The organism is Leptolyngbya sp. AN02str, assembly GCF_050565595.1.
Classification (GTDB): domain Bacteria; phylum Cyanobacteriota; class Cyanobacteriia; order Elainellales; family Elainellaceae; genus Kaiparowitsia.
On the sequence record NZ_JBNXVR010000002.1, the window covers coordinates 173014 to 230684 of the forward strand.

At 52.9% G+C, this 57671-nt stretch carries 48 protein-coding genes (2 of these 48 only partly in view); 29 read left to right on the forward strand and 19 right to left on the reverse strand.

All coding sequences use genetic code 11. The features are described 5' to 3' along the window. A protein-coding gene (locus ACQ4M4_RS02495) for an amino acid ABC transporter ATP-binding protein (protein ID WP_430682873.1) crosses the window boundary here: on the forward strand, positions 1–563 show its 3' portion. It extends 217 nt beyond the left edge of the window; 563 of the gene's 780 nt are visible here — the last part of the coding sequence; the start codon falls outside the window, past its left edge; the stop codon is at positions 561–563. A gap of 52 nt (positions 564–615) precedes the next feature. Here ACQ4M4_RS02495 and ACQ4M4_RS02500 read toward each other — a convergent pair whose 3' ends face one another. The 4 genes from ACQ4M4_RS02500 to ACQ4M4_RS02515 form a co-directional block, all read right to left on the reverse strand. Next, positions 616–1251: a flavin prenyltransferase UbiX gene (locus tag ACQ4M4_RS02500; protein ID WP_430682874.1), complete on the reverse strand. Its 636-nt coding sequence runs from the start codon at positions 1249–1251 to the stop codon at positions 616–618. Positions 1252–1491: 240 nt separating this feature from the next. Continuing rightward, positions 1492–3900, reverse strand: a complete 2409-nt coding sequence (locus ACQ4M4_RS02505) for a ribonuclease R family protein (protein ID WP_430682875.1) — start codon at positions 3898–3900, stop codon at positions 1492–1494. A gap of 676 nt (positions 3901–4576) precedes the next feature. Continuing rightward, complete coding sequence (gene phoU / locus ACQ4M4_RS02510; protein WP_430682876.1) at positions 4577–5230, reverse strand: phosphate signaling complex protein PhoU; 654 nt, start codon at positions 5228–5230, stop codon at positions 4577–4579. 228 nt (positions 5231–5458) lie between these two features. Continuing rightward, positions 5459–5668, reverse strand: a complete 210-nt coding sequence (locus ACQ4M4_RS02515; protein ID WP_430682877.1) for a hypothetical protein — start codon at positions 5666–5668, stop codon at positions 5459–5461. Between ACQ4M4_RS02515 and trpD the strand changes: the two genes are divergently transcribed. Next, positions 5661–6761, forward strand: a complete 1101-nt coding sequence (trpD, locus tag ACQ4M4_RS02520; RefSeq protein WP_430682878.1) for an anthranilate phosphoribosyltransferase — start codon at positions 5661–5663, stop codon at positions 6759–6761. The two genes, ACQ4M4_RS02515 and trpD, sit on opposite strands and share 8 nt — an antisense overlap. Positions 6762–6998: 237 nt before the next feature. On the opposite strand, the gene ACQ4M4_RS02525 is transcribed toward trpD, so the two are convergent. Beyond that, a complete protein-coding gene (locus ACQ4M4_RS02525) occupies positions 6999–7916 on the reverse strand; it encodes a retropepsin-like aspartic protease family protein (RefSeq protein WP_430682879.1) in 918 nt (305 codons plus the stop codon). A gap of 100 nt (positions 7917–8016) precedes the next feature. Between ACQ4M4_RS02525 and carA the strand changes: the two genes are divergently transcribed. The 5 genes from carA (at position 8017) to ACQ4M4_RS02550 (ending at position 14740) form a co-directional block, all read left to right on the forward strand. Further along, the gene (gene carA, locus ACQ4M4_RS02530) at positions 8017–9174 is read left to right on the forward strand and encodes a glutamine-hydrolyzing carbamoyl-phosphate synthase small subunit (RefSeq protein WP_430682880.1); all 1158 of its coding nucleotides are present in this window, start codon (positions 8017–8019) and stop codon (positions 9172–9174) included. A gap of 118 nt (positions 9175–9292) precedes the next feature. Further along, on the forward strand, positions 9293–10576 hold the full coding sequence (locus tag ACQ4M4_RS02535) for a hypothetical protein (protein ID WP_430682881.1): 1284 nt from the start codon (positions 9293–9295) through the stop codon (positions 10574–10576). Positions 10577–10654: 78 nt separating this feature from the next. Continuing rightward, the gene (locus tag ACQ4M4_RS02540) at positions 10655–11242 is read left to right on the forward strand and encodes a shikimate kinase (RefSeq protein ID WP_430682882.1); all 588 of its coding nucleotides are present in this window, start codon (positions 10655–10657) and stop codon (positions 11240–11242) included. Between the two features lie 809 nt (positions 11243–12051). Continuing rightward, positions 12052–13044, forward strand: a complete 993-nt coding sequence (locus ACQ4M4_RS02545; RefSeq protein ID WP_430682883.1) for an RNA polymerase sigma factor, RpoD/SigA family — start codon at positions 12052–12054, stop codon at positions 13042–13044. Positions 13045–14194: 1150 nt separating this feature from the next. Further along, on the forward strand, positions 14195–14740 hold the full coding sequence (locus ACQ4M4_RS02550) for a hypothetical protein (protein WP_430682884.1): 546 nt from the start codon (positions 14195–14197) through the stop codon (positions 14738–14740). Between the two features lie 379 nt (positions 14741–15119). On the opposite strand, the gene ACQ4M4_RS02555 is transcribed toward ACQ4M4_RS02550, so the two are convergent. Then, positions 15120–17882 (reverse strand): AAA family ATPase, encoded by a 2763-nt coding sequence (locus ACQ4M4_RS02555; protein WP_430682885.1) that lies wholly within the window; start codon positions 17880–17882, stop codon positions 15120–15122. A gap of 303 nt (positions 17883–18185) precedes the next feature. On the opposite strand from ACQ4M4_RS02555, the gene ACQ4M4_RS02560 reads away from it, so the two are divergent. The 7 genes from ACQ4M4_RS02560 (at position 18186) to ACQ4M4_RS02590 (ending at position 23694) form a co-directional block, all read left to right on the forward strand. Then, positions 18186–18383, forward strand: coding sequence for a heavy-metal-associated domain-containing protein (locus ACQ4M4_RS02560; RefSeq protein WP_430682886.1), 198 nt, complete (start codon positions 18186–18188; stop codon positions 18381–18383). Positions 18384–18539: 156 nt separating this feature from the next. Further along, on the forward strand, positions 18540–18998 hold the full coding sequence (locus ACQ4M4_RS02565) for a heavy metal-responsive transcriptional regulator (protein ID WP_430682887.1): 459 nt from the start codon (positions 18540–18542) through the stop codon (positions 18996–18998). A gap of 39 nt (positions 18999–19037) precedes the next feature. Then, positions 19038–19655 carry a class I SAM-dependent methyltransferase gene (locus ACQ4M4_RS02570; RefSeq protein ID WP_430682888.1) on the forward strand — a complete coding sequence of 206 codons (618 nt, stop codon included), beginning with the start codon at positions 19038–19040 and terminating at the stop codon, positions 19653–19655. Between the two features lie 482 nt (positions 19656–20137). Beyond that, positions 20138–20389, forward strand: a complete 252-nt coding sequence (locus ACQ4M4_RS02575; protein ID WP_430682889.1) for a hypothetical protein — start codon at positions 20138–20140, stop codon at positions 20387–20389. 195 nt (positions 20390–20584) lie between these two features. Next, positions 20585–20854 (forward strand): hypothetical protein, encoded by a 270-nt coding sequence (locus ACQ4M4_RS02580; RefSeq protein ID WP_430682890.1) that lies wholly within the window; start codon positions 20585–20587, stop codon positions 20852–20854. 324 nt (positions 20855–21178) lie between these two features. Further along, positions 21179–22750, forward strand: a complete 1572-nt coding sequence (locus ACQ4M4_RS02585; protein ID WP_430682891.1) for a phospholipid carrier-dependent glycosyltransferase — start codon at positions 21179–21181, stop codon at positions 22748–22750. Between the two features lie 134 nt (positions 22751–22884). Then, positions 22885–23694 carry a TlyA family RNA methyltransferase gene (locus tag ACQ4M4_RS02590; RefSeq protein ID WP_430682892.1) on the forward strand — a complete coding sequence of 270 codons (810 nt, stop codon included), beginning with the start codon at positions 22885–22887 and terminating at the stop codon, positions 23692–23694. Positions 23695–23731: 37 nt separating this feature from the next. Here the strand turns inward: ACQ4M4_RS02590 and ACQ4M4_RS02595 are convergent, their stop codons facing one another. Further along, positions 23732–24148, reverse strand: coding sequence for a YidH family protein (locus ACQ4M4_RS02595; RefSeq protein WP_430682893.1), 417 nt, complete (start codon positions 24146–24148; stop codon positions 23732–23734). A gap of 109 nt (positions 24149–24257) precedes the next feature. Here ACQ4M4_RS02595 and ACQ4M4_RS02600 point away from each other — a divergent pair, with 109 nt between their 5' ends. Both ACQ4M4_RS02600 and rppA read left to right on the forward strand, forming a co-directional pair. Next, positions 24258–25550: a methylglyoxal synthase gene (locus tag ACQ4M4_RS02600; RefSeq protein WP_430682894.1), complete on the forward strand. Its 1293-nt coding sequence runs from the start codon at positions 24258–24260 to the stop codon at positions 25548–25550. Positions 25551–25727: 177 nt separating this feature from the next. Then, positions 25728–26417: a two-component system response regulator RppA gene (gene rppA / locus ACQ4M4_RS02605; protein WP_430682895.1), complete on the forward strand. Its 690-nt coding sequence runs from the start codon at positions 25728–25730 to the stop codon at positions 26415–26417. 109 nt (positions 26418–26526) lie between these two features. Here the strand turns inward: rppA and ACQ4M4_RS02610 are convergent, their stop codons facing one another. The 4 genes from ACQ4M4_RS02610 to ACQ4M4_RS02625 form a co-directional block, all read right to left on the reverse strand. Beyond that, positions 26527–27048, reverse strand: a complete 522-nt coding sequence (locus ACQ4M4_RS02610; protein WP_430682896.1) for a helix-turn-helix transcriptional regulator — start codon at positions 27046–27048, stop codon at positions 26527–26529. Between the two features lie 569 nt (positions 27049–27617). Continuing rightward, positions 27618–28001, reverse strand: a complete 384-nt coding sequence (locus ACQ4M4_RS02615) for a Lin0512 family protein (protein WP_430682897.1) — start codon at positions 27999–28001, stop codon at positions 27618–27620. A 256-nt stretch (positions 28002–28257) separates the two neighbouring features. Next, positions 28258–30501 carry an AAA family ATPase gene (locus ACQ4M4_RS02620; RefSeq protein ID WP_430682898.1) on the reverse strand — a complete coding sequence of 748 codons (2244 nt, stop codon included), beginning with the start codon at positions 30499–30501 and terminating at the stop codon, positions 28258–28260. Positions 30502–30529: 28 nt separating this feature from the next. Next, positions 30530–31714 (reverse strand): tetratricopeptide repeat protein, encoded by a 1185-nt coding sequence (locus tag ACQ4M4_RS02625; protein ID WP_430682899.1) that lies wholly within the window; start codon positions 31712–31714, stop codon positions 30530–30532. Between the two features lie 546 nt (positions 31715–32260). On the opposite strand from ACQ4M4_RS02625, the gene ACQ4M4_RS02630 reads away from it, so the two are divergent. Beyond that, positions 32261–33493, forward strand: a complete 1233-nt coding sequence (locus tag ACQ4M4_RS02630; protein ID WP_430682900.1) for a DUF2927 domain-containing protein — start codon at positions 32261–32263, stop codon at positions 33491–33493. Positions 33494–33865: 372 nt separating this feature from the next. Here ACQ4M4_RS02630 and ACQ4M4_RS02635 read toward each other — a convergent pair whose 3' ends face one another. Continuing rightward, a complete protein-coding gene (locus tag ACQ4M4_RS02635; protein ID WP_430682901.1) occupies positions 33866–34936 on the reverse strand; it encodes an SH3 domain-containing protein in 1071 nt (356 codons plus the stop codon). Between the two features lie 522 nt (positions 34937–35458). Between ACQ4M4_RS02635 and ACQ4M4_RS02640 the strand changes: the two genes are divergently transcribed. After that, positions 35459–36214: a histidine phosphatase family protein gene (locus ACQ4M4_RS02640; protein WP_430682902.1), complete on the forward strand. Its 756-nt coding sequence runs from the start codon at positions 35459–35461 to the stop codon at positions 36212–36214. A gap of 563 nt (positions 36215–36777) precedes the next feature. Further along, positions 36778–37644 carry a hypothetical protein gene (locus tag ACQ4M4_RS02645; RefSeq protein WP_430682903.1) on the forward strand — a complete coding sequence of 289 codons (867 nt, stop codon included), beginning with the start codon at positions 36778–36780 and terminating at the stop codon, positions 37642–37644. 129 nt (positions 37645–37773) lie between these two features. Here the strand turns inward: ACQ4M4_RS02645 and ACQ4M4_RS02650 are convergent, their stop codons facing one another. Further along, entirely contained in the window at positions 37774–38979 is a 1206-nt protein-coding gene (locus ACQ4M4_RS02650; RefSeq protein ID WP_430682904.1) for a lipid-A-disaccharide synthase-related protein, read from the reverse strand. Positions 38980–39096: 117 nt separating this feature from the next. After that, a complete protein-coding gene (locus ACQ4M4_RS02655; protein WP_430682905.1) occupies positions 39097–40464 on the reverse strand; it encodes a UDP-N-acetylmuramoyl-tripeptide--D-alanyl-D-alanine ligase in 1368 nt (455 codons plus the stop codon). A 343-nt stretch (positions 40465–40807) separates the two neighbouring features. Here ACQ4M4_RS02655 and ACQ4M4_RS02660 point away from each other — a divergent pair, with 343 nt between their 5' ends. From ACQ4M4_RS02660 to ACQ4M4_RS02680, 5 genes are all read left to right on the forward strand, one after another. Next, on the forward strand, positions 40808–42103 hold the full coding sequence (locus ACQ4M4_RS02660) for a hypothetical protein (protein WP_430682906.1): 1296 nt from the start codon (positions 40808–40810) through the stop codon (positions 42101–42103). 239 nt (positions 42104–42342) lie between these two features. After that, positions 42343–42522 (forward strand): 30S ribosomal protein S21, encoded by a 180-nt coding sequence (gene rpsU, locus ACQ4M4_RS02665; RefSeq protein ID WP_430682907.1) that lies wholly within the window; start codon positions 42343–42345, stop codon positions 42520–42522. 137 nt (positions 42523–42659) lie between these two features. After that, on the forward strand, positions 42660–44192 hold the full coding sequence (locus ACQ4M4_RS02670) for a DUF697 domain-containing protein (protein ID WP_430682908.1): 1533 nt from the start codon (positions 42660–42662) through the stop codon (positions 44190–44192). A gap of 7 nt (positions 44193–44199) precedes the next feature. Further along, positions 44200–44661 (forward strand): SRPBCC family protein, encoded by a 462-nt coding sequence (locus tag ACQ4M4_RS02675; protein WP_430682909.1) that lies wholly within the window; start codon positions 44200–44202, stop codon positions 44659–44661. Between the two features lie 166 nt (positions 44662–44827). Beyond that, complete coding sequence (locus ACQ4M4_RS02680) at positions 44828–47401, forward strand: alpha/beta fold hydrolase (RefSeq protein ID WP_430682910.1); 2574 nt, start codon at positions 44828–44830, stop codon at positions 47399–47401. 172 nt (positions 47402–47573) lie between these two features. On the opposite strand, the gene ACQ4M4_RS02685 is transcribed toward ACQ4M4_RS02680, so the two are convergent. Then, positions 47574–49391, reverse strand: coding sequence for an aspartate kinase (locus tag ACQ4M4_RS02685; RefSeq protein WP_430682911.1), 1818 nt, complete (start codon positions 49389–49391; stop codon positions 47574–47576). 156 nt (positions 49392–49547) lie between these two features. Continuing rightward, positions 49548–50495, reverse strand: coding sequence for a hypothetical protein (locus ACQ4M4_RS02690; protein ID WP_430682912.1), 948 nt, complete (start codon positions 50493–50495; stop codon positions 49548–49550). Between the two features lie 315 nt (positions 50496–50810). Here ACQ4M4_RS02690 and ACQ4M4_RS02695 point away from each other — a divergent pair, with 315 nt between their 5' ends. Next, positions 50811–51206 carry a DUF4278 domain-containing protein gene (locus ACQ4M4_RS02695; RefSeq protein WP_430682913.1) on the forward strand — a complete coding sequence of 132 codons (396 nt, stop codon included), beginning with the start codon at positions 50811–50813 and terminating at the stop codon, positions 51204–51206. An 89-nt stretch (positions 51207–51295) separates the two neighbouring features. On the opposite strand, the gene ACQ4M4_RS02700 is transcribed toward ACQ4M4_RS02695, so the two are convergent. Next, positions 51296–51976 (reverse strand): MBL fold metallo-hydrolase, encoded by a 681-nt coding sequence (locus ACQ4M4_RS02700; RefSeq protein WP_430682914.1) that lies wholly within the window; start codon positions 51974–51976, stop codon positions 51296–51298. 560 nt (positions 51977–52536) lie between these two features. On the opposite strand from ACQ4M4_RS02700, the gene ACQ4M4_RS02705 reads away from it, so the two are divergent. Then, positions 52537–54048 carry a site-2 protease family protein gene (locus ACQ4M4_RS02705; RefSeq protein ID WP_430682915.1) on the forward strand — a complete coding sequence of 504 codons (1512 nt, stop codon included), beginning with the start codon at positions 52537–52539 and terminating at the stop codon, positions 54046–54048. A 41-nt stretch (positions 54049–54089) separates the two neighbouring features. Then, on the forward strand, positions 54090–54599 hold the full coding sequence (locus ACQ4M4_RS02710) for a hypothetical protein (RefSeq protein ID WP_430682916.1): 510 nt from the start codon (positions 54090–54092) through the stop codon (positions 54597–54599). 355 nt (positions 54600–54954) lie between these two features. Here ACQ4M4_RS02710 and thrC read toward each other — a convergent pair whose 3' ends face one another. Further along, positions 54955–56106, reverse strand: coding sequence for a threonine synthase (thrC, locus tag ACQ4M4_RS02715; RefSeq protein WP_430682917.1), 1152 nt, complete (start codon positions 56104–56106; stop codon positions 54955–54957). A 65-nt stretch (positions 56107–56171) separates the two neighbouring features. Between thrC and ACQ4M4_RS02720 the strand changes: the two genes are divergently transcribed. Continuing rightward, positions 56172–56330, forward strand: a complete 159-nt coding sequence (locus ACQ4M4_RS02720) for a hypothetical protein (RefSeq protein WP_430682918.1) — start codon at positions 56172–56174, stop codon at positions 56328–56330. 165 nt (positions 56331–56495) lie between these two features. Beyond that, positions 56496–56738, forward strand: coding sequence for a hypothetical protein (locus tag ACQ4M4_RS02725; protein ID WP_430682919.1), 243 nt, complete (start codon positions 56496–56498; stop codon positions 56736–56738). A 384-nt stretch (positions 56739–57122) separates the two neighbouring features. Here ACQ4M4_RS02725 and ACQ4M4_RS02730 read toward each other — a convergent pair whose 3' ends face one another. After that, positions 57123–57671 carry the 3' end of an ABC transporter substrate-binding protein gene (locus ACQ4M4_RS02730; RefSeq protein WP_430682920.1) on the reverse strand. It continues 774 nt past the right edge of the window, so the window shows 549 of its 1323 coding nt (coding positions 775–1323); its start codon lies off the right edge, out of view — the gene reads right to left on this strand; its stop codon occupies positions 57123–57125.

The following is a 57671-nucleotide window of genomic DNA, read 5'->3' on the forward strand; positions in this document are numbered from 1 at the left end:
AGAAGGGTTCTATCACCGTCGATGGGATTCACCTCAGCCACGATCTAAAAAATATTGACACCATCCGCCGAGAGGTTGGTATGGTGTTTCAGCAGTTCAACCTGTTCCCTCATCTGTCGGTGCTGCAAAATGTGATGCTGGCTCCCATTTGGGTGCGGCGCTGGCCTAAGGCTAAGGCCGAAGAAGTCGCCCTGCAACTGTTAGAGCGGGTTGGCATTTTGGAACAAGCCAAGAAGTTTCCAGGTCAGCTGTCTGGTGGGCAACAGCAACGGGTGGCGATCGCCCGTGCCCTGGCGATGCAGCCCAAAATTATGCTGTTTGATGAGCCCACCTCTGCCCTAGACCCCGAAATGGTACGGGAGGTGCTAGACGTGATGCGAACCTTAGCCCAATCGGGCATGACCATGGTTTGCGTTACCCATGAAGTGGGCTTTGCTCGGGAAGTGGCCGATCGCGTTGTGCTGATGGCCGATGGGCTGTTGGTGGAAGAAGCTACGCCCGAAGAGTTCTTCAATAACCCCAAAGAGGATCGCACTCAAAAGTTTCTGTCGCAAATTCTTTAGCGATCGCACCCCAGAAATTATGATGCTCGCAGTCCGAGCTGAGGGTGTCTCTTTAGAGTTCTTCTGTTGAGCCGCTCCAGCGGTGCAGCGGAACGCAATCAATCTCAAATTGGTCGAGCGATCGCGCAATCACAAAATCCACGAGATCTTCAATAGAGCGAGGCTGATGGTACCAAGCTGGGATTGCTGGCACAATACGTGCTCCAGCCTCAGCCAGCGTCGTCAGGTTGCGCAAGTGAATCAGGCTAAAGGGCGTTTCGCGTGGCACAAGCACGAGCTTGCGGCCCTCTTTGAGTTGAACGTCCGCTGCACGCTCCAACAAATCCGAGCTGAGACCGTTGGCCAACTTGCCAACCGTACTCATGCTACAGGGAATGATGATCATCCCCAACGTACGAAATGAGCCGCTAGCGATCGTTGCACCTACATTTCCCCAAGCATGGCATCGCAGTTTGCCGCCCGTTTCCACACGAGCCTGCTGTCGCCAAAATTGCTCTTGCTGTATCGGATCAACAGGCATCCGCATCTGATGCTCTGCCTGCCACACCATAAATGCCGCTTTCGACGCAACCACGTCAACGGTGTAACCCGCCTCTAGCAAAAACTTGAGCGTGCGCACAGCATAAATCAGCCCTGAGGCTCCAGTAATGCCCACAATCAGCGGTCGGTCTTGGGAATGAGATTGCACAATATTGCCTTGCGATCGCCTGATAATCACCCAAAGTTACGCAGCCTGTTTGCAATCCTGGAGAGCCCAGGTATATGCAAAATGAGAAGCCTACCGACCTCACCCAGCCCGCGTTTCAGCCTATCACTGCACGGCTCTGCCCTAGGGCAAACAGACTAATGATGAACTACGAAGGTATCCACCATTAGTCTGTCTTCATCTGTCACAGACCATGAGCAGCACTAGCGCCGAAAACAGCCTCTATTCATCATAGGCATTCGGACGATGTCCATTTTCGTCGCCAGCTTCGGCATCAACCTCACCCGGTACAAAATCATCATCATCATCGGTCGCTTCGCTACCACCCCCGACAGCTACGAGATCAATCTGCTGGCGATAGTAGTCCACGCTCTTAACCTGCACTTCAACGCGATCGCCCAGGCGGAACTGCTTGCGGTTTTTGCGGCCCACCAGCTTTTGCTGGCGCGAGCGATATTCGTACCAGTCATCCTTGAGCGAACTCACATGCACCAGGCCTTCAACCAGCAGCTCTTCAATCTCCACAAAAAAGCCATAGGACTGCACGCCAGTAATAATGCCGTGGAACACCTCACCCGTTCGAGCCTGCATGAACTCGGCCTTCTTCAGCCCTTCCAGGTCATCTTCAGCCTCTTGTGCCAATTTTTCGCGTTCGGTTAAATGCGTGACAACGCTGTCGAAATACTCCTCCAGCTCTGCATGCATTTCGGTCGGCAGCACATTCCAGCCAACCGCACCGTGCGAAGCACTACTGCGCAGTTCGACCCGTTCTTTAGACCGAGTAGTGCGGCGATCGCGCCCATGTTCAAACAGGGCATGTAGCACGCGATGCATCAGCAGATCGGGATAGCGGCGCAGCGGCGAGGAAAAGTGAGTATAGCCCTGGTCTAACGCCAACCCAAAGTGAGCACCAGGAGTGGTGCTGTACACTGCAGGCTTCAAAGTTTCCAGCAGCAGATACGTTAACACCCGCTCCGACTGCGACTCAGCAAAGGACTGGGTGAGATGCTGATAATCTCGAGGATGCACCTCATCCTCTTGCTCGGGCTGATAGTCAATTCCCATATTGGCGACCAGCTTGACCAGTTCTTGCATATCGCTCGGATCGGGCGAGCGGTGCAATCGATAAATGGCGGGCAGTTGCAACGCCATCAAATGCTCGGCAACGAGCTGATTGGCCAACAGCATCAGCTCCGTCACAATCGCTCGCGCGGGCAGCAGCGACGACACCACCATCGCCCCTAATTCGCCCTCATCATCGTATTGGAATTTGTTTGAAAGAAACTTGCCTAGTTCTGGGTTGTGCTCTTCTGGAAAGATACTTTCCGGCAGGTTCAAGTCGAAGGCACCCCGACGTTGCCGCTGAGTCCGTACCGCTTGAGTTACGCTGTACAGCTGATCCACCAGCTCAAACACAGGCGACAGTTCAGAAAGCGTGTCCAGTGGAGGCAGGGGATAGGGCGACTCGGCCAACGTATCGGGCTGATGCCGCTGCAAAACCGCCTGGGCCTGCTGGTAATCTAGATGGTGATCAACCTGAATCACACTAGGTTCAATCTCGTAGAACAAGACTTCGCCTTCCGAGGTGAGCGTTACCAGCACCGAGATGGCTAGACGGTCTTCTCCAGGCAGCAGCGAGCAAATGCGGTGCACCTGCTCTGGCAGCATGGGAATCACCACTTCACCCAAAAAGATAGACGTGCTGCGCTTCTGGGCTTCAACATCAATTGGCGATCGCGCAGGCACATAGTACGAGACATCCGCGATATGAATCCCTAACCGCCACTCACCATCATCTAGCGGCTCTAGGCTAAGGGCATCGTCAATAGCAGAGCTGTGGGGGTGCGGTGGGCCATCAATGGTAATGGTCGGCACATCCCGCAAATCGAGCCGCTTCTTGAGATCGGTTTTTCGTAGCTTGGCCGGTAGAGCCTTGGCGGCTTCCACTACGGCATCGGGGAAGTGGCGCGGCAAATCGTGCTTACAGCACACAATATCAATGTCCGATGCAGCTTGGGCATCGCTTCCCAAAATTTGGGCCACGCGCCCTAGGGGCAAATGCTGACCCAAAGGATAGCGCACAATTTCCACATGCACGAGTTGGTCAAGCGCTTCATTGAGGGGAGGATCTTCACTAGGTGCCAGCTGAAGTTCAAACAAGAGGCGATCATCCAACGGCACAGCACGAAACTCATGCTCTTCGGTTTCCTTCACCCGGGCTAAAACGGAGTTGTTGGCCCGCTCCAAAATGAGGCGCACTTCCCCTTCGGGGCTCCGCCGCCGACTGCCTTCTTTGGTGACTCGCACCAACACTCGATCGCCATTCCAGGCCGTGTTGAGCTGGCTTTCGCGGATGTAGATATCTTCCGAACCTTCCACATCTTGAATGGCAAAACAAAAGCCCTTACTGGAGCAGCGCAGCTTTCCTTCTACCACATCATCTTCAAACACCCGACGATATTTGCCCCGCTCCTTTACCAACAAGCCGATGCGTTCCAACGCATCCAGGGCAATTTGCAATCGCTTTAGATTATCGTCGTCTTCGCAGTTCAGCTTTTTCTCAAGTGCTTTGGGGGCAACGAGTTTGTCATCTGGAAAGTTTGCCAGCAGCGTTGCAATTGAAAAGTTCATGCAGCGAGTGTTCCCTTAGTAATGATCGGAGGAGTCCGACTCTCACCTGCGATGCGCCTCTCTGTGCGCAGTGCGATCGCCAGATCATTCCCGAGCTGTGCGTGCTGCATGGTTGAGTTGGCAAATTCATCCGAGAGAACGTGCCAGACTCCGTGACTTCCTTAGGTTGACTCTCACTTTTCCAGGGAGCTGTTCGGCCTGCGACGCGAACCAAACCTTCCCCCAAAGCTCATGCTGTCTCTACCACGGTATGTATCAGAGCGATCGCATTTGCCAGCTTAAACCACCAAGTCAGCCACACCACCTCACGCATTTTGCTTGAGCCAGAGAATGAAATAACTAAGTGCATTGCGCCTGTCACAACACAACAGATTCACAACGCAACAAGTTCATCAGAGCCGGTAGCAACAACCTGTGAGCTGTTTAGCCGTGTTCAATCTACAAACATAATGCTTTTTTTAGCTTATGCATTACTATTTGCAAATTTCCCACCCTATTTATAGTTTCCTACTGTATGTAAAAATGTCAAATTTTACAGGATAAATTGGTTTTTGGAGGGGTTCCCTGAAAAAAATTCTCCGGCGTCACAGCGGGAATCCACCCCGAACATTGGCTGAGCCAACGTGAACCGCATCGCCCTGATTTTTCCCATTCCCACAGCGCAACCAGGCGATCGCTAGCGTTTCCCCGTCACAATATAGGCCACCCGCTTGCCAATATTGGTTGCATGATCCGCCATGCGCTCTAGATAGCGAATCGCTAACACCATGAGCACAATGGGTTCAATCGGCCCCTGCACATTAGTTTGCTGTGCTAGCAAGTTATAGACCTCTTCGTAATCGGTATCAACTGCGTCGTCTCGAATTTTGACATCGAGCCCAGATTCCGCATCCAAATCGGCCAACGCTGCCAGGCTCATTGCCAACATGGCGCGGCACCGATCCGACATAATTTGGATGCGAGCCATGCAGGGATGAGGAGGATAGGGAAAGAGCTTAATCGCGACCTCGCCTAAATCTTGCGCGTAATCGCCAATGCGCTCGATATCGCGCACCAGCTGCATGATGGCGCTCAGCAATCGCAAGTCACGGGTTACCGGAGCCTGCAACGCCATTAGGTTGACGCACTCCATCTCGATCTGCCGATAGAGTTGATCGACCTGCTTGTCTTGAATGGCAATTTGCTTTGCGGCCTCTAGATCTCGATCAAAAAGGGCTCGACGGGCTAATAAAAAAGAATTTTCAACGAGAGCACCCATGCGCAACACATCACGCTGCACGCTTCTCAGCTGCCGTTCAAAGTGGATGCGGGTAGTTTTAGAAACGTCCAAGGCTTGTTTTCTCAACAATTAAGATTTGATGAGGTTTCTGACCAATTCAGAAGATATGTATTCAACACAGTATAACGAGCAATTTCCTGGAAACAGGTTAAGGCACCTTCCTGAAAACCGTAAGGTTTGGCTATTACGCTGGCTGGGTTAAGGGCGATCGCGTGATGCAACGCCTGATTTGCCGCAGCTAACCATCCATCCGTACTCAAATTTCAGCCCAGGTGGGTTCTAAAATTCTGTCTTTAGGCTGACTGGCAGCGGGTTATTTGCTGGACTCGATCGCAACAATCGCCCGACCAGTTGGTTTAGAAACTCGCCCGCATGGCTAGCGCGCGATCGCCCTTTAATACGATACTCATGGAAATTCTTGGTGCTGGTTCCTGGTTCCAATCGGCGTATTTTTTGAATAGGATTTTTTTGCAGAATGGCTATGAGCACAACTCCTTCCACCTCTTTGGCCGCTTCGGATGTGGCAACGACCCGTGATTGGTCGGCATTGCTGCAACAGCTTATTGATGGACAATCGCTTGATGCCCAACAGGCCGCCGAGTTGATGCAGGGGTGGCTCTCGGAGGCGATCGCCCCGGAAATGTCAGGAGCCATTTTGGCCGCATTGCAAGCCAAGGGAGTGTCTGCCGAAGAGTTGGCGGGCATGGCTCAGGTTTTGCAATCCCAATCGCTGGGCAGTACCTTGGATGTAGGCGCGTTGCCCAGCCCACGCATCGATACCTGCGGCACCGGAGGCGATGGCGCATCCACCTTTAATATTTCGACCTGTGTGGCTTTTGTTGCGGCGGCGGCGGGCATTGCCGTAGCCAAACATGGCAATCGCTCTGCCTCCAGCAAAGTGGGCTCGGCAGATGTACTAGAAGCATTGGGAATTCACCTCACCGCGCCAACCGAACAGGTCTATGCGGCATTACCCGAAGTTGGCATTACGTTTCTGTTTGCGCCGGGTTGGCATCCAGCCATGAAAGCCGTTGGGCCGATTCGTCGCAGCCTCAAGGTGCGCACCGTGTTTAACCTGTTGGGGCCGCTGGTCAACCCGCTAAGCCCCACAGGACAGGTGATTGGCGTGTTTAACCCCGCGCTGGTCGATACGATGGGTGAGGCGTTGCGTCTACTGGGGCGCGATGAGGCGATGGTGATCCACGGGTTGGAAAAGCTAGACGAGGCAGGTTTGGCCGATGGCACGGTGATGTCGGTGGTGTCGAATGGAACGGTGCGATCGCACACCATCCATCCCGAAGCGCTAGGGCTAACGTCAGCCCCCACCGCAGCTCTACGCGGCGGCGAAGTAGCCGAAAACGTGGAGATTTTGAAGGCCGTGCTGCAAGGTGGCGGCACCCAGGCTCAGCAAGATGCCGTTGCCCTCAATGCGGCATTGGCACTCATCGTCGGCAACCTGATTCCTCCCCAGGCAGATCTAGAAGGGAGCATTCGCCAAGGCATTGACCAAGCTCGCGACATCCTCAAGAATGGAGCCGCTTGGGACAAAGTGGAAGCCCTTGCAGCCTTTTTGAAAAGCTAGATTTTGAGAACAGGCTTTGAAAAGCTAGCTTCCAAAACCTAAGTTTCCGCCACTCGCCTGAATAGACCTTCTGCCCACATGGTGTTTTGAAGCATGAGTCCTTGCACGGCGGTGCCGCGCAAGGACTCATGCAGGAGATCTCATGACCATGAAGCATCGCTCAGCGCTGACATGCGACGCTTCATGCCTCTGGCACGTTCAAACGTCATTGTGCAGGAGAGTTGGTAAACAGCGGGTTTAGGAACGGGGCTGAAACACCACTTCGTTTTGCCGAATGGTGACATCAAAGTTGCCAAAAAAGTCGTGCCCCAACAAGCCAATGGTGAGTTCTGGGCCAGCGATCGCCACAAGTACATTGCGAGCCACCATTCCCCCCGCTTCCATGGTATCGACATAGCCCAAAGGCACGGAAATATTGCGAGCGCTGGCGGTGTCAACACTGGCTTGCCCCACAGGAACCACCCCCAGAGCTGAAGCCATTTCCTGGGTGACTAAGGTACCACTAGCTCCCGTATCCACAATCATGTCGAACTGTTGATTGCCGTTGAAAGTAACGGTAATGACTGGAGTACCCGAGGCCCGTCGCACAATGGGCACCCGAAACCCCAAAGCAGAACCCATCGGTTGAGCAGCCACGGCCACCGATGGTGCCGGAGCCATCTGCACCGCTGGAGCTGGAGCCGGGGGGGCGATCGCACGCTGGGTGGGCACCGTTAACACCACCGACGGATCGGGAGCTTGGCGGCTGGCCTGTTGTTGGGCGATCGCCAAATTTCTCTGATATTCCTTCAGCTTGGTCTGAGCTTTGGCATAATCCGCATTAGACGATGGGATCGTCCGTAGCACATCAATAGCCTGACGCCAGCGATTCACCACCAGTCGCCAGTCATCCTGTGACTGCGCCACCTGGCCCAACCCAGACGCATCTGCGCCCCTCTCCAGGGCCGTCAAATACGGATTGGGAGCAGGCGGAGCCGACACCACTGCATCGGAAACCACGGTTGGAGCTGAAACACTGGCCTCAACCGTTGCCGAGGGCACAGCTGAGGGCTCTACATTGGAGGATGATGGGACAGAAGTACAGGCCGTAGCAACTGCCGCCACCGTTCCCAACAGCAGCGCCGCTAAACCAGGGTGGTGACAGGGCTTATCCATCTTGAATTCATTGGGAAGAGTCTTACTATAATTCCCAATCCCCATTAAAGTATTATCGCTAGCAAATTCTACATTCCATCGAGACTTATTGAGGATAGTCATGACCCCTTCTTCTGCTCAGCCGGCTCTGCTTGTTTTGGCGGATGGCACCGCTTACCGAGGTTGGTCATTTGGTGCGTTGGGCACGGCCATTGGTGAAGTGGTGTTTAACACGGGCATGACAGGCTACCAGGAAGTGCTCACCGATCCTAGCTATCGCGGGCAAATTGTGACCTTTACGTATCCTGAGTTGGGCAATACAGGAGTAAACCCCAACGATGAAGAATCGGAGCGGCCTCAGGTGATGGGAGCGATCGCCCGCAACATTTGCGAACGGCCCAGCAACTGGCGCTCCACCCAATCTCTGCCCGACTACCTTAAGCAGCACAACATTCCTGGCATCTACGGCATCGATACGCGGGCGCTCACCCGCAAAATTCGCTCTACTGGAGCTATGAACGGAGCCATTTCCACCGACATTCTGGATCCGGCAGAACTGCTGATGAGAGTTCAAGCTGCGCCCAGCATGGCCGGATTGAATCTGGTCAAAGACGTGACCACCCGCAGCATTTACGAATGGTCGGAACCGACTGACCATATTTGGGAATTTAGCCCAGGTGCCAGCACCAACGGCAAGCCGCTCACGGTGGTAGCAGTAGACTTTGGAGTGAAGCGCAACATTTTGCGGCGGTTAGCCAGCTACGGTTGCCGCGTGGTTGTGGTTCCTGCCAATACGCCGCCCGAAACCATTTTGAGCTACGATCCCGACGGCATTTTTCTGTCCAATGGGCCTGGCGATCCCTCTGCCGTGACCGAAGGCATCGAAACCGTAAAATCCTTGCTGGGTGCCCAAAAGCCCATGTTTGGCATTTGCATGGGGCATCAAATTTTGGGTCTGTCGCTGGGCGGGGAAAGCTTTAAGCTCAAGTTTGGCCATCGCGGCCTGAATCAGCCCTGTGGCCTCAAGCAAAAGATTGAGATTACCAGCCAAAACCACGGATTTGCGATCGCCGCTGAGTCCTTGCCCGAAGCCGATGTCGAAATTACCCACCTCAACCTGAACGATCGCACCGTTGCGGGATTGCGGCACAAGACATTGCCCATGTTCTCAGTGCAGTATCACCCCGAAGCCAGCCCCGGCCCTCACGATGCCGATTATTTGTTTGAACAGTTTGTGAAAACCATGCGGAAACATCGGGCAGAGAGCGCTCCCCGCTAGATTCTTGCTGGGCCGTTCTTCCCTTAGCTTTCGCCCAACGTGGCCGATGCCACGGCACAGGAGTTGATACACTACAGGTCTACGGCTTCTCTTTGCGAAATGTGGAGGCGTGTGCCTGATGAGACTGCTACTGCTGCTTGCCGCCCTGGTGGTGCTGGCGATTGTAATGCTGCAAAACAGTTCACCTGCGATCGCGCTGGTGTTCTTTGGGGTGACGACTCCGGCGCTGCCGTTGGCCCTGTGGGTCATTGGAGCGATCGCCGCTGGAGCCATCACCACCATCGTGCTGGCGGCATTGATGGGCCTGTCCACCCGAGTCACCGTCTCGCGATCGCGTCGCAGTCGGGGCCGTCGCCTGGGTGAGCGGGCTCAAGGGCCGTCGGGCGCTCCCTGGAATCCACCCGACTGGACCCGAGTGGATGAGTCGGCAAAGCCAGAACCGCGCGATCGCAAACGAGCCAGCCAATCTTCCAGTCGCGATGACTGGGATCAACCCATGGTGGACGATTGGGATGAATGGGCATCGGGCACTTCGGCTGCGCGTTCTCACTCATCCGCCCCCTTTCCAGATGCAGCCCCAATCCCAGATGCCCCATCGCGCGATCGCACGGCACGCCCTTGGGCCGAAGAGACGTACGAGTCTGCGGCCTATGCCGAAGCCCCCTCTTATCAAGACAAAGAAATTTGGGATGAGTGGGCCGAAGAGGAAGAACTGATTGATGTGGACTACGAAGTCACCCCATCCCAAGCAGCCTCTAGCAAACCCTCAGCCTCCCGATCCCAGCCTTCTCGCCCACCCGCTGAGCCCGAAGCGCCACCGCGCAAAATTGTCGAAATTCAGCGGCAGCCCGAATCGAAATCCTCAACAGGTACGATTTACTCCTTTAGCTACCGCCGCGACCCCCTCAGCAAAGACGACACCAATCCTCCTCCGCGATCGCCCAGCCCGCCACCCAGTTCGGCAGAGTCCGCCACTTCGCCAAATGGTTCCCCCAGCGCTGATTCTCTCAATCGCCCAGCACGTGACTCGGCAAAACCAACCTCTAAAATAGAGGAAGAGCCCATTCGGGTCATCATTCCACCCTATAACCAGGTACCCAGCTCAACCACTGCTCAACCCCAGGAGACCCCAAGCGATCGCGACGACGATATCTTTTCTGCCACCGATCTATTGGATGAAATGCCCTTTGAGCCATCCGTCGCATCGAACAATGTCGCATCGAACAATGTCGCATCGAACAATCTGGACATGCTGACAGATGAGACCAGCGACCCATCGCCGTTTCAATTTGACGATAGGTTTGAGGAGCCAGAGGTTTGGGATGACTGGGAAGAGGATGACTCAACCGATGAGGCAACCCCACACAACTCGCCCAAAGACAACCCGCCCTTACGGTTTTAGGGAATCTTGAGGCTAAGCCATCCTTCAGGCTCAAAACCTCTGTTTGATATTCAACATAATGCAGATTTCAATTTTGGTATGACGAACGAGCAAGCCACTCCAGCGATCGCCAACTCTCTTAAGGGTGTGAATGTATACCTAGTGGGACTCATGGGATCGGGCAAAACCACAATTGGGAAGGTACTCGCCAAAAAGCTGAACTATCGCTTTATTGACACCGATGCCATGGTGGAACTGGTGGCGCAGCGTTCGATCGCTGAACTGTTTGCCACCGAAGGCGAAGCGGCATTCCGCCAGCTCGAAACTCAGGTTTTGGCAGAACTGTCGGCCTATCCTCGCAGTGCGATCGCCACAGGTGGGGGCATTGTGCTCAGCCGAGACAACTGGAGCTATCTGCATCATGGGCTGGTGGTTTGGCTAGATGTGCCTATCGACTCGCTATACCGACGTTTGCAAAACGATACCAAACGCCCACTACTCCAACACGATAATCCCAAACAGCGCCTACAGGACTTGCTCGATGAGCGGCGATCGCTTTACGCCCAGGCCGATGTTCGGGTATTGCTGCAAGGGGATGAACCTCCAAGCCAAGTGGGCGATCGCGTCTTGGAAGAAATTCAAAAAGTTCTAAAACCAGAACTCAACGCGGCATCCGAACATAATTAATCTCCCACCGCACCTCACTGAGCAGCCAAACTCAACCCCGTCCGCTTCAGTTCGGAAATTACATCGTGGAACCCGAACCATGCTTATGGGTCAACTCTCCATAATCAGATCAGCAGCAAATTAAGTCGTCTGATGGCATTGAACAGAGTTGGATATGTTGGTTGACGTTTTGTGTCGTCTCTCGCTAGCCGCGATCGCTCGATTGCCCCTTCGCCCATCAGGGAATCGGTAAGGGAATCGGAAAATCCGTGTCAAGCAAGGCTTTTGACAGGGAAACAGGCGATTGCAACAGCGCAGCATCCGAGAGACGGCACTTCTTTTTGTGAGGTAAAGCCCACCATGAGTTCGTTACTTTTTGATGAGATTCCAAACAAAATCGGAAGATTGAAAATCATCTGCTAAGATCACCCTTCTGGATGAATCCCCCACCTTTACTGAAGATTAATCTTGTATTACTATCATTAGTAGAGCAAACTCATAACGACTTCGGGTTTTCAAGATTCATCTATCCACACCATGGCCTGATTGCCGTATTCGAGTTTTGGGATTTGCTCCGTAAGCCTTCGATGTTTTATCTCCCGTCATCGAGTTTCCATACACCCCTCGCTAAACAGCATGGTTTAGGTTTCGCAGTGTTGGCATTTCTACCCCTTTAGGTTTTTGTATCGCTACAGTTCATTCTCCGAATCTCATTCTTTTCTTAGTCTTTGCTATTGCAGTGTTTCCTTCGCTTTTAGCTATGAGCAGAAGGATCGCTTGTCTATTCCCTGTTCGATCAAGTTTCTTTTCAATGGAGTCATCACGCAACCATGGCAACTGCAAACACCGCCAAAACCACCGCTAAAACTGCCAAGCCGCTATTCACGGTAGACATGGTGCGCACCTATCTGCACGAGATTGGTCGTGTTCCTCTGTTGACTCATGAACAAGAAATTGTTTACGGCAAGCAAGTGCAGCAAATGATGAATGTGCTGGATTTGAGCGAGCGCCTTGCTGCCAAGTTAGACCGTGAGCCAACCGACGCCGAGTTGATGGAAGAAGCCAAGTTAACCGAGGCCGAATTCAACAAGATCATGCGCGATGGCAAGCGGGCTAAGCAAAAAATGATCGAGGCGAACCTGCGTCTTGTGGTGGCGATCGCCAAAAAGTACCAGAAGCGTAATCTTGAGTTTCTAGATTTGATTCAGGAAGGTACGCTGGGCTTGGAGCGTGGTGTTGAAAAGTTTGATCCCACGCGGGGTTACAAATTCTCTACCTATGCGTACTGGTGGATTCGTCAGGCCATCACGCGGGCGATCGCCCAGCAGGCTCGAACCATCCGCCTACCCATCCACATAACCGAAAAACTGAACAAAATCAAGAAAATTCAGCGTGAGCTAGCTCAAAACTTGGGTCGCAGCCCTAGCCCTGCCGAAATTGCCGAAGCGCTAGAGCTAGAGCCCGCCGAAATTCGAGACTTCTTGTTGATGGCACGTCAGCCTGTATCGCTCGACCTTAAAGTAGGCGACAACCAAGATACTGAGCTGCAAGATCTACTGGAAGATGAAACCGCATCCCCCGAAAACTACACCGTCCATGAATCGCTCCGGCAGGATATTCAGGGCATGCTGGCGGAGTTGACTCCTCAGCAACGCGAAGTGCTAGTTTTGCGCTTTGGGCTTGAAGATGGCAACGAACTCTCGCTTGCCAAGGTGGGGCAACGCATGAATATTAGCCGAGAGCGGGTACGCCAGCTTGAGCGTCAAGCGCTGGATCATCTTCGCCGCCGTAAGGCAAATGTGAAGGGCTATCTGGCGAGCTAGTAGATTCTCTGCCATGGGAGTTGCGTGTTTGCAATCATTCGCAACCTAACTCCGCAGCACACGTTCAGATAACCCCATCCTCCTAGATCAAACTCGTGCAAATCCCACAGGGTTCGCACGAGTTTTTTTGGATGATCTGGTACTGAGGGTTCTGCGGAGACTATTGAGCGATCGCCTCGCCAGCCATAGACCAATCCAGATCCACGATTCCACCACAATCTTGGACTTCTTCTATCGCAATCGCCATCTCAATTCAAGGAGTCAGTTTTAGGGGCAACAAGGCCGACCTCGAAGCTATCGCTGTCTTCACTCTGTTGGCGACAGCCCTAATATGAACGATCCTCCCAAAGCACGGCGATGAATCGCTTTTGATGCAGCCGATTGCTTTGCAGATGGAAAGGTGGATCGGCTTAATGCCCGACAGAACGTGATCCCAAGCGTTCTGAGTTACATTCTTCACTCCATCATTCATCGTATCCAACATCAATCCAAGATGAATCCGACATCAATTCGTAAATAATTCTTACGGCATTGTTGCATTCACCCCATTTTGAGTAGACAAAAAGGCTGTTGATGCCCTTGTAAGTTGCACACAGCCTTGAGTTGATGTTCGGCTGACTCCGCATTAATACGGAAAGCGTAACGATTTGCTGACAATTGCCGAGCCAGTTAAAGAACTGTCCCTTCTTTCGATAGAAGACACCAGCTCTGTGGCTGAATAGAGTAGAGATAACGATGTGAAGAAGCTGCTGAGTAAATACTTTGTTTCTTTTATAAGTTACTTAGTTTTTTTACTTACTCTGACGAGGAGATAGCAATTCAACCACGCATCTTAAACATTTGTGTTCCCACTGGCTAGTTCTGACGTAGATCACAGCGATCGCCAGCAAAATCAGAAACAATTCAAATTCAGATGAATAGTTTTCTGGAATTCCATCAGGTCACGTTGTAGCTCTCAAAAGAAGGTACACAGTATATCTGTTCAGTCTGGCAACAAAGATGCGATCGCTTTTTGCCAAACACCTCAAGAGTTGTAACGCCAGCTATTCCAGGTTACCCAGACCACCTAAACTCAGCAGTATAGGAACTCTAGGAACCTCACATTATTGAAGATTATTTGTAAGACACAGGGGAGGTCGAAGTGCTCAATATGTTTAACCGTAACGCCCAGCAAAAGCACCTATTGAATCGACTAGAAAAACCTCTTACTGCTGCCTTATTATCCACGGCTTTTGTTGCAACTGGTTTGGCACAAGTCGGCGTAGCTGCTGTTGAAGCATTCAGTGATATGAAAGTTGCTGCTGCTCCTACAGGGCTATCGATTAGCCAGCGTATGCCCAACGGTGTTTATGTGTATGGTCAAGTTCCCGAAGCTGAGCAAATTGGCGCAGCCTATATGGTATTTTCCGTTCAGGATGATGACGTAGTTGGCGCATTTTATATGCCTCAATCATCCTTTGACTGCTTCTATGGAGAAGTGCAGCAGCAGCAACTTGCTCTGAATATCATTGACTCCTACGCCCAAGATGTTTATCCCTATGCGGTTGCGGTTGCGCCAAGTGGCAATGTTGCTGCCAATGGTGACGATGCAACAGTTCCCATGACCTTAGAGGGATTTCACCGCTTAGAAGAAGTGACTGAGAACGATCAGCGCATTCTGGGTATGTGCCAGAGTGATGTTCAAAGCCTGAATTAACGCTTGAGTTCTTACAATTCAGCGTTGACCGTGTTCTCCTATTGCCAACGAATTGTCATTGCTCTCTAGATTCTGAAAGCAGATCCTGTTGCGGGGTCTGCTTTTTTTGGAAGATTCTCGATCTGGGTGTTTTCGGCTTATCTGGGCAGGCCGCCATCTTAAAAGTCTGTGCCGCCTGAAAGTTTGTGCCGCCTGCACTGTGGGCGACACAAACTTTTAGGATTAGGACTTACGCATGTTGTACGAAAAACCAGGGGGTTGAATGATTTTTGGAGCGCTAAGCGCTCCAAAAATCATTCAACTGCGTAAGTCTTGAGGATCTGGTCTTTCATCATGTCAAGGTACTTAGAATTATTGACGTTAACTCGCGCAAACGCGCTCAGTCGTCGCGGGCAATGGTAATGATGTTTTCGGTGACTTGTTCAAATGTGTCGTCGTGGCTAATGACAAAAACTTGACGGAATGAGCGGATATTGGCGATCGCCTCGGCCAAGCTTTGCCGTCGCTGCCGATCCATGTTGGTAGTAGGTTCATCGAAAAAGGCCACATCCACATCCGCCAACACTCGCAGCAGGGCAAGCCGTACTGCCAGCGCCGCACACATTTGCTCTCCCCCCGAAAGGTTAATAAATCGACGCTTATTCGCTCCCTCGCTAACAATCACCTCATAATCGCGTGTCCATTCCAGCGCCAAGTTAGGCCGATTCATCAACTCACGAAAGAGGCGATCCGCCTCTTTAGAGATGGTCGTGAGATAGCGCTCGGTAATGCGAGGGCCGGCTTCTTTGTAGGCTTTGCGGGAGAAGGCAATAAACTTACGCACCTTGTCGCGCTGTTTAAGGTCTACCTTGGCGTGATCGCGCTTTTCTGTCACGTTTTGCATCGCTTTGAGCTGCTGCTCCAATTCTTGAAGGAGCTTTTGCTGTTGGGGCAACGCCCCAGTAATGCGGTCGGTTTGACGTTGCTGCTCCGTATAGGTGGCATCGAGTTGCGCCCACTGTTGGGGATCATAGGATTTCAGCAAGTGCTGACGAGTCGTTTCCAATTCGGCCTCGCTCGTTTTTAGGCGATGGAGTTGGGCGATCGCCTGCTGTAGTTCCGCCTCTAAGGTGGACTGCTGCTGCGCAGCCTGCTGGTGCTGCACATAGGCCACGTAGCCCGGTTGCAGTTGCTGCTGTACTTGCTGCTGCTGGTCAAGTTGGTCATCTAGCTCTGCATATTCGGCTAACTGTTCTGCTAATTGAGCAATTGCCTGTTCCAGCTCCGTTTGAACCTGGTGCGCTTGGGCCAGGGTTGCTTTTAACGGTTCTAACTGCTGTAGCTCACGCTCTAGCAAGTGGCATCGACTGCGGGGATCTCCAAGTTGAGCGATCGCATCCATGTACTGTGCCTGCTGAGCTAGCAAATCGGGCTCCTGCGCCAAGCCAGCCTGCAACCCATCTAACTGCGCTTGCACCTGAGTTTGCTCCTCGCTGAGCGCCTGACCTCGGGCGATCGCTGCATCGAGCTGGCGATAGTCGGCCTGGTGGCGATATAGCTCTTCCAAGCGATGGCGCACCTGCTGCATCTGCTGTTGCAACTTATCAACCGATGTTTGCTCCGACAAATCGGTCAAAATCTGCGCCAGAGCATGCAGCAGATTGGTATTGAGCTGCACACCCGCTTGCAGGGTCACCAAAATTGGCTCAAAGGCATCTGTCGTCAGCCCGGGAACCGCTTGCTGAATTTGCTGTAAGGTCGCCAACGCCATGTGCACGTCTTGCTGATGGCGATCGCGCCATTGACCGCCCACATCAACCAAATACTGTAGCTCTGCCTCAAACTGTTTGGCCGCCTCGACTCGACTCAGCTGAATTTGCAAGCGATCGCGCTGGTGTTCTACGTGGGGTAGTTGTGCCACCTCATCGGCCAGCGATTGCAGACGCCGCACCGTTTGGTGAGCCTGCTCCATATCTTGATGCAGTTTGGTGAGCTGTTTGGTAAAGGCTTGAGCCTCTAGCTTTTGCGTTTGCACCTGCTGCAAGCGCTGAGCCAAGTCCGCCTGCTGCCGCTCCAGTGCAATTTGCTGCTGCACCATCGGCTGAAGCTGCGCTACCTCTGCAGCAGATTTTTCCAAGCTTTCCCGTTGCAGCACCAGGCGCGTCATAGACTGCTGATGCTGAGCCAGCGATCGCTGTTTTGTATCGAGCTGGGTGCGAAGCTGCTGTCGAGCTTTTTGCTGCTGCTGCAACTCGCGCAGGGTTGCTTCAAGCTGGAGATAGTGCTGATAGGTTGCAGCATGGGCCTGACAAATTGTGGCTGCCTGGGTCGCTTGCTCGACCCGTTGCTGCAATTGAGCGATCGCCTGCTGCTGGGCATCTCGCTGGGTTACCACCGTTTGCAGTTCAGTTTCGCATTGCTGAACCTGCTGGGCGATCGCCATCCACTGCTCTTTTTCGGCCTGAAGTTTCGCCAGTGTTTGCTCCAAGGCTTTCAACTGCGCTTCATCGCGGGCAATTTCTTGCTGCATCGCTGCATATCGCTGTTGCAACGGCTCCAATCCCAACAGCTCTTCTTCACAGTTCTTAATTGTTTCTTCTAGCCGTTCCACCTGAGCTTTTGCGTAGCGTTCTAGCGAGAGTAAATCTTGATTCGCTTTTTTGTATTCTTCAACTTTGAGAACCGCGTCAAAAACCTTTTTGCGATCTTCTGGAGTCTTTAAAAAATCAGCCGTGAAGGTCCCTTGCGGCACACCAATTGTGTTGGCAAACAACTTAGCCAAATCGGTTCCAGGCATCACGCCTAAGTGCTGCCGCAGCCAGGGCATGACTTCATCTTCAATATGCTTGTAGTCCAACCGCTGACCTAGTTGCGGATCGTACAGGGTATAGCCACGGGAGGTGCAGCGCTGCACTTCGTAGGTGCGTCCATCGTGGTTGGAAACAAAGGCAATCGTCGCCTGAGCACTACCTGCTCCGTTGCGGATCAGATCCTCAACTTTATAGCCGCCTCGGTAGTTAAATAAGGTCCAGGCGATCGCTTCCAGAATGCTCGTCTTTCCGGCACCGTTCTCGCCACAAATCGCATTCGTTCCCACCTGAAACGTAACCACGCGATCGCTGTGGGATTTGAAGTTTTTCAGTGCGACAGAAAGAATTTGCATAAAACCGTAGAGCAATGAAAGGAGAGAAAAATCGGGAAACCTGTCGGGCGATCGCATCAGCACCAAGCATCACGATAACGCGAAGCCCGATCTATCCCCAAAGATTAACCAATCATGATACATGCGTACCGATTTTGCTGCACCACACCCTATGACGTCAGTGTTGGATCCGCCTCAGAAAAGCCTCCAGATCAGCAGAGCTGCCCAGCGATTCGTGCAGCAGGTTCAATATAGTGCCAACCCTTGACCCTCCATTGCACTGGAGGGTTCAAAATAGAAAAACACTCGTGGAGAAATGCCGTTATGACAGTTCAATTCACCGTACCAGACATGGCCTGCTCTGCCTGTAGCGATACCATTACCAAAGCGCTAAAATCGCTTGACCCCAACGCAAACGTGACAGCAGACCCAAAAACCAAACTGGTCACAGTTGACACTCAACAATCCGAGACCGCCGTCAAAGAAGCCGTAACCGCCGCAGGCTACACTGTTTCTGCCTAGCTGCTGAACTGCCACCCCTGAATCACCATCACTGAACGGCTTTCTAGACCAAGATTGTCTCATCATGTAACCCTCTAAACTCTCCAGTGATCTGGAGAGTTTAGAATTGTATAGTGCAGCGAACCACACCTCAAGCCAACCTGAAGGGCGATCGCCATGTTTACTCCCGCACCTGTTCCAGGCTCAACACCAGCTTCCACCCCCAGCCAACCCAAACTCATCGGCACAGTTGCCAAAGAAAGCGGAATTCCCATCAAAACGATCCGCTACTACGAAGACTTGGGATTGCTGCGTGCAGTTGGCAGAACGGAAGGCGGTTATCGATTATTTGGGGCTGATGTGGGCGATCGCCTCAACTTTATCAAACGGGCACAAAGCCTGGGCTTAACCCTTGCCGAAATTCGAGAATTCCTCACCATTCACGACCAGGGGAACAAACCTTGCACCCAGGTCACCTTGAAACTGCAAGATAAATTACTGGAGATTGATCGGCAAATTCAACAGCTCCGTATCTTAAAGCAAGAGCTAGAAGAGTTAACAAATACAGCACACCTACTCTCCAACACAACCGAATCCAGTATTTGCCCCATCATTGAACACGCCAGTATTGCTTAAAAACAGCAATTCCTGCATCATTCACTCAAACATGCACTTATGGGATTTTATTCACGCAATATTCTTCCCTATCTCCTAGATTGGGCAATGTCCGATGAACATCTTGCACAATACCGCAAACAAGTATTGGCAAACGTTCAAGGTGATGTATTAGAGATTGGATTTGGAACAGGATTAAACCTATCCTACTATCCTGAACACATTGAAAAACTGGTTGCAATTGATGCCAACCCGGGTGTGAATCGGCTGGCTCAGCAGCGCATTCATCAAGCCAACGTAACCGTCGATTATCGGGTGCTCAACGGCGAGCAATTGCCCATGGCTGATGCCTCGTTTGATAGCGTTGTCAGTACGTGGACCTTGTGCAGCATTGCCAATGTTGAGCAAGCGCTGCGCGAAATTCATCGCGTGCTAAAACCAGGTGGACGGTTCTTCTTTATTGAGCATGGCCTTAGTAAAGACCCAGGAATTCAAACTTGGCAAAATCGACTGACACCTCTGCAAAAAGTGATCGGCGACGGCTGCCATCTCAACCGCAACATTCGCGATTTAATCGCCCAGCAGTTTGACACGGTCACCATTGATGAGTTTTACGGAGAAGGGTTACCAAAGGTAGCAGGCTATCTCTATCAAGGCGTTGCAACTAAAGCAGCTTAATTCCAGGATTCGATCCTTCGCTCCAAAAGCGAGAATTCTGATATTTAGCGAAAGACCGCCCCTTGCCCAATGAGGTGAGAACGAGCGCAATATCTCTTGTTTTAGATAGTGCACTTTCAATAGACCTCCTGCACGAATGGCTTTCTGAAGGATGAATGCTTGCGCGGCGGTGCCGCGCAAGCATTCATGCAGGAGATCTAATGATTGAAGCTGCCTAGCTGAATATTCTGAAGGCCAAGACAGCATTCAGCGCCGTATGAACCTGTCAAACCTGCATAAATACAGGGCTCTACACTTTGGGATTTTTCTTATGGCCGAGCGGAGCAACGTTGGCGATCGCAGTTTGTAAACTTCCAAGACAAAGCGCTCCAAACTCGACGATATTTTGTATCGTTAGATACAGAAATATTTTTTGCGTCTAATTTTCGTGCTGACGCAGTTCATGTGTTTCAAGAGTTCTTGTTCACCTCACGGGTTCAGTTATGAGATTCCAATCCGATTATTCGTCCAATTCGTTGGTTCCAGAGGTCAGCCCTATTCGCAGCGCTACGGGCAAACCCATGGGGCAACTGTTGGGCGATCGCACCTCGTCGTGGGTCAAGCTTCTGTATCCCCCTAGCGAGTGCAGCTTTGATGAAGCTTTGCTGCTGTGTCAGGAATCGGCAGATTGTTGGATTGCTTGGGTGCCCGACCATGGGGAAGTTCGACTCAGCACAGGCAGCTTTTATTTCTAAATCCAGATTCATACAGCTATTTTTCATAGAGCATCTGGTCAGCCAGTCTTTAGCTGTGGATGATGGGGTGTGCAGCCAGGAGGCGATCGCTACAGCTATCCCACACCAATGCTCACAGCATGATTAGGATATCGGTGCTCACGAGTTTGCAAATTGGCAGCAGCAAGCTCGCATAGAGTGAACGGACAGATTGTTATGAACGCTAAAACGACACCTATCACAACGAATATTGCAAGAAATGTAGAAGACTGGGATGAAGCATTTGAATACTTGCCCGGAACTGTTGTTGAATTAAAAGAACAACCTGGGGTCACCGATGTCGTTTCCAGTTACGAACCGATGATGGTTCCTCCAATTTGGCTAGAGCATGATCCTTGCCCACGCTATCCCCATCAACTACGCGTTGTCTCTCGACGGGCAGCACAGGTTTGCGCCATTAATTCCCGATCTCTCATCCAAGCCTAAGCACCGTTGTCCAACGGAACAATAAAGCTCTTGCAAATTCAAGGTTTAAGATGAGTTTTTGTAGGGGCTTCGCCATGAAGCTTGCTTGACTCACTGCTGCGATCGTTTCTCGGCAATATCCTTTGATGCGGTTTGTCTTCGACAAACCGCATCAGAGGGTATCGAGCATTGTCTGATTTTTCTTGACGAGCGCAAATTTTGGCTTGAGATGTTGCCGTTATTGGGCGATCGCCATTTCCAACATCACATTCCCAAGCATCAGTATAGTAGTGAAGACACCTCACAGGTTGAGCTGTACAGCGTTTGGTTAACAACGAGTGAGCTATGGTTGGTTGGGAAAAGCAAGTCAAGAAAAACCGATGGTTTTGGCTGGGCATGGCGGCCATTTTGGTGGTATCGCTAGCGCTGCGATTTTGGGGCTTGGGCCGTTTTAATACCCTAGTATTTGACGAGGTTTACTACGCCAACTTTGCATCAAAATTTTTGCAAGGTCGCCAAGAGTTTGGCGGGCATCCACCCCTGAGTACCTACCTGATTGCAGGCGGCATTTGGATCAGCGAGCAGTTGGGTTGGGGCAGCGAAGCCACACGTAACGGCCTGACGGGATTGTACATTTCTACCGTGAGCTATCGCTGGCTGAATGCACTCACCGGGGCTTGGATTCCATTGGTGGTGGGAGCGATCGCCTTTCAGCTCACCCATCGTCGCACCTATGCGCTAATTGCAGCTCTACTCATGGCGCTGGATGGCATGTTTTTGGTGGAATCGCGCTACGCCCTGAACAATGTGTACCTCGTTTTGTTTGGGCTGTTGGGGCATTTGGGGCTACTCATCGCCCTGAATCGGGTGTCGGCTCCACAGGGGAAATCACGATCGCTACTATTTCCACTGGTGTTATCAGGAGTGGGGTTTGGGGCATCGATCGGCATTAAATGGAATGGGGCAGGCTTTGTTTTGGGAGCGATCGCCCTCTGGGTCTTAGCCTGGATTGTGAAATGGGTGCGACCTCAACTGCTGGATAGGCCAGCCCTTCCCATGGCAGCTACGGATGCAACCGCTGAGGCCAGACTGGACAGTGAACCGAGTCAATGGCGATCGCCATTGGCGGCTTTGCCCCAACTCAAGCTATGGCAAGTAGCGCTGACCTTTGGCGTCATTCCAGCGATCACCTACTACGTGAGTTGGCTACCCTACGCAGCGCTCAACCCCGAAGTGAGCGTGTGGGAATGGCAAGGACAAGTGTTGTCCTATCATGAGCGCGTAGGCGGCATGGATGCGCATCCCTACTGTTCGCGCTGGCTATCGTGGCTGTGGATGATTCGCCCTGTTGCTTACTTCTACCAAACGGCTCATGCCCCCGGTGAACCGTCGCCCATTGTGGGGCCACCATTGCCCAACGAGGCCGGTCGGATCATTTACGATGTGCATGCCATGGGCAATCCGCCACTGTGGTGGGCTTCTACGCTGGCGATCGCAGTTGTGCTGGGTCTGGTGGTTTTGCGCGGGGGACAAGCCATCGCCCGATCTCGCGGAGATGGTCATGCGATCGCGCCGTTTGCGGCAACTGGTTTTCCTGTATCCGTGCATCCGCTAACGTGGGTTTGGACGGCAGTATTTTTGTGCATCAACTGGGGAGCCAATTTTTTACCCTGGGCCAAGGTGACACGCTGCACTTTCATTTACCACTACATGGGATCGCTGGTATTTGCAATTTTGGCGATCGCCCTGTTGGTGGATGGCTGGCTTGATAGCCTACGGGGCTGGCACCGAGTCGTGGCATTAACCACGGTGCTGGTCGTAGCGTTAGGGTTCATTTTTTGGCTACCGCTATTTCTGGGTTTACCCATTTCTCCAGCAGATATGCAAACTCGTCGCTGGTTTGCTAGCTGGATTTAGGCACCCGTTCTATTGCACTCATCGATCGCACGCTTCGATCTGGGGCGGTTGGCTTTTGCACGATTCGGTTTGCGATATTCTGATACTTTGGCGGCGTGTTGCCGCACAATTTATTTCTCTATTCGGTTACTCCCTTGGCAAAGCAGCGGCTTGATACCCTTTTGCTAGAGCGATCGCTCTGTGACTCTCGCCAGCAGGCGCAGCGGCTCATTCGCGCTGGCGAGGTGTTGGTCAACCAACAGGTAGTGGACAAGCCCGGCACCGAGATAGACCTCGCCGCCACTATCGAAGTAAAGCAGCGATCGCCCTATGTATCGCGCGGGGGCGAAAAACTGGCCAAAGCCCTGGACACATTTCCCATTACCGTTGCAGAGCGCATTTGTCTGGATGGGGGCATTTCCACCGGAGGATTTACGGACTGCTTGCTTCAGGCTGGGGCCAAGCAGGTGTACGGCGTAGATGTGGGCTACGGTCAAGTTGCCTGGAGTCTACGCCAAGATCCGCGAGTAGTGCTGAAGGAGCGCACCAACTTGCGCCATCTCACGCCCACCGAGTTGTATGGCGATGCACCCTTGCCAGATCTGGGCGTGGTGGATGTTTCGTTTATTTCGCTGGCGAAGGTGCTGCCGGCTCTGTGGGCATTGCTGCAACCACCCCGAGAACTGGTGCTGCTGGTGAAGCCTCAGTTTGAAGTGGGCCGCGACAAAATTGGCAAAAAAGGCGTTGTGCGCGAGCCAAATGATCAGGCCGGAGCGATCGCCCAGGTGTTGCACGCCGCACAGGAACTTGGCTGGAGCTACTGTGGCGTAACTTGGTCGCCTCTGGTTGGGCCTGCTGGAAATATTGAGTATTTGCTATGGCTCAGGATGGAAAGTGAGACAGAAGTGCTCGATGGCGCTGCGCTGCGGCAGTTGGCTCAGCAGGCCAAAGCTGCACTGGGCTAATGTTCTATTGATATCGCGCTATATCGAGTCCATCTTGCTAATCCAACAGAGCGTCTACGATAATCGCTCCAAACGCAAAGGCCCCGATGCCAATGAGGGCGATCGCCACATGAATTCCTAGCGATCGCGTTCGGTAATAAATGTAGTCATCTCGCTGAATTAGAGTCAGGATGCGTCGATGCTCTAGAATAGCCGCCACCATTGCATAAATGCCCACAGCAATAAAGCTGAGTCCCGTTACCCGCGATAGAGCCGATGTGCGCGCAATATCGCCGCCGCGCGCCGCCAGAGCCGCCACCACCTGGTCAATGCCAAATCCAAAGCTAATGAGCGCTAGCGAGGTGCGAATCCAGGCCATGAGGGTGCGCTCAGCCGCAGCACGGTTGCGCTCTTTGGCCAACTCATTGGTAAGACTATAACTTTTGGGAGGTGGTTCGGGAGAAGAGGGCTGCATGCGCTAGCGTTGAAGTATCCTGCTGGGAACGTTGGCGTGGTGCCTGTGAATGCGACTGACTGGCGGGGGTCTACGTTAGAATAACCTACTCCAATTGTGCTGACGACCTATGGCTGCCACCATTGCTTTTATTGCGCATCAAAGTCAAATTAATGCCCTGGTGAGTTATGTGCAGCAGCATGAACCTCTGTTTGCGCGATATCGCATTTTGGCCACGGCCACGATCGCTCAGCGTTTGGGTAATGAAACCAGCCTGGGAGTTGAGTCGCTTGCCGCCGAAACCCGAGGTGGCGAACTCCAAATTGCCGCAGCGGTGGTCACTCAGCAAATTAGCGTGGTCATTTGCTTGATGGATGGGGTTACCCCAACTCCAAATGATCCCGATTTGCTGCCCTTGCTGCGGGTGTGCCAACTCTATAACGTGCCGATCGCCACCAATTTAGCTACAGCCGAGGCGATCGCCACCTCCATTGCCCAATCTCGCGTTGCCCATCTCATCTTTAACCCGGTTGCGGGTCGCGCCACCAGCGAGCAAGATTTGGCACTGATTCAGGAATGCCTAAGCCCACATCTACACCTGGAAACCCACATCACCGAAGTAGACACCAGCATCGACGAATTGGTGCAACAGGCACTCAACGCCCAAGCCGACATGGTGATTGCCTCCGGTGGCGATGGCACCATTTCAGCGGTAGCCAGTGCCCTCATTGGCAGCAACGTGCCTTTGGGGGTGATTGCACGGGGAACGGCCAATGCCTTCTCGGTGTCTCTAGGCATTCCATCGGCGATCGCTCCCCTACCACCTCCCATTCGCGAAGCCTGCCAAATTTTGCTCAAAGGCCACACCCGCCAAATCGATGTCGCCTTTTGCAACGGCATTCCCTTTACCCTGCTGACGGCAATCGGGTTTGAAGCCGAAACCGTGGAACGAGCCACCCGCGACCTAAAAACCCGCTGGGGAGCCTTGGCCTATCTGGTAGCTGGATGGCAACAGCTCAACGAAGAAAATTTGTTTAATGTGGAGGTCGAAGTCGATGGTGAAGTAAAAACCTTTGAAGCTGGAGCGATCACCATTGCCAATGCAGCACCACCCACTTCCATTTTGGCGCAAGGGGCCGGACAGGTTGTCATTGATGACGGCAAGCTAGATGTCACGGTTGCCAGTGCCGAAACCAAACTGCAAGCCATTCAAACCATGTTCAGCATGTTGGGCTCGGCCTTGGTAAAAAATAATAATCGAGAAGCCAATCTTGAGTTACCCAATGTCGTTCACTTCTATGCACAGCGAATTAAGGTCACCACCACTCCCCCACAAAAAGTTGTGGTTGATGGAGAAATGATTGGCACGACTCCGGTTGAAATTGAATGCAAACCCTTAAGCTTGAATGTGGTTGTGCCTTAGTGCCGCTCTGTGGGAGCCTAGTTTGCGCCAACGGGTATGCGCCAATTGCCGATCGGATGCTGCCGCGTCTGTTCTGCTGCGTTTACAAGTACAGAGCACACCGATTGAACACCCGTCCAGCGCACTGATGAGCACGTTGACTGAACGCCCTGTTGCCAAACCCTGCCATTAACGCCAATGCAGATTCTACTGGTTGATGATGAAGCAGAACTCACCGTTCCCCTGAGTCGGGTGTTGGCCCGCGAGGGATATGGCATTGATGTTGCCCATGATGGAGACGAGGGGCTGAACCTGGCGATGCAGCACAGCTATGATTTGCTGATTTTGGACTGGATGCTGCCGGGGTATAGTGGACTCGAAATTTGTCGCCAAATTCGTCAAGAGGGCGATCGCACACCCGTTTTGTTTTTAACCGCTAAGGATACGATAGATGACCGAGTCGCGGGGCTGGATGCAGGGGCCGATGATTACCTGGTCAAACCGTTTGAGCTGCGGGAATTGCTGGCACGAGTGCGTGCGTTGCTGCGTCGTCCACCCACGCTGGAGCCTGCCACCGTCAGTTTACGCTTGCGGGTTGATGACTTGGAACTGGATGAAGAAAACCAGCTAGCGCTGCGGGGCGATCGCTCCATTGAGCTATCCGAAAAGGAAACTCAACTGTTGGGCTACTTCATGCGGCATCCCAATCAACTTCTCACCCACCTTCAAATTTACGATACCGTGTGGCGCGACACCGACAAGCCCAGCAGCAATGCCCTTGCCGCCCAAATTCGTCTACTCCGCCGCAAAATTGAACTCGACACCACCTCGCCACTCATCCACACGGTCTACGGTAAGGGGTATCGCTTCGGGCGATCGGCAGACTAGACCAGCACAAGCCCACCATCAGACAAGTCTCATATGCAGGACTGACGCAGTTGAATGTGGTTGGGTCGCTAAGCGCTCCAACCATCATCCAATTGCGTCAATCGCATGGTTATTGAAACGCTTGGCGTTTTGCATTGATATTTTTGATGTGCTTTTTCACAGTATCCACCGTGATGTGGAGCTGAGCAGCGATCGCTTTATAGGTGCAGTTGGCTTGGCGCAACAGCCACACCTCAGCCTCTCGTTGGGTGAGTCCATAGCGTTGCTGTTCACTCATCACACGGTGATGCACCGACAGCAGCTCATCCTCCAGCGTAATCATCAAACCACGGGTTGCCACTTGGTCAAACCGTCGCACTCGCACTCGCAGCGCCTGCGCCTCATCCAAATGAATGCGATCTTCCAGCACCACCGTTTCATCATCCCAAGCAGATGCATTGCGAATCAAACTTTGGCACATTTTCCACAGTGGATCGGGAACGCTGGCGGCCGAAGTCGTTGAGGTATTCATTTTTTTGCACAGTTGCCGAGCAAATTGATTCGCGGTAATCATATCGCCGCGATCGCTCACCAGCAAAATCCCATCGGGATAACATTCCATCATCGTTTGTAAAAGCAGGTTCTTGTTCATTTGGGGGCTCCAATGAATGAGTTGATTCCTCTAGCAAGATGAATCGTGAACCAATTCCACATCTTTAAGACACAACTTCGTGAATTGAATTTGCGCAATTCATACCAAAGTTATGAATTGCACAAGGGGGGAAGTTGCTCAATTCATCACGGCCTCTACATCCATTGGGGATTGGGATAAATGTAGAGGTTGCGTTAGTGTTCTGTCGTTTCAATCCATTCATCCATGAACGATTGATACATTGATCTTCGTTTAGAGATGTGGAGGTGAATCGTAAGGCACTCAAATCATTCATGCAATAACTTGAGTATTGCGTCTATCAAAATTCATCCTTGAGAGTGAACCGGATATGAATATGCCACTTCCTAAAGTGTGTTGTTTTTCTTAGTTTTTCAGGAATCATGGGAGCTTAATTTTCATTCATCCAATCTCCAAATCGCGCCTAGTCCTACCTTTGCGGAGTTGGTTAAGTTCATTCCGCACAAGGTAGGACAGTTACTTATCTGGCTTAATTATGAAAATTATGCAAACCGAAAAGGTTCACTTGCGATCGCGCATTTCAGCATGGGTTATGCATTCGATGGAGCGTCGTTCACATCCACCCAAACGGTTACTGCCGCGATCGCCACATACATATCATCATTCTTATCGTTGAGTTCGGGAATGGCGCGCCCTGGCACCACCATGCCTCCCAACTCAACAGTTAGCCGTTTTTGACCAAAGGGCAGCACCGCCAGCACCTCATCGGCTCGCACCTGATCTGGAAAGGGGACCGCCACCTGCACCTCAACCACCATGTCATTTGGATGCGCCAATCCTGCAACCTCCCACACCCCCGGTAGCGCATTGTGAGCGATCGCATTGCGCACTGCACGAGCCGCCGCCACCGTTGGCTCCTGTCCATGCTGATCAACGCCCATTCCCATCTCAATCACAAATCGTTTTAGTGTCATGATTTCTGTCCAGTCTGGTCTCCAATGCTGGGCGACGGTCTAGATCTGTGGTGATTGGTTGTGGAAGTGGAAACAGCGTAATACACGGGTTTTAGCCGCAACAACTTTCATCAACACCATTCAGTAACAACTATCTTCCAACAACAACCGCAGATTGCGACCCAACCCAATTCTGTTATTCAATCACGCTTTGCGATGCATGTAGGACAGCCAACCGTGCGGCAGAGCCATGCCCCATCTGCTGGTCTGTGCCCCGCTAAGCGGTTGTCGCTGGAACATCATGACCTGGAGCAATCTGAATGAGGGCGATCGCGCCTTTCCAAGATACGGCTTGGTTAGTGAGCTGCTGGGAAACCAGCTCATGGATTTTGTTGACTTCGGTGGCTGACAGGTTTCTTGCCAAATAGTCACGGTAGCTAGGGCGATCGCCCCCCACTGCAAACCATCGAGATACCAGAGCGGGGGTAATTTGCATCAATGTTTTTGTGGGCATAACTGTAACCTCTACCATCACATTTAGAATGGGACTGAGCGATCGCCAATCATCCTCACGCCAGTTCGTCAATCCATTCTCCAAATCGTGATAGATGGCATCTTCTGCTTTGGTGAGTTTTTTGTATAGCTTCTCTCCAAGTCGCGTGCGATCGAGCAATTCATAAATGCGCTGCGTTGCATAGGGAAGACTTTCGGCAAACAGCATTTGGCCATCTGGCTGTAGCCATGGTAGTAGTCGTTGTACAATCGATGCGCGATCGCGTTCCTGAGAAAAGGCATTGCGTCCTATGATGCGATCAAATCGATAGGTAGGAAGCTCTCTCTCCAACTGATCTGGCAGAGATGGCAACATACTTTGAAGAATGAGAGGACGGGTTAATTCTGGCAACAAGTTAGCCTGTTCTGCGAGTGCCGTTGCATCGGTTTCGTTTCGAACGCAGGCTACTACGTTTCCCTCCGGTACTCGACGCACGGCCTCCCAGGTCAACAATCCACTGCTAGCATTCACATCCAACATCACATGGTGGCGTTGTGGTGGAGCGAGGGAAAATAGGCGATCGCGCACCTCTGCCAATCGCTCTCCGGCCTGCCCCAGCGTTCGTTGGAGCCAGCGATCGGTTGCAGAATCTGCTGGGCCAAAGGTTAACACCTCCGGCAAGCCCACCCCAACGCCTTCCACCAGGGCAGCGAGTTGCGCCTCTCGCCGCTGGGCCACCTCTACCCGAATGCGATCTTCATACCCCTGAGTCGATGGTTGGTAAAACACCTGGCCCTGCAAACTTGTGGGTAAGTACTGCTGCTCGACCCAGTGCTCGCGATAGGAATGGGGATAGAGATAGCCCTGCCCGTGCCCAAAGCTGTTTTTATCCCGGTTCGGATCACGTAGATGCAGAGGCACATCATCTTCGCGTTCGCGCTCTACGGTCGCCAACGCATCAAAAAAGCCCATCACACTGTTGGATTTGGGACATGTAGCCAAATACAGTGCCGCATGGGCTAAGGGATAGCGGCCTTCGGGCATGCCCACCCGGTCAAATGCCGCCGCACACGCATTCACCACCACCACTGCATTGGGGTCTGCCAATCCCACATCTTCGCTTGCCAAAATCACCATTCGGCGAAAGATGAAGCGTGGATCTTCTCCGGCATAGACCATACGCGCCAGCCAGTACAGCACCGCATCCGGATCGGAACCTCGCACACTTTTGATAAAGGCGCTAATGGTGTCGAAGTGAACATCGCCCTCTTTGTCGTAAAGCACCGCACGACGCTGAATAGACTCTTCCGCCACCTCCAACGTGATTGTAATTACACCTTCAGCGTTCGGTGGGGTGGTCTCCACAGCTAGTTCCAATGCATTCAGCAATGCTCGTGCATCCCCGTTGGAAACATTCACCAAATGATCAATTGCAGCATCTTCTAGTTCAATCTGAAGCATTCCATAACCGCGATCGCAGTCTTGTACAGCTTGTTCCAAAATTCGTTTGAGATCACGTTCGGTAAGGGGAACTAGCTGAAAGATGCGCGATCGGCTGACTAATGCCTTATTCACTTCAAAATAAGGATTCTCGGTTGTCGCCCCAATCAAAATCACGGTTCCATTCTCAACCCAGGGCAACAATGCATCCTGCTGAGCTTTGTTAAATCGATGCACCTCATCTACAAACAGAATGGTGCGCTGCCCGTGCATGCCCCGTTTTTCTTGGGCTGTGGCGATCGCCTCCCGAATTTCCTTGACTCCAGACAGCACCGCATTAATGGAAATGAAATGAGCGCGGGTTGTGTTGGCAATCACCATGGCGAGCGTTGTTTTGCCTGTTCCGGGTGGCCCATAAAAAATAAGGGACGATAATTGATCGGCTTGAATCGCCCGTCGCAGCAATCGTCCAGCACCCAAAATATGATCTTGGCCAATATACTCATCCAACACTCGCGGACGCATACGAGCCGCCAGGGGCGCTTCTGCGTTCGTGATCGTTTGGCGATGTTGCTCAAACAAGTCCATAGCCACTCATGCGATCGCAGCGAGATCGCTATACTTGAAAGCCCATTTGACTCAGTTCTTGGCGAATCCGTTCGGCCTCTTGAGGATTGGTATGGCTGTGCAGTGCGATCGCTCGACCAAAGGAAGCCAAACTCTCCTGCACCCGCCCCAGTTTTAGCAGCGCCACCCCCAAGTTTTGGTGCGCTTCTGCATGGTAGGGATTGAGCTGAAGCGCCGTTTCGTAATGGGCGATCGCCTCTTGGGTGTTGCCCAGAGCGCGCAGCGTGGTTCCCAGGTTATAGTGCCCAACCGCAAACTCAGGGTCAATTTCCACACAAGTTTTGTATAAAGTAGCCGCCTCTTGTAGCTGTCCCTGCGCTTTCAACAAACTCGCCAAATTGTTGACCGACCCCAGTTTGAGTCGATGCAGCAGGGGTTGCTGTGCAGCCACCCGATAGTGAGATATGGCCAACTCGGGCTGATTGCGGCGACCGTAGGCAACCCCCAGATGATAGTGCAGCTCGTATTTAATCGATGGGTGCTGCGGCGAATTGGCATCTAGGGCAGCCAAGCCCTGCTTTAGCAGGGCAATTCCCTGGTCAATTTCACCCATTTGCACATACAGGGCTCCCAGTTTGCTGCATTCGTATGGATCGTTGGGATGCTCAGCCAGGTAGGCTTCCATAGCTTTTCTGGCCATTTCAAATTTGTTGCGACCAGCGATCGCATCGGGGGCATAGCCATCATGCAAAATAGCAACTTCGGCAACTTCGGTAATGTGCCACTGCGGCTCATTGTGCAGTAGTTCCAGCACGCTGTCGTCAATTAATGCATGATATGGGCGGCTAAACCGAATACTGGGATGGTTGCGAAATAAGCGAGAAACCAGTGAATAAGGCGACTGGGTAGCTCCTACTTCATGCCGCATTAAATTCACAACAAGAACATTGGGCTGGTTCATCGCTTCATTCAACTTAGGAATCACAGATTCATTCAACAATTCATCTGCATCCAGTATTAGGATCCATTCCTGAGTTGCATGTTTTAATGATTCATTTCGCGCCGCCGAAAAGTCTCCCGTCCAGTCTGTACGAATGACCGTTGCCCCAAAGGATTCTGCGATCGCCACAGTTTCATCGGTAGATCCCGTATCTACCACAATCAACTCATTTGCAAACGATCGCACACTATCCAGACAGCGAGATAGATGATGCGCCTCATTTTTCACTATCATACAGAGGCTAATATCCATAGGCATCTTGGGGCGATCGCAACAAATTTACCGTTTAACAGCTTAGCGCAAGAGCATTCGCTCACATCATTCCACCCGATCAATTCGTGACAATCTCCGCATCAAGACTCGTACCTCACCACGAAGTGCATCCAGCATCACATCCCCATGCCCCCAACTTCTTCTATGCTGATAGGACTTACGCACCTCATACGGAAAAACCAGGGGGTTGAACGATTTTTGGGGCGCTAAGCGCCCCAAAAATCGTTCAACTGCATAAGTCCTGTATTCAAGCAACCACAACAGCTCAAAATGCGGTATTGTGACTGCAATTCAGCCCGACCATGCTAGATTAGTACGCATGTTCTATCTCAAGTCAGAACATGGCCTTAGCTCACCCTCCCATCTGCACTGTTTTGGGTCTTTTCGATCTATCCTGATCCACAAATTTTGGGGTTGGAGGTTAGTTGGAAAAGCTGCGAGGGAACCCTGACGATCATGCTTCAGTCAACTGACTCACCCGATCATTCTCAGCCATACCGCATCGCTATGAGTAAGGTTCAGCCGCAACACCCACCCCATGCTCGCCGCAAAATTACGCCCTTCACCCTGGCAAAAGCTTTACTGTTTGCTGGACTTTGCTACACGGTGCCCGCTGCTTTAGCACAACCCTACGTTAATCGCGCTCCCTATTCGCCAACGAGCAACAGCTACAGCGCCGTCACAAGCATAACGGCCCAGCTCACATCCCGCGACCCGTCTTCGTGGATTAACGTGCGCACAACGCCATCGACTCAAGGCATTGTGGCCTTTGTGAGCTATCCAGGCGAACAGGCTACCGTAATACGGCAAACGCTGGGTGCAGACTCCTACACGTGGTATCAATTGCGGTTTAACCGAACGGGCCGAGAAGGATGGGTACGCGGGGATTTGGTTCAGGTATTTGGGCGATCGCCCAATACATCCCCCAATCCAAACGTTGCAGCCAGTTTTCCGCCGGCACAGGCGATGCCCGTCGCCCAACCAATTCAGCAGACCCAACCCACCCCTATATTTCCTGCCCCTAGCCAGCCCGTTGCTCAGCCTGTAGAAAATAACGGTTTTAGGTTTCCAGGCTCTCAGCTGTTTTCCCGTTTGTTTGGCGGGCGGAGTGAGGCCCCTACAGCAACCCCCGAGCAAATTATTGATTATTTTGCGGAAGTGGCTTTGGGCTCGGAGTTTGGCGGCAATAGCAACATTCGAAAGTGGGAATCAGATCTACGGATTCAGTATTATGGCAACCCAAGCCAGGAAGACCTCAACACCTTGCAATCCGTGATTCGCGAGCTGAATGACTTGATGGATTTGGCGGGTTCCTCGGTTAGGCTCAGCCTGGTCAATAGCAATCCCAACGTTCAGATTTATTTTGTGCCAGAGGCCAATTTCCGCCAATACGAGCCTAACTACATTCCACGAAACCTTGGGTTCTTTTGGGCTCGGTGGAATGGCAACGCAATTGGCAGCGCTCGCATTTTGATCAGCACAACAGGAGTGACGCAACGAGAGCGATCGCACCTCATTCGCGAAGAATTAACCCAATCCATGGGGCCAATGCGCGATTCGTATCGCTATGCCGACAGCATCTTCTTCCAACGGTGGACCGATACAACCGAATACTCTGGGATGGATCGAGCCGTCATTACCATGCTGTACCGTCCCGAAATTCGATCGGGCATGAACCGCGCAACGGCGATCGCCACCTTGCAGCAAATTCTGCCACAGCTCATGGCGGCTCAGCAGTAACCCCCCTGCCGGAAACATGGAACACTCCGTCGCACAACGTTTCCTGCCTCAAACGAACATTCGTGCGGGAGATTCAGGCGTGGAGTTAATCTCACGTGAGTTGTGGATAAGCTGAAGTGCCCATTTTTGTGTGCGCGTTGCGCACGCAAAAATGGGCTTTTCTGAGGTTTTCGCGGCGCGAAAACCTCAGAAAAGCCCTTAACCGAAACTGACGTTAATCTCCATTTCCAGGCCAACAAAACAGGGCGAGAAGTTCTCGCCCTGTTGCATTTGACCATATGCCAAAACGGCACATCATCTTTCGAGATTTAGAGAAATTTTAGAGAAATGGCGCAGATTTTAACGTGCAGCCAGCTCCCTCTTTCGCGTGGCTTAGTAGAAATAGACCCAATCTAGGGAAACCCAGCCACCGCCAGAAATCCGCCCCCAGCCTGCATAGGTTTCAACAATGTTGAGGGACTCACCACTGTAAACCTCGTAGAGGACGCCGTAGCCAGTGCTAGGGCCGCTCCGCACCGCAAGGGAACCTCCATTGGTGGAGACCACAGCATTGCCGCCGCCACCGCCACCGGGATTACCACCACCGCCACCAAAACCTTCTACAGTCCAGGAGCTAGAGATCCAACCGCCGCCCGAGATGTTGTACCAACCGCCCGATGCGCCAACCACTTGCACGGTTGCTCCATTCGCTAGGTAGTACAGGGCGCCGTAGCCAGTGCCAGGGCCAGAGCGAACCGTGAGTTCGCCACCATTGGTAGACACCGTCACAAAGTCGGGGCCAGCGCCATCATCACCAGGGATGCCGCCACCACCACTGCTGCCGCCACTGCTCAGCCAATCCATCGAGACCCAGCCACCGCCAGAAATGCGGCCCCAGCCTGCATAGGTTTCTGTGACAGAGACGTAGCTGCCGTTCGACAAATAGTCAATCGCTGCATAGCCAGTGCCAGGGCCAGAGCGAACGGTCAGGGCACCGCCGTTGGTTGACACATAGTAGTTACCACCGGGTTCACCGCCACCGCCGCTGCCGCCACCATAGCAATCCATCCCGATGGCATAGGGGCTGTTAGAGTCTTCCGGATCGGCCAAACTGAGCGCTGCGGCAGTTGATGGGCCAACGGTACCGTCTGCCGACAAGCCACGACCAGCCTGAAAACCAGCCACAGCTGATTCGGTAGCAGGGCCAAATACGCCATCCACACCAATGTCGTATCCGTTGTTGCGGAGAGCAGTTTGAACGCTGCTAACAGCGGCGCACACATCACCCCGACCGACTACGGCCTGAGCTTCGGGAGCTGCGCCCAATACCGCGGAGGCAACCACAGCGGTAGAAAGCGTACCTAGCCAGATTGAGCTAGGAATCTCAAAGCTGACCTGAATCGTAGGGGCTGGATTCGGATCTTCGTAGACGATCGCAGCATGTGTAAAGGCTAATGTTTCCATAGAGCTCCTCACTCGCTTAGTAGGAGTTTAGATGTAGGTTAGACGAGACATGAACAGCATGTTCCAGCACTAGAGAGAGCAATCTTGTATCTAGAAGAAACTAGATTGAAAGGGGATTCAAATCAAAGATTGCTTTAAGAAGTGAGTGCTCTCTCTCAAATTCCAGATCAGGAATTTCACTGATTCATCTGCTTTCAGAATTATGCTACGAAATCCCCAAAAAAGAAAAGTACCCTTCTTATTACCCTGTTTTCTTCAGTCTGGGCGATCGCGATTTTGAGCACATTTATCTTTACAAGAAAGCACTATACAATATCTCAATAAATGCCTACGATCTAGCCCCAGCAAAGACCATAGAGTTCTAAAAATATTTTTTAGTATCAGAAAATAAATATTTTTGATGTGAAAATTCTTTGAATTTTCCGATCTCAACAACTAGATATCGTGTGTAAGCGCAGGCACAAGTTATCGTTTCAATCTGTAAAGAATATTGAGTTCGTTTTTCGTATAGCAGAAGAATCTATGAAACTTCTAAAGATAATGTTTGTTCGACATGGACAATCAACTGGCAATCTTCAGAAACAGATGCAGGGAAATGCCGATTTTGAATTAACCGCAGAGGGGCGACAGCAAGTAGAAAAGTTGGCGGCTCAGTTAATTGAGGAAGGTTGGCAGCCTACCCACATTTACACGAGTCCGGTCAAACGGGCTGTACAAACCACCGAAGTGCTAATGGCGCACTTTTTAGCGGAGGAGTTTCCAACGACGGTAAGTGATTGGATTGGGGGCGAAGTGACGGCTCCGCTGGACTGGGTAGCAGCATCGGGCGATCGCGGTCCCATTGAGCTGCACTATGCCGAAGAGGTTTGCGAGTTCAAGAATGGCTTGTTTGAGGGATTGACCTGGGCTGAGGCAAAGGCCCAATATCCCGAATTGTGTACTGCCCTAGAAACGAATTTGGAATGGATTCCCATTCCTGGGGCAGAAACCCTCATCGATGCACGAGAGCGCAGCAGAAAGTTCATTCATTACCTGTTGGATCGGCATCAGAACGGCGATCGCGTTTTGGTGATAACCCATAGTTGGATTTTGCAGCATTTGGTTGCCGAACTATTGGGGTGCAATCGCTCGTGGCGATTTAGCTCTGGCAATACAGCCGTGTTTGAATTTTGGATTGAGCGAGCGCGCTGGCACACCCAGGATGTGAACCGCTACAACACAGACCTATGGCAAATTCGCCGCTTCAACGATTGCCGTCACCTCAGCACTATGACCTAACCAGAGGCCATCCGGTTCTGCTCTACCGTCGGCCAGTTCCCTTCAGCTCAGTTTGGTTGTGTTTCACAGTTGTGGATGTGTGTGGTAGCAGGGCGGTGGAGTCGCCCTGCTACCACACACATCCACGTGTCTAGAACATTACCGTCAGTTCGGTTAAGTTTTTTATGGACTCCAGGAATGCCACCAGTCCGTTTCCTTGCAAGGCCCAAATTTCTCGCGGAACTTGGGTGCAAAACCAAAGACCCCAATTATTTTCGACCATCCACTTGTGGAGCAGAGGTCAAGGATTTGTTGGGCATTGAGTGAGGCTTTCAAGGTTGAGCAGAGGGCAGAGCGCGATCGCCAAATCCTGACCCAACAAGCGATACAGCCCTCATGTTGCCCCCTCCTGCGCCAGTCGCAGACATCAATCTTAGGGTGCCTTGTGTTTAACGCATCACGTATCATGAGATGCGTTATTGTTAATGGTTATCAGGAGCGTGTTAGACCCCATTTTTTCTTTTTTCACAGTCGTAATTTAGAAATTGATCGGGGCCTTACCAACCACAATTACAAAGCCAACCATGGTCAATCCAATCGTACATTCCACCATTGATAACGTTGCACGGCAGGCTCGCCAAGGCAGTGTATCCGCCATTATTCAAATTTTGAATGAAAAGCTAGCGGACTCTGGCGTGAGAACTCGTGCCATGTTGGATGATGGCATGTTGCAGCTATTGTGCGAGGCCGCAACTCCAGAGCAGCTTGAGCAAACCACGCTGGTTGAGCGCATTCGGCATATGCTGGAGGCGATCGCCCCACGGAATATTCGCCGCATTAACATCAACAGCCGTATTGTGCGAGAACAGCAGCTTCTATGGCTGGACGAAATTAAGCGCGATCCGGCAGGCCAACTTTTATGGTCACAAGAAATTAAACTGGCACAGCCGAATCCCTTCAAACGGATGATAGAGGATCGCAAACTATCCAAGCTAGATGCCATGATGGATGTGCCCAAGCCCATGGCGAACGATAAGCCAGATAATCGGCAGTTCTGGCGCGGTATCTTGGTTGGTGGAGCCAGTTTAGGACTATTACTCATTTTGGTTGGATGGGCAGTCACCGATTGGCTCGGGGTAGATTTGCGATCTGCGCTGCTGGGTTCAGAAACCGAGGCTCCTGCTCCTGCCACGCCGACGCCTCCTGCGGCCACTCAGCCCGATCCATTTGTGCAGGCTGTGCGCTTGGCTGAGCAGGCGGCTCTCGATGGCCAAACGGCATCGACACCAGCTGAGTGGCTTGAAATTGCCAGCCGTTGGCAGCGTGCCTCCGATTTAATGTCGCAGGTTCCCGCAGATGATCCTCGCGGTCCTACGGCGCAGGATAGGACAGGAGCCTATGCGGCCAACAGCCGTGCAGCCCTGCAACGAGCAGAAGACCTGGGGCAGTAATTTCTAGGCTCTCTAGGCTCATTAGATCTATGGCTTTTAGGCGATCGCCTAAAGCTTGTGCTGCTGGTCAGCGATTGCCTTCTGCGAGAGAGCCTTATATCCTCAGCCCGAATGGCTGCACGGTAGAGCCTAGCCCAGGCGCGATCGCAAACATTCGGCAATTCGAGCAGCAGCTCCTGGCTTGCCCATACGCCGTTGCCCATTTTCGGCAATGAGGTGCAGCCGATCGGGATCTTGCAGCAAATCGCTCACAACTTGAGCCGTCCGCGAAGGCTGTTCCACCAAAATCACCGATGGGCCCAGCAGTCGCGTTTGGGCTTCGGCAAAGGCCGGAGTGAATTGGGGTCCTTCTCCTGGAAAAATGATGGCCGGTTTGCCCAACCCAACAAACTGCTCAGTTGCCGTACCCGCCATGGCGATCGCCAAATCGGCAAGATGTAGGCAATCGCCAAAGTGTGGGGTCAGCGTAAGACTGGCATTGGTGCGAATGAACGTGTTGGAGTCGGCGGTGGCTTGCCAACCGTACGTGACCAACGCTTGCTTCAACGGTTCCCAGTCAATGGACGGGGCGATCGCCCCAAAAAATCGCAGCTTTTTGGCCATGGGTAAACATAGGCTATCGACCCCTTGCAGCATGTGCCGCCAGTTGGCATAGGCCTCGGGCGGACGAGAGCCCGGCAGCAGCACAATGCTCAGCATAGAAGCCCCATCGCTTTGCAGCACGCCCGATGGTTCCAGTCCATCCATCATGGGATTGCCCAAATCAAACACAGGCAAGTTCCACTCCCGCAGTTGCTCGCTGGTAATGCTGTCGCGGGGAAACACCGCCTTGCAGCGAGGGCGCGACATGAGCCACCGTTCCCAGGGCAAATAGTCGGACTTGCGCCAACTTTCCATACGATCCGCCCAGGTGGCCCGTGGCAGAACTCCCGCCTCATCGCGCAGGTAATAGTCCGACTTGGCTGTGCCAATAAAGGCATAGGGCGCACCGCTATACCAGGCAAATAACAGCGGCACAATGTCGCCCACGGCCAAAATACTGCCTCCCTGCTTGGCCCAAATTTTGACCGATCGCAGTTGGGATAAGGTGAGCGATAGCAAGCCACCGCGCAGATCACGAGCCAATTGGCGACTATCCATGTAAATAAAGCCGCCAGAAGGTAGCCGCTTGGCGGGGCCAATGATGGGAATGTTGGCCTGAGCGAAACCGTGACCTTCTCCCACCAAGGGCAAGGCGTAAATTTCGGGAGGATCGGGCTGTTGCTGCAAGTGCTCTAAAACGCGAAGGGCGATCGCGTCTTCACCATGACCATTGCTAAGGCAGAGTAACTTCATCACGATTCGGGCCGAATCTGCAAAGCTAATGATAACTCGCCAATCATGCAACGGCAGGCTGAACCATTGGTCGTCACCCCAAATTTCAGAGCGATAATCAGCAACACCAGCCGCCGCTTATGAGGAGACTGTGGCTCGGTAGCGATCGCCAAATTGCTGCACCACCTGATCCAACCCCACCGCACGGGATGCTTTGAGCAGAATGCGATCGCCCGGTTGCACCAGTTCTAGCAAGTGGTTCACAACATCGGCATGGGTTTGGCAAATGGTGGTGGGCAGAGGGGCAGCCCCTGCAGCCATGGCGTCTTGCTCGGCTGCATCGGCCAAAATCAGCAGATGATCAATACCAGCGGTGCAGGCAGCAGCCCCCACCTGATGATGAAACTCGGGGGAGCGATCGCCCAGTTCCTTCATGGTGCCCAACACCGCAATTCGCCGCTGAGCGGGCATTTCGGCCAAAAGCTGTAGCGAGGCCAGCATGGATTCCAGCCCAGCGTTATAGGTTTCGTCCAACAGGACAACGTTCTCAGGCAGGGCCACCTGTTTGGCTCGACCCTGGGGCAATTCCACCTGCAGGTGAGTCAGTGCCGCCCAATCAATGCCCACTTCTCGGGCGATCGCCAATGCCGCCAAAAAGTTGAGCGCGTTGTGGCGACCTGGCAACGGCAGCGTAAACGACATCTCCTCAACCACCAGAGTGGTGGCATCCACGAGATGTCCCCGCAAGTCGCCCTGCTGCAACCCATAGCGAACGGTTTTGCCCGACCATATTTGTGCAGCAGTATCGAGCAACAACGGATTGTCGGCATTTAAGACCGCAACGCCAGTCGGCTTCAGCTCGGCCAGGAGTTCACATTTTGCATTGGCGATCGCCTGTTCAGAGCCCAAGCGACCAATGTGTGCCGTACCCACGTTGGTAATCACAGCAATATCGGGTTGGGCAATCTGGGTCAGCAGGGCAATCTCGTTGGGGCCGCGCATGCCCATTTCCACCACAGCAAACTGGTGCACCTCTGGATCAATTTCCAGCAGCGTTTTGGGTACGCCAATCTCGTTGTTGAAGTTGGCCTGAGTTTTCAGCACGGAGCCAGCGGTTTCCAGCGCTGCCGCAATTAGCTCCTTGGTTGTGGTTTTTCCCACGGAACCTGTCACCGCAATTACAGGTCTAGAAAATTGCTGCCGCCACCATCGCCCCAAGGCTTGATAGGCCACCAGGGTATCGGCCACCTGCAGCAGCGGCAACGGGGCACTCTGCTCTGACTGACGAGAGACGATCGCCGCGATCGCACCCTTGTCACGGGCTACATCCAAAAATTCATGCCCATCAAAGCGATCGCCCTGCAAAGCCAAAAACACATCTCCCGGCTGCAAATTTCGGGTATCGGTTGTGATTCGGTGAATGACCTTGCTGCCCAGGTCGCCCGACCAATCACCAACCTGAGCGGCGATCGCCTCGACCACATCTTTCAACTCAACAACAGCCATTTTCAAGCCACCACATAAAATTCACACGGAACTCATAAGAGCATCCGTAAATTTACTAAATCTTGATTTGGTTGTGACTGAGGTCACAACTCCGCTAACAGGAAGCCCTGTAATATCGTATACAGAGTATTACCGTCAAGACTCCACAGACCCCACATTTTCCCAACATTCAATCGGTTCACCCAATGGAATGATTTTAGAGTGCGGGTTTCCATTCACCATCTTTCCACAGAAGTTTGAGGCTTAATGCCCCTCACAAAGCTTCCAAACTTGAGTAAATGAGCCTTATGGCTTAACCTTATTCATCGTACTTGTACTTAGTGCACAGGGCAGGAGTGCTGACGTGGTTGCAGCCATATCCAATCCTTACAATCGACAAATTACCCTCGAAGAGCAGAAGCTGTACGATCACTTGCTCTACTGGATCGATATGGAATCGCCCGAAGATATGCTGGAGCGATTCTATGCCCTTTTTATCGATGGCTCTCAGTACCCCGATGCGGAAATTGCCCAAGCACTGCACAAGGTTGTCAACTCCAGAACAGCCTATGTCGAGTTTCGCTATGTGCTCAATCGATGCTGCCATATTCTGATTAACCGTTGGCAAACTCGGGCGTCTAGTTTGCCTGCTGTGCTCGACCTAATCAGCATGTTTGAAGAGGTGCCCATCGCAGCCGGAAGCCAACCGCAGCGATCGCGCACCGTACAGCGTCAACGAGAGTTGCTGCGCCGCTTTTTTGAAACTGAGCAGTATCAAACCTTGTGCCGCTTGGCCCAAGTCCTCAACCAAACGGTCGAGTCGGCCGCCTACAGTGGCAATCGGCCTCTAGGTTCCCTCATCCGTCGATACCCCTATTTGTACGAATACTGCCTGCTCAGCGAAGACTGCACTAGCGAACAGCAGCACACTGTCAAGCAAATTCAAACCAATATGCAGCGCAAGTTTGAGATTGACTTGTCGCAATACATTACGTATCAGGTACGTCGCGCCCAGAGCGATCGCGACATCTTGCTCCATCCCAACACCACAACTTGCCGTGTGATTCAGCCAGTGGCCAACCCCACCCTCCTCTCCGATGAAGACTTTAACCACGCTATCAAGCATTACGTAGGTCGGGTCGATGGCTCTCGTACCTACAAAGACCTGGCCCATGGCTTCCTCATTCACAGTGCCCATCGGCAAACCTTCCGCTCCTTCAAGGATGACCTCTACGAGTACATCACCGCATCGGTTGACTCTGCCTACGGCAAACGCCAGTTCAACCAACAGCTCCACACCTTCCTGCAAGGACTCCTTCCCGAAAGCAACTATCAAGATCTCGATGATTTCTTGATGGTGCGAACCTGTAGCCAGCTCTTTAACTTTCTGGTGGTTGATAGTCCCAAACAGCCCAATCACTATCTGTTTATCGACCTCATCACCAACTTAGGCCCTGTTTTAACAACAGGCATCCTGCTGAAGATCCTATTACTGTGCCGTCGCGTTAAGCCTGCACTTGAGCGTCGATTCTCGATTCTCTTTAGCCACTATGAAAGCTATACGCGGGATGCCGTGCAGTGGCTCGTAGTCGCATTAGAAAATCTCCATGTTGCGCTGAGTACGCATTTTGGGTCTGTCGATGTTTCGTTGATTCGCTAACGATTCATTTGGTAAAATATTGCCTGGATTGCTAACCTGGTTTTTACGAGCTCCCTCTATTAAACAAATAGTGCTACCTTGCTTAGAACCTAAGGGTTGTAGTCAGGTAGCCAGTCCATAGAGTTAGCTAAATCAAACATCTTCAGCTAGCCAAGCTTCACCTCGCTTGCGAGAGCCTAGGCAGTTGGGTTAATGTCGAATTTGTCCCAATATTTAAGTCTTTCAAGGAGTGTTTCAGCATGACCCAAGTGGTCTTAGGAGAAAACGAAGGAATCGAGTCTGCCCTGCGTCGATTTAAGCGTCAAGTTTCTAAGGCTGGTATCCTAGCCGATGTTAAGAGTCATCGCCATTTCGAGACTCCAATCGAAAAGCGGAAGCGGAAAGCCATCATGGCGCGGCGCAAGCGTCGGTTTCGTTAAGCTGGCTCGCTGAATTTTCAAACTCCTCAGGTCGTTTTGTGCTCTGTTTCTCAATGGCTCGTTTCTCCAATAGTCGTTGGAAATCGTTAGTATTGAGCCAGAACAGCCCCTGAGGAGTTTTTCGTTGGAGATTTGATTTGGTTTCGTCTGTGCCTCAGCCCAATCGCCCCGATCGCCCAACCCCACCATCTCAAACAACCCCATCAGCCTCTCGTGGCTTTGCCGAACAGGATCTGGACGAAGCGATGGCGGGGTTTCGCGATATGGTGTCGGACTTGAACTACCAGCAGGCACACGAGGCATTGCGAGAACTGGTAGACTCCCTGGACTTAAGCCAGCGTGAGCGCTCAGGTTTGGATGCAGAGCTCACTCAGCTAAATCTGCTGATGGCGAAGCTAGAGCAGCAAGTTATCCAAATCGCAGTCTTTGGCATGGTGGGACGCGGAAAGTCGTCGTTGCTCAATGCGCTGCTGGGTCAACAAATTTTTGAAACGGGGCCAACCCATGGCGTGACCCAGTCCATTCACTCTGCCAACTGGGCCATTCAAGAAGAGTCGGTGGTGGGCAGCGATCGCAACATTGTGCGAGTAGCGTTACCGAGTGTGGGTGGAGCCCAGGTAGAACTGGTCGATACCCCCGGCATTGACGAAGTGGATGGCGAGAGCCGGGAGTTTTTGGCCAAGGAAGTGGCCCAACAGGCCGACCTGATTTTGTTTGTGGTGGCGGGCGATATTACCCGGGTGGAGTTTGACGCACTGACCGCACTGCGGCAGGCTAGCAAGCCCATGGTGCTAGTACTGAACAAGGTGGATCAATACCCCGATGCCGATCGCCAGGTAATTTATCAAAAGATTCGTGATGAGCGGGTGCGATCGCTTCTTTCACCCGACGAAATTGTGATGGCCTCTGCAGCGCCCATTACTGCAACGGCCGTTCGTAAGGCGGATGGGACAACCACCGTACGCATGAACCGATCTCAGCCACAGGTCGATGAACTCAAACTCAAAATTTTGGAGCTGCTGCATCGAGAAGGAAAGTCGCTCGTGGCGCTCAACTCCATGCTGTACGCCAATGATATGAACGAACGCATTGTGCAGCGCAAAATGGACATTCGCGATCGCAGCGCCAATCAAGTCATTTGGAGTAGTGTCCTCACCAAATCGGTGGCGATCGCGCTCAACCCCCTCATGCTGGTCGATGTTTTGAGCAGCGCCACCATCGACATCGCCATGATCGTGGCCCTCTCCCGGCTATACGGCTTGCCCATGACCCAAAAAGGCGCGCTAGGACTGCTGCAAACCATAGCCCTTGGCCTGGGGGGCATCACCGCCAGTGAATTGCTCGTTACACTAGGGCTAAGCTCTCTCAAAACTCTGTTTGCTGGAGCCGCACCGATTTCGGGCGGGCTGTCGCTCGCGCCCTATGCATCCGTAGCGGTGACTCAGGCGGCGGTAGCGGGCGTTTCTTCCTACACCATTGGGCAGGTGGCCAAAACTTACCTCGCTAACGGTGCATCCTGGGGGCCTGATGGCCCCAAAACCGTGGTTCACAATATCTTAGAATCGCTGGACGAAACTTCTATTTTGAATCGGATTAAAGATGAACTTTGGGCAAAGCTGGACCTTCAATCTCGGCATCGCGAAACCCTCGAAACGGAAGAGTCGCAGTAGAAGCCGCATGACCTCGCATCAAGTGTTTGAGCAAACTGTACAAATTAAGGCCAGCGCCACCGCTGTCGAGCAGTGCTTTACGGATCTCACGCTCATGCACCGTTGGTTGAATCCGGCGCTACGCTGTGAACCTGTAGGAGACTGGAGCACGGAAATTGGTGGCCAAAGCCGCTTTGTGATTCAAGTGCCTTTGGTGCAGCCTGTCCTCCACAATGTGGTTGTTGAACGAGAGCCAGGGCTGATTGTGTGGCAGTTTGATGGATTCTTTAAGGGGCGCGATCGCTGGGAGTGCCAGCCAACAGAGCAGGGTACCAGCCTCATCAACCGTTTTGAATTTCAAATTCCCAATCCAGTTGTGCGCTACGGGTTCAATGCGTTTGCGGCAACGTGGACCAAGCAAGACATGCAGGCACAGCTGCGCCGTCTTAAGCGGGTTGCCGAAGAGGTGTATCAACGATTAAGCGACTAACGATTGAGTAAGGGCGGGCATCTATCCTTTTTGGTTCATGGTGTTTTGGTTGCTGAATCACGCACCTTCGTGCTTAGCATGACTGCCGTTCGTAACCTTTAAGCTGCGAGCTTACCTGAGAGTTCAATGCGGATATTGCAAATTGTGGCTGTAACGAGGATTGTCCATGGTTGGTTTTCTGAGGCCAATTTTGCCCACGCTAGCACGGGGAGCACTGGTGGGCTGGTTGGTCGGAGCCGGCCTAGCGGCCCTGGCTTTTCTACCTAAGCCAGTTCAAGCCGCCGAGCAGATTCGCCTAACCCTATCCATCCTAGAGTTGACCCTGTCGCTCGACTCGCTAGAGACCTACGCCGAAACTGGAGAAATTACGGGCGATCTGCGCTTTTATGCCCGTTTTTTGAACGATCAAGAAAAGGCCGACCTGCGGCAGTTTTTGCAGCAGCGTTTTGATGTGTCACCGCAGGTAGTGTCCCAAATTTTCTATTCGCAAATTGGGGAACGCACGCTTCAGGAATTGGGAGAGATCGTTCGTACCGACACGAACCGCAGCGGATTTAGTGCCCTGCGGGGTGCCTTCATTTTGGCGGCGAGCGATCCCGATGGGCTGTCGGTTCTCAACATTATTCGACGCTACCCCAGTTACAGCATTCGGCTGAATGGTGAGCAGCTTCTAGCGTTGCGGCAAGAGTTTGTGACGCTGCTGAACTATCGGGATGCGGCAGTGGAGGCGATCGCCCAGGAGAGCGCGACAGAAACCACAACGCCTGTATCGATCCCCACGGATTTGCCGGACATCAGGCTACCGGGGCCAAACCGAATTTTGCGGCGCACGTTGGAATTTCGGCGCGATCGCCAAACGTTGCAGGGCACCCCGATTGAGCGACCATTTGATGTGGATTTGTTCCTGCCGATTGGGCGCACCAGTCCCGCTCCGGTGGTGGTGATCTCCCATGGGCTGGGATCAACCCGAGGAGCTTTTTCTTACCTGGGTGAGCATCTAGCCTCCCATGGGTTTGCCGTGGTGATCCCCGACCACATTGGCAGCGGTGAGCAAGCACGCGAGGCTTTGCTGTCTGGCATTTTGGGCAGCGAGATCAATCCGGTTGAGTTTATCGATCGCCCGCTGGATATTCAATACATGCTCGATGAGCTGGAACGGCGATCGCAGAGTGATCCCAGCTTGCAGGGCCGCATGGATTTGCAAAATGTTGGCGTGATTGGTCATTCCTTTGGTGGGTACACGGCTTTGGCCCTGGCGGGTGCACCGCTTAATATTCCCCGGTTGCGCCAGGTGTGTGAGCAGCCCGTTTTTTCGCTCAATGCTGCTCCCATTCTGCAATGCACCGCCAGCCGTTTGCCGCAGTTTAGCTATCCGCTGGCCGATCCGCGCGTGCGAGCCACAGTTGCCATCAGCCCCATTACCAGCGTTGCCCTGGGGCCAGAAGGTATGAGCCAAATTGAGGTGCCGACCTTCATCATTGCGGGCAGCAATGACTTTATTGCCTCCGTTGTGCCAGAGCAAATTCATCCGTTTTTATGGCTCGACACCCCGACAAAATACCTAGCACTTATGGTGCCGAGCGGCCACACCAGCGCCGACAACACGCCAACCGACAACGCTGCCACCAACGAGCTAGGAGAACTGCTATCCGGGCCAGATCCTCGGTTAGGTCGGGAATATATTCGCGCCTTGACTCTGGCGTTTATGCAAACTCATTTAGCCAACCAGGCAGAGTATGCCGATTACCTGTCGGCCAACTATGCTCAATCCATTTCGCAAGAACCGTTAACCCTGAATCTGGTGCGATCGCTCACGGCGGAACAAATCGAAACGGCCTACGGTGGCCCAGCGCCCATCCCAGTGATCCCAGCCTTGCCCAACCTCGCCACTCCAACGGCCAATCCCACTCTGGATCAAATTGCCGAAACGGGAGTCTTGAATGTGGCGATTCGCCCGGATGCGCCGCCGTTTGGCCAGGTTAGCGCCAGCGGCAACCTAACCGGGTTTTGTACCGACCTGCTGAATGCGTTTGCTGCCGATCTCACCCAACAGTTGGAGCGCCCCGTTCAGGTGAATGCGATCGCCTCAACCCTCGATAATCGCTTTGAGCTGGTGCGCGATCGCACGGTACAGGTGGAATGTGGCCCCAACAGCATTCGCACCAATGGCGAAAACGTGGCGTTTTCCACTCCCTTCTTTTTAACAGGAACTCACTTGCTCATTCGCACTGGCGATGAGGAACGCGTGAATCCGTTCTCGAACCTGCGCGGCATCCGCGTTGGAGTGCAGGCCGAATCCATTACTCAGCAGTTTTTGCAGCAGCGTTATCCCGAAGCCCAGGTGATTGGCTTTGATGGGGTCGATGGTCGGCGTCAGGGCATTGAGGCATTTCGGCAGGGTGCGATCGACACGTTTGCCAGCGATGGCATTTTGCTGCTAGCGGAAGCTTCACGCCAAAACTTGCCCACTAGCCAAGTCCGCCTTGCTCCCAATACACCACTCACCTGCGATCCCTACAGCATGATCTTGCCTGAGGGCGATCGCGAATGGGAAACAACCGTCAATCAGTTCATTGGCACCCCGGCATTTCAGCAAGTTTGGGATCGCTGGTTTGGCCAAGAGCTGTATCCCTACATCTTCCTCAATCTTGATTTTTGCGCGACCGATCCCAACGCCACATCAACCACTGCGTCAGCTATGCAGGGCGATCGCCCAATTCAGCCCGCTGAGACCCAATAAGTCGCTCAAGTGAGCAGGTTCAAAACACAGGTGGTGTTTGCTGTGCTAACGTCAGTTTGGATTAAGGACTTTTCCAAGGGTTGCGCGACGCGCAACCCTTGAAAAAGTCCAGTTTATCCCCAATTCACGTTGTGCTAGCAAACACCACCTGTTGATAGGGAACCAAACACCCTTACGCTGGAACTTCGATGCGTTCGGAGCCGGATAAGCCAAAGGCCGCATGGACAGCCTGTAATGCACGTACGCCCTCCTCCTCGGACACGACGCAGCTCACCTTAATTTCTGAGGTGGCGATCATGTGAATGTTGATGTGGTCGCGGGCGATCGCCTCAAACATTTGCGCGGCGACGCCCGGACGGCCCATCATGCCCACTCCCACAATGCTGACCTTGGCGATCGCCGTATTCACCGTCACTTCACCCCAGCCAAACTCCGATTTGGATTGCAGCAGCAGCTCACGGGCAGCTTCCGCATCCATTTGCGCCACAGTAAAGGCAATGTCGCGGGTGGCGACTTCATCAATCCAGCGGCAGCGCTGCGACTGAATGATCATGTCGACGCTAATGTTGTGGTCGGCCAGCAAACGGAACAGCCGTGCTGCCATACCGGGGCGATCGGGAACTTGGCGAATGGCAAGTTGTGCCTGATTGCGATCGAGCGCAGCACCCCGTACCGGAAGCGTTTGGTCATCGGCGGTGCGAGTTTTGGTGCCCAAGTGGCTTGGCGATGAGTTCACATCAAATGCAGCACACAGCGCAGAAATGGCGCGATCGCAGTCCGACTCAGCAATGGTGCAGCTCACCTGCACTTCCGAGGTGGAAATCATTTCGATATTGACCCCCGCTGCTGCCAGGGTCTCAAACATTTGCGCCGCCACACCCGGACGACCAATCATGCCTGCTCCCGAAATGCTGACCTTGGCAATGGAGCGTTCCACCATCACCTCGGCCTCGCCAGCAACCGGATCGGAGGTGGAGCGTAACGCTGGAGCGATCGCCGAGGCAACCGCTTCTGCCCGATTCAGCGACGGTTTGGTGACCGTAAACGCAATATCGTTGGAGTTGCCTTCGTGAATGGACTGAATGATTAAGTCCACATCCAGCTCTTGTTGGGCAATCTCGCGGAACAAACGGGCGGCAATTCCGGGACGATCGGGAATGCGGAGCATCGCCACCTTCGCCTGATCCGTATCAAAGCCCACCGCATCGACGGGATGTGCAATTTCCAATCCCACCAGTGGACGGGGCTGCGGCTGCGGCGACACCACCTTCGTCCCGGGATCATCCGTCCAGCTGGATCGCACCACCAGGGTGACCCCGTAGTTGCGGGCAATTTCTACCGCACGGGGATGCAGCACCTTGGCCCCCAAGCTGGCCAGCTCCAGCATCTCATCCGATGTAATTTCACTCATGAGTTGGGCATCGGGCACCAGCCGGGGATCAGCGGTCAAGATACCGGGCACATCCGTATAAATTTCGCAGGCATCGGCTTTGAGCGCCGCTGCCAACGCCACCGCCGAGGTATCCGAGCCACCTCGACCCAACGTGGTAATTTCAAAATCAGTCAGGCTGCTAATGCCCTGAAAGCCAGCGACCACAACCACTTCGCCTTTTTGCAAGTGCCGCTGCATTCGCTCGGTTTCAATGCTGAGGATGCGGGCGCGGGTGTGGGTAGCCTCGGTGACAATGCCCACCTGAGCCCCCGTGAGCGACACGGCAGGCTGCGATAGCTCTTGTAGCGCCATCGACAGCAGCGCAATCGTCACCTGCTCGCCTGTCGACAGCAGCATGTCCATTTCGCGGCGGCTGGGATTTTTGGAAATATCGTTTGCCAGCTTGACCAAGCCGTCGGTGGTTTTGCCCATGGCCGAAACCACCACCACCACCGAATGCCCCGCCTCGACCGTTTGCTTCACTCGTTGCGCCACAGCCTGAATGCGCTCTACCGTGCCGACCGAGGTGCCCCCATATTTTTGAACAATTAATGACATGATCCCAACTCACTGGCTTCGACCCGTCTTGGAGCGGTGCGGCTCGAACCATGAACGCGCAAAAAGGCCGGGGAAGCGAAAACGACTGACCTCAACTAACTTATCAGATTTGGGCCTCAGATTTGGCACTGCCGCCGCCGCATGATGCAGCTCAACTTACAGCGATCGCACGTAAAAGGGCAATATACCCAGCGCCAGATATAGCAAAATGCCGCCCCATTGGCTGAGGCTTCGCGCAGCGATCGCCCACAATTTGCTCAAGGTGCTAAGAAATCGCCACGCCACAAATACCGCCGCTGTGAGCAGCAGTAAAACGGCGATCGCCACCGGAATCATCACCTCAATGAGCGTCGCTGCTGCCAGCGCCACCAGCGCCATCAGCCACAAACCCACCAACCATGCCACAATCTCGCGTTGGCGTAGAGCCTTGACTGTTGCTGGGGTTGGGCGATCACTTTCCGGATCAGCATCGATCTCAGCATCCGATTTAGGCAAAGGCAACCGCAGCCGCATCGCCAGTTCGGCTGTGGCCCCATTGAGAAAGCACACCAGCAAAAAAATTCCCACCCTGGTCACCGGATACACTCCCGAAAGCCGCCACTCGCAGCCCAACGCAAACACGGCGACCAAGCCCACCGCCACACCTCGCTGCGCCAATGCCAAAAACGGTCGTGCCTTGGGAGGAATCGGGAGCAACCGTTCATGCCGCACAAGCCAGAAAAAGCCCCAAATCAGCATCATCAGCCCCAACAGGGTCCATCCCAGTGGAATTGTGAGCCCCAACTGCACCAACCCCGATCCCACGGTTAGAATACCGAGTTCTTGTGGCGTGACAAAGCCAGCCTGGGTTGGGCTGTAAATGCGCTGTGGACGCACCGATCGATAGCTCTGCAAAATGCGAGCAATCTGAAACTGCACCATAAACAAGAAGGCACACACTCCCGCCGGAATGGCTGCGATCGCCAAATAGGGAGGCACAGGAGACGCCGCATCTCGCAGCAGCACTGAATAGCCAATCGCCGCAACGGCCAATACCCCCGCCAACACCAGGGCTGACACAACCGGAAAAACTTCGCGCTGATAGCGCAACCAGCGATGGGTCATGGGTCAACAATTCCTGACATGAATTCCTGACATGAATCGGCTTGTAGTCTGATTAACCAATGCAATCCAGCTCAACCGTGACTTCCCATCATAGGAGCGACGCGCCCCTGCTGAACAGGCGAAATGGGATTTTTGTTAAGCCAGAACCCATATTCGGTCAGTGATTGTCAATGATTTTAGGACAACAAAGGTAGATAGAACTTGATACTCTCTCTGACTAGGATTGAATTCAGCCCGCTCGCCACCCCGACCCTTACCTTCAATGAAAGTTAGCAGTACTATAAGAAAAACCTTTGGAAGACTTTGTCGTTACTTATGCTGAGCGATGTGTTAGAGGTTGGGCTAGTTGAGGGACTGATTGCCGTAGTCTTTTTTGGGCTTTGTGCGATCGCCAACTGGTATTTTCAGCGGCCTTATCCATCAGAGCGGGAGCTGGCTGATATTCTTGATCGCGTTGATTCGCCGAAGCGCACGATTCCCGACCATCTTACCTATCGTGGGGTTGCCTACACACCCAACGCGCCAGAGCTCGAAATTCTTCAGGATGAAGGGATGGGTCATTATCGCGGCACGCCTGTCCATTCCGTGCAAGCCTCAACTCAAGATACACCCAGGGTCGTGGTGCAGCTTACCTATCGCGGCGTTCCCTATGTTCAGCGCCAAAGCGAACCTACAGCTCAATCTCCATCGAGCGATCGCACTGACTCATAGGCAACCCCTTGATCCAGCTCGATCCAGTGCGTAATTTGGCCAATGCGTTGAACGAGATCTAGAGCAAAACCATTGGAGAATGGCCGACCTTACAACCCAGGCTGGGCCAAGCGTAACCCATCAAAATCCAACGTAGCGAGATAGAGGTAAGCTTGAGCGATCGCCCGCTTGCCGCGCAAAAAGCCAGTGTTCGCGCCAGGGCAAATGTAGGCCAGGGTATCGGGGCTATAGTCACTGAGCAGCCGCTGCACCTGCTTAAGTTGCCGCCACCAGTGAAAGGTTTTGGATAGGCGAAGGGGAACTGGCTCACCTTGTTGGTTTGGCAGCAAATGCCGCCCCGTAAATAGGACACCGCCGTGCTGCGCCCAGTACAGACAGGCCGAACCCGGCGTATGGCCTGGAGTCCAAAAGGCATAGGCAGTTTCGGTCAGCTCATACTTTTGCTCAAACGTGGTGAGGGTGAGGTTGGGCAGCAAGTACGCCTCTTGCTCCTGGATGACGACATGACAGCCCGTAGCTTGCTGAATTTCTTTGACTTGAGCGATCGCGCCACGATGGGTGAGCACCAGCCAACGCACGCCACCGAGCGCTTGCAGCTCAGCATGAACCGTGTCATCCCAGTTTGGGCAATCAATCAACACATTGCCCTCAGGCAATTGCAGCACATAAGCGGTGCCCCCCAGCGTATTGCGGTTGGGTGGAAAGGCAAACAGTCGATCCAAGACGGGTCGCAAAATTGAAGGTGCGGCAGAAGGCGCAAAATCAGTCATTCAATCGTTCAACTCAAGACAGCGATCCCTGGCGATGCCGTTTCATCGGTTGGGCTTTGATAGATGCTCACCCTATGGTCGCGATGCCCTATCTCCACCCGTTCAACAATCGGCATATCTCCAAACCATAAACCATATCAGGGCTCGGTGTCGGAATGCGCAACTCGTTTGAAGAAAATGGCGATCGCTCACATCCCAGACTGACCATTCCTTCACGAGAACGCCTGCACGAATGGATTTTTTGAAGTAGGAGTCATTGCGTAGCTCTGCCGGCATGACTCCTACAGGAGGTTTACTCAACCCCTGCCTAACCGCATTTATAAGATTCTGACAAAAGTTCAGCCCATTCACTTCCGCGCCTTTAGGGGAATGCAGCGACTCCAGAGAGAGACGTTAAGATGGGTAGAAGAGTCGCGCACATGCGTCACAATTTCTCCTAGAATGGCGCATTACCTGTGCGGTAATGCGGCCTTGTCAGCCACGAGAAGACTCCATTTTGACGACCCTAAAATGGGCGTGAGGGGTATCCGTTCAGAATTTCTTCTTTTGAGATCGGCAGCATGATACTTTGGCTACTCCTGCTAGGAGGTTTGGGAATTTTTACCTACATCATTGTGCAGCGCAGCGTTGCCCATGTAACGCGCACTCCGGTGTGGCTACTGTGGTTGGTCATGATGCTGCCTGCCCTGATTTGGACATTTTGGCTGCTGGCAAATGGGGAAGATGCCCAAATTCCAGTGCTGCTACTGTTGGGGCCATTTTTGGGCTGTCCCGTCCTGTACTGGCTGTTGATTCAATGGGGAAGACCCACCCCGCCGTTACCCGCCGAATCACACGCTTCCTCTTCACCAGAAGGGGTAGCGATCGCCAGTGCCGAATCAAAACCCACCATTAAGCCCATCAATCGCCAGGAAGAAGAAACGCTGCATCACTGCTTCCCGTGGACGGTGTTTTATTTGCAGAGTGTGGAATATTTACCGCAAGCGTTGATTTGCCGAGGCCAACTGCGTTCTTCGGCGGAGGTCGCCTACCAAACAGTTCGTGAAAATATTGAAACTCAGTTTGGCGATCGCTTTATGGTGGTGTTTCAAGAAGGACTGAACGGCAAACCGTTTTTTGCCCTGGTGGCCAACCCCCAGGCCCAGGCAACCGCCAAAACAGAACGGCGATCGCTCAATCGACCAGGGTTAGCGCTGGGGTTACTGTTGGCAACGCTGTTCACCACCACCTTGGCGGGTGTTGTGCTATCGGGCTTAGATCCCAACGAGTTTGCCAGTCGCACCTTGGTGACGATGGGGCTTCCCTATGCCCTGTCGCTCATGTCCATTTTGGGTGTGCATGAGTTTGCCCATTACTGGATGGCCAAGCGCTACCAAATTCGCACGACCTATCCCTATTTCATTCCGATTCCACCTACCGCGTTTTTTCCCTTTGGTACGTTTGGCGCATTTATTCAAATGCGATCGCCCGTTCCCCATCGAAAAGCCCTGTTTGACATTGGCATTGCTGGGCCTCTGGCTGGGTTTCTGGTTACAATCCCGGTCTTGTTTTGGGGGCTGGGGCTTTCCCAAGTGGTGGATGTCACGCCAGCGTTGACAGAGCAAGCAGGCCCTCCTGGATTCCTCAACTTTGAGCTGTTCAACCCCACAGCCTCCTTTTTCATCTTCTTGTTGGCAAAGCTGTCATTGGGTACTCAGTTGGGAGCCGAACAAGCTTTGAGGCTTCATCCGGTGGCGATCGCAGGCTGTATTGGAGTGATTGTTACCGCGCTGAACTTAATGCCCGTGGGACAGCTCGATGGCGGACACATTGTACATGCCATGTTTGGTCAGCGCACAGGCGCATTGATTGGCCAGGTGGCACGACTGCTGGTGCTGGCATTATCATTTGTGCAGCGAGAGCTATTGCTATGGGCAATTTTGCTCTTTTTTATTCCTGCTGTTGATGAGCCTGCATTGAATGATGTAAGTGAGCTGGATGATCGTCGCGATTTGTTGGGATTGGTGGCACTCGCGGTCTTGGTTTTGATTATTCTGCCAACTCCGCCCGCCATTGCACGAATTTTGTTCTAGACTTCTTTATCAACGAGCAATACAACGAGGTTCCATTGGCCATGACTCACGATGTCAAGCAATGGTTGGGCGAGATCAAAAACTTGCAGCAAAAGTTGGTAGAGGCCCATCGCGAACGCGATGAAGCCTACGCGAGTGCGGCCAATTGGCGTAGCCTCTACGAAACCGAGGCAAAGCAGCGGCGTACCGAGGCCAATCTGTCTAAGCAAGCAATTGAAGAACTCTCGCTTAAAATTCAGCAGCTTGAAAGCAGTCAAGAATTTGCCCCCCTTGAGGGCAATCTTCCTGAAGCTCTGCAGGAACACATTCACAAGTTGGAGTCGGTAGAGGCGTTGCAGCAAGAGCTAGCCCATGCGCTCATGGAGTGCGATCGCCTGACCAATGCACTTAAGGCCGAGCAGCGTCAGCATGAGCAGACCCGACGAGGGTTAACCTCGGCTTTGGGTGACACCATGGATTTGCTGACTCAGGAGCGGTCTCACCGGGGGAATAGCTCTAGCAATGGTGGAGCCGTCGGGGCGATCGCCAGTCGCGAGTCCACTCTGGAATAGCGCTGAGACCATCTCTTGCGCGGGTTGGCTCCATCGGCCAGCCAAACATTTGTGCTGCTTAGAAACTCTAGAGGCCACACGCAAGAAAAGACATCGGCTCTAGCTTTCTCGGAGCGATCCGCCCAACAGCCCTCAACCGCTGCACCAGCTGCATCACAAGCCTGATAACAATAGGACTTACGCACTTCATCCAAAAAACCAGGGGTTGAATGATTTTTGGAGCGCTAAGCGCTCCAAAAATCATTCAACTGCGTAAGTCCTGAACAAGAATGGTTTGGAACTCGTACCCGCATTGCGAGCCGGAATCCCAAACCCCTCAAACGTATATTTAGTTGCTTCACCAAACCAATTGCGGCTAGAAGCCCATGGCCGCCGCAACCGAGTCAACTTCGGGAGCGATACCGCCCTTAAATTGGTTGTCCGAAACCTTAATGGCCGTATCGGGATCTTTGAGACCGTTGCCCGTCAGCACACATACCACTGTTGCCCCCGTTGGCACCTGATCCTTCACCTTGAGCAACCCCGCAACCGATGAGGCACTCGCAGGCTCACAGAAAATGCCTTCTTCGGCGGCGAGCAGCCGATAAGCAGCCACAATTTCGTCATCTGTAACAGCATGAAATGCCCCCTGGCTGGCATCTCGAACAGCGATCGCCTTATCCCAACTGGCAGGATTACCAATTCGAATCGCCGTTGCTAGCGTTTCGGGATGAGGAACAGGTTGACCAGTCACCAAAGGAGATGCACCCGCCGCCTGAAAGCCCATCATTTTGGGCAGTTGAGTTGCTTTTTTGTCTTGATGATACTGGCAAAAGCCCATCCAGTAGGCCGTGATATTGCCCGCGTTGCCAACGGGGATGCAGAGCCAGTCGGGTGCATCCCCCAGCGCATCAACAATCTCGAACGCGGCGGTTTTTTGCCCCTCCAATCGGTAGGGGTTGACCGAGTTCACCAAGGTGATGGGGTACTGCTCGGCCATGTCACGCACAATTTCCAGGGCTCGGTCAAAGTTGCCTTTAATGGCCAACACTTCTGCACCATAGAGCAACGCTTGTGCCAACTTGCCCACGGCCACATAGCCATCGGGAATGAGCACAAATGGCTGCAAACCGCCACGACGAGCATAGGCCGCCGCCGCTGCCGAGGTATTGCCCGTGCTGGCGCAAATGACGGCTTTGGCTCCGGCTTCTTTGGCCTTGGTAATGGCCATGGTCATTCCCCGGTCTTTGAAGCTGCCCGTGGGGTTGAGGCCGTCATACTTGACAAACACCTGCACCTGCCGCCCAATCTGAGCCGCGATCGCCGGTGCAGGAATCAGTGGCGTGTTTCCCTCATACAACGTCACAATGGGCGTTGATTCGGTAACAGGCAAGTAGGAGCGGTACGCTTCAATCAACCCCTTCCATGGGCCTGCATTTGCAGCACTTGCTGGATGGGATGCGGCTGCAAATGCAGGCCGATGTTCTAGGCTATCTTTGACACCAAATACGCGAGAAATTAATGACACGGCTCTAGCAATACCAATAGATTCAAACGTTCACCAAGGGTAGGATAAACCAGACGTTCGGTCTGGTGCATCAGCGATCGCGCAATCCACCTGCACGATTCGTTGGCGACACGGGCAATGGCGCTCCTAAGATTCCCGGTCGGCTCACAACCTTGCTCAGCAGAATTCAGCTTCTTCAAACTAGCGATCGCTTTATTCCCCATCAAGCAAGATCTTCAGTCTAGCTTGATACGTTTCCATTCCATGCGCCTCCTTATTAGAAATTCAGATCAGGACAGTTGAAACCAGTTCCCAAACTGCCACATATTTTTTCAGGCGAAATGGATGCCTCAACTACAATCGTTAGTTGCAGTTAAGCTACAATACCCTCGTGGTGTGAGTGAGTAAAAATGACTAGTCAAGCCTTGATTGCAGAACGTCCAGTGACAGCGCAGGAATTTGTTGGAGCGGTCACTTCAGCGCCAGCAAATGCTGAACTCTCTTCCAATCAGTCTGTGCTGCCCAGTCCGATTAAAGTGGCCAAGCTTCCTTATCAAAAGCCTCAGCAGATCGAATTGCTGAACCTTCATGCCGAGGCCGAGGCTCTACTCCAGCAGGTTCAGCGATTAAAGCAACAGCGCATTCCTGAGTAACCCATCGGCGATCGCTGCTAAATTGTCGAAGCTTTCCAGTTGACGCAGTTTATCCGCTCAATCTCGCCAAACTTGGATTGCCATTTTCATCCCAAATGAAGCTCTGACCAGATGCAACGATGCATCAACCGTCAGAGCTTTTTAACTGTTTCCACACATCAGTATCAGTTCCGGTTAAGGTTTTCCTACCAGGGTTCCCCCAGAGATTTCGCGACGCGCAACCCTCAAAAAAAGCCCATGTTTGCGGGTACGTTGTGCGTGCAAACATGGGCTTTGGCTTATCCAGAACTAACGGGTTTCCAACCTTTGGCGAGTAGGGTATCGGCTTGGCCTAGCCCCAGGGTTGAATATCTATCAGGGTGCAAACGGTAAGAGCGATCGCCCTTAATCACCCACATTAATCACCGACGTGAGCTCCAGTTCACCCTCGTCCGTAATCGTCCACACATCGTAGGCGCCTACCACATCGCCCTGCTCGTTGAACTCGACCGTGCCGCTAGCTCCCTGGTAGTTAATGTCGGTACCTTCGCGCACCAAGCGCAAGGCCTCGCACACATCGCTCACTTCTTGACCGGGCGCGTTCGACACTTCCATCAGCTTGCTTTGCATGGCCTCGCCAGTGGTGGACTTGGCCGCCTCTGCCGCCAGCACCATCACCGCAGCCGCATCCCACGTATTGGGATCGTACACATTTGGCTCTCGATTGAACTGTTGCTGGTACAGCGTGCGAAAATCGCCCAAAGCTGGGCCGCCCTCACTGCTGGGAGCCGTGCCAATCACCCCCGCCGCAATCAACGTACCATCTGGCGTGCGGCCAGCCTTCTCGGCAATTTCTGCACTCTTCATCCCATCAGTGAGCAAAACTTTTGTATCACCATCAAGCAATCCCTGCTCGTAGGCACCTTGCAAGATCAGGCTGCCCGTCTCCAAATA

Coding starts and splice junctions, on each gene's coding strand:
- ACQ4M4_RS02505 (WP_430682875.1), bottom strand. CDS start 3,900: ATGAACTTTTCAATTGCAACGCTGCTGGCAAACTTTCCAGATGACAAA.
- trpD (WP_430682878.1), top strand. CDS start 5,661: ATGAGCACAACTCCTTCCACCTCTTTGGCCGCTTCGGATGTGGCAACG.
- ACQ4M4_RS02525 (WP_430682879.1), bottom strand. CDS start 7,916: ATGGATAAGCCCTGTCACCACCCTGGTTTAGCGGCGCTGCTGTTGGGA.
- carA (WP_430682880.1), top strand. CDS start 8,017: ATGACCCCTTCTTCTGCTCAGCCGGCTCTGCTTGTTTTGGCGGATGGC.
- ACQ4M4_RS02535 (WP_430682881.1), top strand. CDS start 9,293: ATGAGACTGCTACTGCTGCTTGCCGCCCTGGTGGTGCTGGCGATTGTA.
- ACQ4M4_RS02540 (WP_430682882.1), top strand. CDS start 10,655: ATGACGAACGAGCAAGCCACTCCAGCGATCGCCAACTCTCTTAAGGGT.
- ACQ4M4_RS02545 (WP_430682883.1), top strand. CDS start 12,052: ATGGCAACTGCAAACACCGCCAAAACCACCGCTAAAACTGCCAAGCCG.
- ACQ4M4_RS02550 (WP_430682884.1), top strand. CDS start 14,195: ATGTTTAACCGTAACGCCCAGCAAAAGCACCTATTGAATCGACTAGAA.
- ACQ4M4_RS02555 (WP_430682885.1), bottom strand. CDS start 17,882: ATGCAAATTCTTTCTGTCGCACTGAAAAACTTCAAATCCCACAGCGAT.
- ACQ4M4_RS02560 (WP_430682886.1), top strand. CDS start 18,186: ATGACAGTTCAATTCACCGTACCAGACATGGCCTGCTCTGCCTGTAGC.
- ACQ4M4_RS02565 (WP_430682887.1), top strand. CDS start 18,540: ATGTTTACTCCCGCACCTGTTCCAGGCTCAACACCAGCTTCCACCCCC.
- ACQ4M4_RS02570 (WP_430682888.1), top strand. CDS start 19,038: ATGGGATTTTATTCACGCAATATTCTTCCCTATCTCCTAGATTGGGCA.
- ACQ4M4_RS02575 (WP_430682889.1), top strand. CDS start 20,138: ATGAGATTCCAATCCGATTATTCGTCCAATTCGTTGGTTCCAGAGGTC.
- ACQ4M4_RS02580 (WP_430682890.1), top strand. CDS start 20,585: ATGAACGCTAAAACGACACCTATCACAACGAATATTGCAAGAAATGTA.
- ACQ4M4_RS02585 (WP_430682891.1), top strand. CDS start 21,179: ATGGTTGGTTGGGAAAAGCAAGTCAAGAAAAACCGATGGTTTTGGCTG.
- ACQ4M4_RS02595 (WP_430682893.1), bottom strand. CDS start 24,148: ATGCAGCCCTCTTCTCCCGAACCACCTCCCAAAAGTTATAGTCTTACC.
- ACQ4M4_RS02600 (WP_430682894.1), top strand. CDS start 24,258: ATGGCTGCCACCATTGCTTTTATTGCGCATCAAAGTCAAATTAATGCC.
- rppA (WP_430682895.1), top strand. CDS start 25,728: ATGCAGATTCTACTGGTTGATGATGAAGCAGAACTCACCGTTCCCCTG.
- ACQ4M4_RS02610 (WP_430682896.1), bottom strand. CDS start 27,048: ATGAACAAGAACCTGCTTTTACAAACGATGATGGAATGTTATCCCGAT.
- ACQ4M4_RS02615 (WP_430682897.1), bottom strand. CDS start 28,001: ATGACACTAAAACGATTTGTGATTGAGATGGGAATGGGCGTTGATCAG.
- ACQ4M4_RS02620 (WP_430682898.1), bottom strand. CDS start 30,501: ATGGACTTGTTTGAGCAACATCGCCAAACGATCACGAACGCAGAAGCG.
- ACQ4M4_RS02625 (WP_430682899.1), bottom strand. CDS start 31,714: ATGATAGTGAAAAATGAGGCGCATCATCTATCTCGCTGTCTGGATAGT.
- ACQ4M4_RS02630 (WP_430682900.1), top strand. CDS start 32,261: ATGAGTAAGGTTCAGCCGCAACACCCACCCCATGCTCGCCGCAAAATT.
- ACQ4M4_RS02635 (WP_430682901.1), bottom strand. CDS start 34,936: ATGGAAACATTAGCCTTTACACATGCTGCGATCGTCTACGAAGATCCG.
- ACQ4M4_RS02640 (WP_430682902.1), top strand. CDS start 35,459: ATGAAACTTCTAAAGATAATGTTTGTTCGACATGGACAATCAACTGGC.
- ACQ4M4_RS02645 (WP_430682903.1), top strand. CDS start 36,778: ATGGTCAATCCAATCGTACATTCCACCATTGATAACGTTGCACGGCAG.
- ACQ4M4_RS02650 (WP_430682904.1), bottom strand. CDS start 38,979: ATGAAGTTACTCTGCCTTAGCAATGGTCATGGTGAAGACGCGATCGCC.
- ACQ4M4_RS02655 (WP_430682905.1), bottom strand. CDS start 40,464: ATGGCTGTTGTTGAGTTGAAAGATGTGGTCGAGGCGATCGCCGCTCAG.
- rpsU (WP_430682907.1), top strand. CDS start 42,343: ATGACCCAAGTGGTCTTAGGAGAAAACGAAGGAATCGAGTCTGCCCTG.
- ACQ4M4_RS02675 (WP_430682909.1), top strand. CDS start 44,200: ATGACCTCGCATCAAGTGTTTGAGCAAACTGTACAAATTAAGGCCAGC.
- ACQ4M4_RS02680 (WP_430682910.1), top strand. CDS start 44,828: ATGGTTGGTTTTCTGAGGCCAATTTTGCCCACGCTAGCACGGGGAGCA.
- ACQ4M4_RS02685 (WP_430682911.1), bottom strand. CDS start 49,391: ATGTCATTAATTGTTCAAAAATATGGGGGCACCTCGGTCGGCACGGTA.
- ACQ4M4_RS02690 (WP_430682912.1), bottom strand. CDS start 50,495: ATGACCCATCGCTGGTTGCGCTATCAGCGCGAAGTTTTTCCGGTTGTG.
- ACQ4M4_RS02695 (WP_430682913.1), top strand. CDS start 50,811: ATGCTGAGCGATGTGTTAGAGGTTGGGCTAGTTGAGGGACTGATTGCC.
- ACQ4M4_RS02700 (WP_430682914.1), bottom strand. CDS start 51,976: ATGACTGATTTTGCGCCTTCTGCCGCACCTTCAATTTTGCGACCCGTC.
- ACQ4M4_RS02705 (WP_430682915.1), top strand. CDS start 52,537: ATGATACTTTGGCTACTCCTGCTAGGAGGTTTGGGAATTTTTACCTAC.
- ACQ4M4_RS02710 (WP_430682916.1), top strand. CDS start 54,090: ATGACTCACGATGTCAAGCAATGGTTGGGCGAGATCAAAAACTTGCAG.
- ACQ4M4_RS02725 (WP_430682919.1), top strand. CDS start 56,496: ATGACTAGTCAAGCCTTGATTGCAGAACGTCCAGTGACAGCGCAGGAA.